The organism is Pseudomonas sp. PME37.24/006 (assembly GCF_055556635.1).
Genome location: NZ_JBVHNL010000003.1, coordinates 500,891 through 557,652 on the forward strand (window position 1 = coordinate 500,891; position 56,762 = coordinate 557,652).

Sequence of the window (56,762 nt, forward strand, 5' to 3'; positions counted from 1 at the left end):
CGATCTGCGCAGGCTGGCCGGTGGCACGCTTGCCGAAGCTGGAGCCGCGGTGATTGGCATGGCCTTCGAGATCAAGCGCGTTAGGCAGTTGCGCGAGCACGTCGGTCTTGCCGGTGCCGGTCATGCCGCCAAGCACGACGAACTGGCACTGCTCCACCGCCTGCTCGAGGGTTTCCAGCAGAAAGGTGCGCATGGCCTTGTAGCCACCGACCACACGCGGATAGTCGATGCCGGCTTCCTTGAGCCATTGCTGAACGATCTGCGAGCGCAAACCGCCGCGAAAGCAATACAGATAACCCTGCGGATTGGCCCTCGCGAACGCTGCCCAGGCCTCGACACGCTCAGCCTTGGTCTGGCCGCCGACCAGTTGGTGGCCCAGCTTGATGGCGGCATCCTGGCCGTGCTGCTTGTAGCAGGTGCCGACCTTCTGCCGCTCAAGGTCAGTCATCAATGGCAGGTTGAGCACACCGGGAAAGGCACCTTTGCCGAATTCCACCGGAGCACGGGTATCCATCATCGGTACGTCGGTGAGAAAAAGGTCGCGGTAGTTGCGGGCGTCATCACGCATCAGAACACCTCTACCGCGTGGCGCTGTCGCTCAACCAACACGCCGATAGGCGCCAGCTCCAGCCCCAGCTCGGCGGCAACCGCAAGGAACTCGGCCTCGCCCTGCTCGCTGACGGCGATCAACAGACCGCCGCTGGTCTGCGGATCACAGAGCAGGTCGCGCTGCTCGTCACTGAGCGCCTCAATGCGCTCCCCATAGCTGTCGAAGTTACGCAGCGTGCCGCCCGGCACACAGCCCTCGGCGAGGTAGTGCTCGACGCCAGGCAGGCGCGGCACGGCAGCATAGTCCAGGCGCGCGCTGAGCCCCGACCCGTCCGCCATCTCCACCAGGTGGCCGAGCAGGCCGAAACCGGTCACGTCGGTCATCGCGTTGACGCCCTCGAGCTTGCCGAAGCGGCTGCCCGGCTTGTTCAGGGTACACATCCAGTCACGGGCCAGGCCGACGTCTTCGGCGCGCAGCTTGGCCTTTTTCTCGGCCGTGGTGAGGATGCCGATGCCCAATGGTTTGGTCAGATAAAGAGTGTCGCCGACCTGGGCAGTATCGTTGCGCTTCATGTGTCGCTTGTTCACCACGCCGGTCACCGCCAGGCCGAAGATCGGCTCCGGGGCATCGATGGAATGCCCACCGGCCAGCGGGATGCCGGCGGCATCGCAGACGGCGCGGCCGCCGCGGATCACTTCGCGGGCGACTTCAGGCGGCAGCAGATTGACCGGCCAGCCAAGAATGGCGATGGCCATCAGCGGATCGCCACCCATGGCGTAGATATCACTGATGGCGTTGGTAGCGGCGATGCGGCCGAAGTCGAACGGGTCATCGACGATGGGCATGAAGAAGTCGGTGGTCGACACCACGCCGCGCTCGTCGTCGAGGGCGTACACCGCAGCATCGTCACGCGAGGCATTGCCCACCCAGAGGTTGGGGTCAAGGTTCTGTGCGCCGCTGCCGGCGAGAATCACGTCCAGCACCTTGGGGGAAATCTTGCAGCCACAACCGGCACCGTGGCTGTACTGGGTCAGGCGGATTGGCTCACTCATGGCAACGCTCTCGGTAACGGGAAACAGGTCGCGGATTATAGGGGCTGCGGCTCTTTCATTCACGGCCGCGACAGCTCGGCCCTACAGGTTTCGCTAAAACGTCAACAAACCCTGGCAAAGCTGGTCTTTCTCACGACGCCTCCTATAATCGCCGCGCTCTCTAACGAATCATTCGAAGCGCCTGTCTGGGCGTTTCTATCCGCTTTTTCCGCTATTGAACCGGAGAACTCCCATGCTCAAGCGCACCCTGGCGCTCGCCGCCGGCCTCGCCCTGTCCGTTTCCGCCCTGACCAGCTTTGCAGCCGAAACCCTGCGCGTGTCAGCCATTCCCGACGAGGCGCCGACCGAGCTGCTACGCAAGTTCAAGCCGCTGGGTGCCTACCTGGAACAGCAACTGGGCATGAAGGTGGAGTTCGTCCCAGTGGCAGACTACCCCGCCGTGGTCGAGGCGCTGGCTACTGATCGCCTCGATCTGGCATGGCTGGGCGGTTTCACCTTCGTTCAGGTACACCTGAAAACCGGCAACGCCATTCCATTGGTGCAGCGCGAGCAGGATGCCGAGTTCACCAGCAAATTCATCAGCGCCGATCCGAGCGTGAAATCCCTGAGCGACCTCAAGGGCAAGACCTTCGCTTTTGGCTCAGTGTCGTCCACCTCGGGCAGCCTGATGCCGCGCTATTTCATGCTGCAGGACGGCATCAAGCCGGAAGCCTTCTTCAGCCGTGTAGCCTACTCGGGTGCCCATGACGCCACCGCTGCCTGGGTACAGGCCGGCAAAGTCGACGCTGGCGTACTCAACGCCAGCGTCTGGGACAAACTGGTCACCACCGGCAAGGTCGATACCGACAAGGTCAAGGTGTTCGCCACCACGCCGGCTTATTTCGACTACAACTGGACGGTACGCGGCACCCTCGACCCGGCGCTGGCCGAGAAGATCAAGCAGGCCTTCCTGGCACTCGATCCGGCCAACCCGGAGCACAAGGCAATCCTCGACCTGCAGGCGGCGAGCCGCTTCATCGACACCAAACCCGAGAACTACAAAGGCATCGAAGAAGCTGCACGCGCGGCCGACCTGCTGAAATGAGCCTACGGCTGTCCGGCATCGGCCTCAGGCACGGTAACGGCGTTCAGGCGCTCGAGGATCTGCACCTGAACATCGAGCGCGGCGAGCGGGTAGCGATCATCGGCCCGTCGGGTGCCGGCAAGTCGAGCCTGCTCAATCTGCTGGCTACCGCGCTGGCACCGACTACGGGCGAATTGCAGGTGCTTGGTGAGCATCCCTGGCAGCTATCCAGCGGCCAGCGCCAACGTCTGCGGGCACGTATCGGGCTGATTCATCAGGCGCCACCGCTGCCCTCGCGGCAACGAGTGGTAACCGCGGTGCTGGCCGGTAAGCTCGGCCAGTGGGGCCTGGGCAAGAGCCTGCTGAACTTGCTGCATCCACTGGACATTCCCGGTGCGCGTGCTGAGCTGACCAAGCTGGATCTGGCCGACAAGCTGTTCGCGCGCTGCGGCGAATTGTCTGGCGGCCAGTTGCAACGGGTCGGCATTGCCAGAGCGCTGTATCAGGCGCCAGAGCTGCTGCTTGCCGACGAGCCGGTGTCGGCTATGGATCCACGCCTGGCAGATCACACCCTGTCACTCCTGTGCAGTCACGCACGGGCTAATCAAGTGACATTGGTCGCCAGCCTGCACTCCGTGGAACTGGCCCTGGCGCATTTTCCACGAGTGATTGGCATCCGCGATGGGCAGGTGGTCTTTGATCTGAGTGCCGCTGAGGTCGACAGGCAGCGGCTGGATGCCCTGTATGCCAACGAGCAGCTCGACCCGCCCGCGCACCCGCACAGCGAGGCTCCCGCCAGCACCTGGGCGCCACGATGCTGAGAGGCGACCGACGCGATCCCGCTGCGGTTCCACGCCTGCTCCTGAGCCTGCTGGCCATTGCCCTACTATGGCCGGGCATTCGGCTGGCCGAGTTGGATCTGGCGGTATTGCTGCAGGCCGACAGCACCCAGTCGATGGGCAGTTTTCTCAAGGACTTCTGGCCACCGGCTCACGATGCCGACTTTCTTGTCCTGCTCGCTCAAGCCACCCTGCAGACCCTGGCCATCGCCACTGCCGGCATGGCCCTGGCCTTGCTGTTGGCGGTGCCAGCAAGCCTGCTGGCCAGTCGCGCGCTGTCGCTGTCGGCAGCCGCTAGCGGCGGGCGACCCAGCCTGCTCGGCCAGTGCTTGCGCTGGCCGGTGCGCGGCTTGCTGATCATTCTGCGCAGCGTGCCGGAAATCGTCTGGGCATTGCTGTTCGTACGCGCCGTCGGCCTCGGCCCTACCGCAGGCGTGCTGGCCATAGCCATCACCTATGCGGGGATGCTCGGCAAGGTCTATGCGGAAATCTTCGAATCGGTGGATCGACGCCCGATGCATGCCCTGCTGCAATCGGGTAGCGGACGCCTGGCGGCCTTCGCCTACGGGGTGTTACCCAATGCGGCCGGCGAACTGACCTCTTATACGGTGTACCGCTGGGAGTGCGCAGTGCGTGCCTCGGTGGTGATGGGTTTCGTCGGCGCGGGAGGCCTTGGTCAGCAGATCGATCTGTCCATGCGCATGTTCGCCGGTGCAGAAGTAGCCAGCATGCTGCTGACCTTCCTGGTGCTGGTGTTGTTGGCCGACCAGCTCAGTCGCCTGCTGCGCGGCAGGTTCGTATGAAGCGCTTGGGCAACGGCTTGCTGGCGCTGGCCATCGTCGCAGCAGTCGGCGGATCTTTTGTGTACCTGGGTCTGGATCTAGTCGGCCTGTTCAGCGGCGACAGCCTGGGGCAGATGGGCAGCTACGCGCTGCGCTTCATGAGCCCGGATCTGAGTATCGAGCACCTGCAGACCACGGTGCAGGGTGCCAAGGAAACCCTGGCCATGTCGGCACTGGGCACCCTGCTCGCCGCCGTACTGGGACTGTTCCTCGCCCTGCCCGCGGCCGGTCGTCTGGGCTGGCCGCTGCAGAGCGTTACGCGCCTGCTACTCAATGCGTTGCGCGCCATTCCCGAGCTCGTCTGGGCGTTGCTGATGGTGCTGGCCGCCGGCCTGGGGCCCAACGCCGGCACGCTGGCATTGGCGCTACACACCGCTGGTGTACTTGGTCGGCTGTTCGCTGAGGCGCTGGAAAACACCCCACCGGAACCGGCAGCCGCTATCCGCCTGCAGGGCGCAGGCGCCTGGATGGCGTTTTGTTATGGCACCCTGCCCAACCTATGGCCACAACTGCTGGCGTACACCCTGTACCGTTGGGAGAACAACATCCGTATGGCCGCGGTCATGGGTTTCGTCGGCGCAGGCGGGCTAGGCCAGATGCTGTACGTCAGCCTGAGCCTTTTTCAGGAAGCCCAGGCCAGCACCGTGATCCTTGCCATGTTGTTGCTGGTACTCGCCGTAGATGCCTTCAGTGGCTGGACGCGACAACGCTGGGTGCGCAACTAATCCCTGAGCGAAATGCGGTCATCAGCGTCCGATGCCACACAGCGACTTTCACTCTTGAGGCTTTCCATGTCGTCACCCCGCATTGGCTTCGCCTGCCAATACCGTCACCCTGATCGCAGCCTGCCGGCTGGCGAGCTGAAAATCATCGAAGCGGCGTTCAACCCGCGCACCACGACCTTGCGCTGGATGGACAGCGTCGCCCAGTCGGTCGCACACGCCAAGCTGGTCGAGATTGTCGAGCACAACCTGCAGGCTCAACTGCGCCTGCTCGCCTACGTCGCCACCTTGCCAGAGCCGCTGCAGATGCTGCGCCTGAGCAGCGATCTGCTGCCGTTCTACAGCCACCCGAAGGTCAGTGCCTTCTATCAGCAGCCCGTCATCCAGCAGCGGCTGATCGAAGGCTTCGCGGCGATTGGTGCGGCTGCACGTGAGGCGAATATTCGCCTGTCTATGCACCCCGGCCAGTACTGCGTGCTCGGTTCGGACAGGCCGGATGTGGTCGAGAACAGCATCGCCGAGTTCGAGTACCACGCCGACATGATCCGCATGATGGGCTACGGCCGGCAGTTTCAGGATTTCAAATGCAACCTGCACATCGCCGGCAAGCTGGGTGGTGAAGGTACTCGCGCAGTCTGGGCGCGCCTGTCCCAGGAAGCGCGCAACTGCATCACTTTCGAGAACGACGAGAAGACCTATGGCGTCGACGCTTGCCTGGCTCTCGCCGACCTGGCGCCGGTGGTGCTGGACGTGCACCACTGCTGGATCCATGAGGACGACTACATCGCTCCTCACGCTGACCGCGTGGCGCGCATCATCGACAGCTGGCGCGGCGTACGGCCGACCATGCACCTTTCCCAGCCGCAGGAGCGTTTACAGGAGTTGGGGCTGAGCGCCGAGCAGAAACTGGAAATGCCCGAGGTGCTGAAGGTCGTGCCCAAACGTGAGCTCTACGGCCACAGTGCGCGCATGTGGAATGGGTGGACGAACGAGTACGTTCTGCAATTTCTCGACCGCTTCGACATCATGTTCGAGTCCAAGGACAAGAACGTGGCGACTCTGGAGTTCTACGAGCAGTACCTGAAAGCCGACTAGCCGGGGCTGCTTTACGTAGCCTGGGTCGAGCGCAGCGACACCCGGGTTATTTTCCTGGGTATCGCTTCGCTCAACGCCAGGCTACGGGAGTTGAAACGCCACAATCTCCACAACGCAAAAGGCCCTGCAGTGCAGGGCCTTTTGCTACGGCGCGAAGGGTTACTTCTTGCCGAGTTTCTTCAACTCTTCATCGCGCAGCTCGCGGCGCAGGATCTTACCGACGTTGGTGGTCGGCAGGCTCTCGCGGAACTCGACCTGCTTGGGTCGTTTGTAGCCGGTGAGGTTGTCGTGCATGTGCTGCAGGACTTGCTCCTTGGTCAGCGTCATGCCCGGTTTGACCACCACGAACACCTTGATCGACTCACCGGAACGCTCGTCCGGCACGCCAATGGCGGCGCACTGCAGCACGCCCGGCAGTGCCACCAGCACTTCTTCCAGCTCGTTCGGATAGACGTTAAAGCCGGACACCAGAATCATGTCCTTCTTGCGGTCGACAATACGGATGTAGCCATCTGGCTGAATGATGCCGATGTCGCCGGTCTTGAACCAGCCGTTGGCATCGATCACTTCGTCGGTAGCTTCCTGGCGCTGCCAGTAGCCCTTCATCACCTGCGGGCCCTTGATGCACAGCTCGCCGGTTTCACCCAGGGCAAGGTCGTTGCCCTGGTCGTCGATCACCTTGAACAGGGTGGACGGTGCCGGAATGCCAATGGTGCCCAACTGGATGTTGGTAATCGGGTTGACCGAAGCCACCGGGCTGGTTTCGGTCAGGCCGTAGCCCTCGCAGATGGCGCAGCCGGTTACTTGCTTCCAACGCTCGGCCGCCGCCTGCTGCAGCGCCATACCACCGGACAGAGTGACCTTGAGTTTGGAGAAATCGAGCTTCTGGAAACCCTCGTTGTTGCTCAGCGCGACGAACAAGGTATTGAGGCCGACGAAGCCGCTGAACTTGAACTTGGACAGGTCCTTGATCATGGTCGGCAGATCACGCGGGTTGGTGATCAGCAGGTTGTGGTTGCCGCAGTGCATCATCGCCATGCAGTGAAAGGTGAAGGCGTAGATGTGGTACAGCGGCAACGGCGCGACCAGAATCTCGCTGCCTTCGTTGAGGTTCGAGCCCATCAACTCGCGGCATTGCAGCATGTTGGCAATCAGGTTGCGGTGGGTCAGCATCGCGCCTTTGGCCACGCCGGTGGTGCCGCCGGTGTATTGCAGCACGGCGATCTCTTCGGCGCCGGGGCTGGCTTCACTGACGGCCTTGCCACGGCCCTGGCTCAGGGCATCGGTGAGTTTGATGGCGGCTGGCAGGTTGTAGGCCGGCACCATCTTCTTCACGTACTTGACCACGGCGTTGACCAGCAGGCGCTTGAGCGGCGATAGCATGTCGCCGACCTCGGTGACGATCACCGTCTTCACGCCGGTCTTGGGGACCACCTGCTCGGCCAGATGGGCCATGTTGGCCAGGCAGACCAGCGCCTTGGCGCCGGAATCCTTGAACTGGTGTTCCATTTCACGGGCGGTGTACAGCGGGTTGGTGTTGACCACCACCAGCCCGGCACGCAGCGCGCCGAACACCACGATCGGGTATTGCAGAACGTTGGGCAGTTGCACGGCAATACGGTCGCCGGGCTGCAGATCCGTGTGCTGCTGCAGGTAGGCAGCGAAATGACCGGAGAGCTCGAACATCTCACCGTAGGTGAGGGTCTTGCCCAGGTTGGTGAATGCGGGCTTGTCGGCAAAACGCTGGCAGGACTGCTTCAGCACCGCCTGAACGTTGGGGTACTGGTCGGGATCGATCTCGGCCGCGATCCCCTCGGGATACTTGTCCGTCCAGAAGTTTTCGGTCATGGACACCCACTCCTAAGCAACTGCTTGTCTTCACCGCGTATGCGGTTGTTTGTTGTATGTATGCCTGCCTGTTCGCCCCTGTGAGGCGCAAAGCGGGCCGAGAGTAGCAGAGTTGCCAGATACCGACCAGAGCCCGAAAAGGCCGACGAGTATTGAAAGTGACCAAATAAACACATATGGTCACAAAGAATTTTTCCACTCGGGATTGATTGGCAGAAATCACCGAACGGCAGGCAACGCCCATGATAGACGCCTGCAGCTTTTCCTGCCGGACGAGATTGGCAATAGCAGAGGTAGGTGAAACGCCGAAAGCGATCGCTGCGGCTATGCCAGCCCTCGCTCACATCGCCTGGGTCGAGCGAAGCGACACCCGGGAAGGACGCCCGGCTATCGCTTCGCCATGGGGTTAGGTCATAACGCCGTCATGGATTGTCGCGCAGCTCGCGTCGCAAGATCTTGCCCACCGGGGTCATGGGCAGCGAATCCCGAAAGACGATGTGCCGCGGCACCTTGTAGCCCGTGAAGTTGTCCTTGCAGTACGCCTTCAACTCCTCCGCAGTGAGGCTGGCGTCACGCTTGACCACGAACAGCTTGACCGCCTCACCGGATTTTTCGTCGGGCACGCCAATGGCCGCGCAGCTGGCCACCTTGCTGTGGGCCATCACCACGTCCTCGATCTCGTTGGGATACACGTTGAAGCCGGAGACGATGATCATGTCCTTCTTGCGGTCGACGATGCGTACAAAGCCGTCCTCGTCGATCACCGCGATATCACCGGACTTGAACCAGCCCTCGTCGTCCAGCACCTCGGCGGTGGCGTCCGGGCGGTTCCAGTAGCCCTTCATCACTTGCGGGCCCTTGATGCACAGCTCGCCCCGCTCGCCCAGCGGCAACTCGTTGCCATCGTCATCGATGACCTTGAAGGCAGTGCCCGGCACCGGAATGCCCACCGTGCCCAGCCGCGCATGCTCGCCATAGGGGTTGGCGCTGGCGATCGGCGAGGTTTCGGTGAGGCCGTAGCCTTCGACCACCGTGCAGCCGGTCAGGCTCTGCCAACGCTCGGCGGTCGCCTTGACCAGCGCGGTACCGCCCGAATTGGTGACCTTGAGGTGGCTGAAGTCGAGCTTCTTGAAATCAGGGTGATCCATCAGCGCGACGAACAGGGTGTTGAGCCCCAGCAACGCGGAGAAGTCCCATTTGCCCAGTTCCTTGATGAAACCTGGGATGTCCCGTGGGTTGGTGATCAGTACGTTGTGATTGCCGTTGACCATCATGCACATGCAATTAACCGTGAAGGCATAGATGTGATAGAGCGGCAGCGGCGCGATCATCACCTCCTGGCCGCGCTTCATCAGCTCGGCGCCATCGGCACCATGCTGGGACATGCAGGCATCGGCCTGCAGCATGTTGGCAATCAGGTTGGCGTGGGTGAGCATGGTGCCCTTGGCCACCCCGGTGGTGCCGCCGGTGTATTGCAGCACGGCGATATCGTCGTGGGTGGCGCTGACCGGGCGAGCCGAGAGGCTGGCACCATCGCGAAGCACCTGTTTGAACGACAGCGCCTGTGGCAGATGGTAGTCGGGCACCATCTTCTTGACCTTCTTGACCACCGTATTGATGAGCCAGCCCTTGAGCGTGGGTAGCATGTCGCCCATGCGCGCTTCGATCAGGTACTCGATTTCGCTGTCGGGCAGCACCTCCTGCACCAGCTTGCCGAACATGTTCAGGTACACCAGCGCACGCACGCCGGCATCCTTGAACTGATGGCGCATTTCACGGGCGGTATACAGCGGGTTGGTGTTGACCACGATCAGCCCGGCCCTCAGCGCACCGAACACCGCGACGGGGTACTGCAGCACGTTGGGCATCTGCACGGCGATGCGGTCGCCGGGCTTGAGATCGGTGTGCTGCTGCAGGTAGGCGGCAAATGCACTGGACAGTTCGTCCAGCTCGCCATAGGTCAAGGTTCTACCCAGGTTGCTGAAGGCGGGGCGATCCGCAAAGGTCTTGCAGGAGCGCTCGAACACCTCGACCACCGACTGGTAGGCCGACATGTCGATATCGTTGGCCACGCCAGCGGCGCGTTTATCGTTCCAGAAATCGGGTTGCATTGTTGTTATCCCTTTTTTTCCGAATTTGCGTGAAGTCCCCCTGAACTTAGCAGCCGGCCACCGCGTCGCAAAGCCACAATCAATACCGTGAATTTCAGCACCTGCACGGTCTACAATGCACGCCATTCGCAGGCTCAAGGGAATTGCCATGCAGCACCGCAGCTTTTGGCTCGACAGCAGTGATGGCGTACCCCTGTACGTCAATCACTGGCGTGCCGAGCGCGAGCCCAAAGCAGTGCTGATGATTGCCCACGGCATGGCCGAGCACAGCGGCCGCTATTCGCGCCTGGGTGATGCACTGGTGGCAGCGGGTTTCGAACTCTACGCCGTTGATCAACGTGGGCATGGGCGCACCGCGCAGCATGGCATCCTGGGCCACTACGCCGATCAGGATGGCTGGGCAAGAGTGGTCGGTGACCTCTCCACGCTCAATCACCATATCCGTCAGCAGCGCCCGCAAACGCCAATCTTTCTGTTCGGCCACAGCATGGGCAGCTACATCGCAATGGCTTATCTGATGCACCAGAGCAGCGGCGTACAGGGCGCGATTCTCAGTGGCTCCAACTATCAGCCCCGGCGGATTTACCGGGCTGCCGCGCTGATCGCCCGCTTCGAACGCTGGCGACAAGGAGCGACCGGGCGCAGCGCCTTGATCGACCGGCTGTCGTTCGGCACCTTCAACAAAGCGTTCAAGCCTACTCGTACGCCCTTCGACTGGCTAAGCCGCGACGCGGCAGAGGTCGACCGCTACATCGCCGACCCGCTGTGTGGGTTTCGCTGCACCAACCAGCTATGGCTAGACCTGCTCAGAGGCCTGCAGAAGATCACCCGAACGGTCGAGCTGAAACAAATCGACCCGCAACTGCCGCTGCTGATTATCGGCGGCGACCAGGATCCGGTAAGCCAGGGCCGGCGCCTGCAGGATCTGGCCGATGCCCTGAGCCACTCGGGGCATACCCGTACAACCCTCAAACGTTATCCCCAGGCCCGCCACGAGCTGCTCAACGAGCTGAATCGTGACGAGGTCACCCGCGACCTGATCGACTGGCTGGAGCAGGCGCTCGCGCAGCCCCAGCAGCGACCATTACATCCTCAGGAACCCACTCAATGACCCAGAGCAGCAACACCCCTTACGAAGAACTCGAAGTCGGCCAGACCGCTACCTACAGCAAGACCGTTGAAGAGCGCGATATCCTGCTGTTCGCCGCCGTCTCGGGGGATCACAACCCCGTGCACCTGGACGCCGAATACGCAGCCACCACCATGTTCAAGGAGCGTATCGCTCACGGCATGTTCAGTGGCGCGCTGATCAGTGCTGCAGTCGCTTGCACCCTGCCCGGCCCTGGCACCATCTACGTCAGCCAGCAGATGACCTTCCAGAAGGCAGTCAAACTCGGCGACACCCTCACCGTGCGCCTGGAAATTCTCGAAAAGCGCCCCAAATTTCGCGTGCTGATCGCCACCCGCGTGTTCAACCAGAACGACGAACTGGTAGTGGACGGTGAAGCGGAAATCATCGCGCCACGCAAAGCACTGACCGTCGAGCTGGCCACCCTGCCGCCGATCACCATCGGCTGATGCATTCTCGAGCGCAGAGCTTCCGGCCTGCGCCCACTTACCCTGGAGCACACCATGTCCCTGTCCATGCACAGCATCTCGATTCCGGTTTTCACCCGCCAACTGAACAATCTGTCGACCATTCTCGGTATCGCTGCGGCCAACGCCGAAGCCCGCAAGATCGAGCAGAGCGTGTTTCTCAACGCACGCCTGGCGCCGGATATGTTCCCACTCAGCCGCCAGGTGCAGATCGCCTGCGACACCGCGAAAACCGGTGCCGCCCTGCTGGCCGGCGTCGAAGCGCCAAGCCACACCGATGACGAAACCAGCATCGCCGAACTGCAGGCGCGCATCGCCAAGGTTCTGGAGTTCGTGGGGAGCATCAGCGCCGCGCAGCTCGATGGCAGCGAAGACCGCACCATCACCCTCAAGCGCCGTGACAAGGAGACCCACTTCCAGGGTCAGGCCTTCCTGCTCGATCACGTGCTGCCGAACTTCTATTTCCACCTGACCACCACCTACGCCATCCTGCGCCACAACGGTGTCGAGATCGGCAAACGCGACTTCCTCGGCACCCGCTGAGTTCGTCCGTGACCTCTTGGTGCATGCCCTGACGGCATCGCACCAAGACAGGTCAACACTGGTGATTCTCAACAAAGATAATCCGCAAAAACGCTGAAAATCCGCATTTAATTGTGCACATAGCACAACCCGCACTGTACGACCTGCCAACGCCGTCAGTTGGCACGTCACCTGCTATAGCCATGCCTTCTCTCACCCCGTGGAGCTTGGCCATGACGCACCCGACCACCGACAGCGACTACCCTCTGAGCGAGGTTCCCGCAGGCGCCCGCAAGGGTCTGTTCTCCACCTCGATCATGCTGTTCTCCTTCACCTTCTTCACCGCCACCATGTTCGCCGGCGGCAAGATCGGCATGGCCTTCGACTTCAAAACGCTGATCTGGGCCGCCGTTATCGGCAACCTGCTGCTGGGTACCTATGCCGCGGTACTGGGCCTGATCGCCTGCCGCAGCGGCCTGAACTCGGTATTGATGGGCCGGTTCTGCTTCGGCGAAGCGGGCAGCAAGCTGTCCGATGTGCTGCTGGGCTTCACCCAGATCGGCTGGTACGCCTGGGGCACCGCGACCATCGCCATCGTGCTGGTGAAAATCCTCGGCCTGCCGCAAGGCCTGACCATCCCGCTAATGGTGTTGTTCGGTTTCGGCTTCTGCGTCACCGCATTCATCGGCTACAAAGGCCTGGACATGCTGTCGCGGATCTCGGTACCGGCCATGCTCGCCCTGCTGATATGCTCGCTGTGGATCGCCACCGACGACATCGGCGGCCTCAGCGCGCTGATGGCCATCGAACCGACGCAAAGCATGAGCCTGAGCGTGGCAATCACCATGGTCTTTGGCACTTTCGTCAGCGGCGCCACCCAGGCTACCAACTGGACGCGCTTTGCCCGCAGCGGGCGCATCGCGGTGATCGCCAGCATGGTTGGGTTCTTTCTCGGCAATGGCCTGATGATCGTGGCCGGTGCCTATGGCGCCATCGTCTACCAGCAACCGGACGTCGTCGAAGTGCTGGTGCTGCAGGGCCTTTCCATGGCGGCAGTGGTGATGCTGTTCCTCAACCTGTGGACCACCCAGGACAACACCATCTACAACTTCGCCGCAGCCGGCTGCAACATGCTGCGCACCGGGCGCCGCAAGACGGTGACCGTGGTTGGCGCCGGTATCGGCACACTGCTGGCCATCGGCGGCATGTCCGACATGCTGATCCCCTTCCTGATCCTGCTCGGCTCGATCATCCCGCCGATTGGCGGCGTGATCATGGCCGACTATTTCTACGGCCATAAAGGCAAGTACCCATTGCTCGCCGAGACCCGCCTGCCTACGTTCAACTGGGTTGGCCTGGGCGCCTATGCCGTCGGTTCGCTGTGCGCCTACTTCTCGCCCTGGGTCGCGCCGCTAGTTGGCATCGCCGTCGCTGCACTGGTGTACGTCAGCCTGTACGAGGCGAGAAAGCTGTTCGCCGCCCGCGGTCTGGTCGCCGGCGCATGAGCCTGAGCGTCGCCGATGTACTGACGTTGCCCGGCCTGCACGACCTGCGCCTGCGCGCAGGCCAGGCGGCGCTGGGCAACCCGGTGCGCTGGCCTTACGTGGCCGAGAACGAGGATATCGCCGACTGGGTGATGGGCGGTGAGCTGGTGTTCGTCACCGGGATCAACCACCCTCGTGACGAGGCCAACCTGCTGCTTCTGGTACGCCAGGCAGTCGAGCGCGCTACGGCCGGCCTGGTGATTCTCACCGGCGCCGAGTACATCCAGAGCATTCCGGCAACGGTGGTGGCCGAAGCCGATCGCCTCGGCCTGCCGCTGCTCGAACAGCCTTACCAGCTAAAGATGGTGGTGGTGACCCAGGCCATAGGTACCGCGCTGGTGCAGCAACAGATGCTCGGCAGTTCGCGCCAGCACGTGCTGGAGCAGTTGCTGGAAGGCGACTATCAGTCCCTGGAGATCCTGCTGCAGCGCGCCGCCAGCCTCGACCTACCGCTGGGCGTGCCACGCCAGATCGCCCTGCTGCGTCTGCAGAACAGCGAGCGCTTGTTCGATGGCGAGGCTGCCGACAGCGGCGAACGTCTGCTGCGCGACAACCGTCAGTGCCTGCAGCAACGCCTCGAACAGTGCCTGCAGCGCCTCGGCGACGCGCTGCCGCTGATCAGTCAGGGCGAGCACTGGATCGCCCTGTTGCCCTGCGCCAGCAGCCACGACGAACAATGCAATCGCACGCTGCTGATGGAGCTGCTTGGTGAGCTGGACGAGCGCCTGCAGCCACAACGCGCGGTGCTCGGCCTCAGCAGCGGCGGTCATCATCCCGAACGCTTCGCCCGCGCACTCGGTCAGGCCCGCCAGGCGCTGGTCGCCGCCCAGGCCTTTCCGGAGCGGCTGGGGTTGTGCAGTTTCAACGAACTGGGCGTGATCGAACTACTGGGCGCCATCCGCGACCGCAGCCTGCTGGAACGTTTCGTCGAACGTACGCTGGGGCCACTGATCGGCGATGATTCGCGCCATGAACCGGTGCTGATGCCAACGCTCGAAGCCTGGTTCTTCGAGAACGCCAACCTGGCCCTGGCCGCGCAACGCCTGGGCGTACACCGCAACACCCTGAGCTACCGTGTACAGCGTATCGAAGCGCTGACCGGCTGCTCGTTCGATGATCCTCACGACCGGCTCAATATCAGCATCGCTCTGCTGATTCGCCGTCTGTCGTCTCATAGCCTGCCAAGGAGTACCCCATGAACATCGTCAACGCCCGCCTTCGTGGCCGCGAAGGTCTTTTCAGCATCGCACTGGACGGCCCGAAGATTGCCGCCATCACCGCGCAGCCGGCCCCCATCAATGTGGCCGAAGGCGACCTCGACGCCGCCAGCAACCTGGTGATCGCCCCTTTCATCGAGCCGCATATCCACCTGGATGCGACGCTGACCGCCGGCGAGCCGAGCTGGAACATGAGCGGCACATTGTTCGAAGGCATCGAACGCTGGGCCGAGCGCAAGGCATTGGTCACTCACGAGGACACCAAGACCCGCGCCAAGAAGACCATCGACATGCTGGTCGACCACGGCATCCAGCACGTACGCACCCACGTCGATGTCACCGACCCGACCCTGGGCGCACTCAAGGCCATGATCGAAGTACGCGAGGAAACCCGCCACCTGATCGACCTGCAGATCGTCGCCTTTCCCCAGGAGGGCATCGAGTCCTACGCCAATGGTCGCGCGCTGATGGAACAAGCGGTGGAACTGGGCGCCGATGTGGTTGGCGGCATCCCGCATTTCGAGAACACCCGTGATCAGGGCGTCAGCTCGATCAAGTTCCTGATGGATCTGGCCGAACGCACCGGCTGCCTGGTGGACGTGCACTGCGACGAGACCGACGACCCGCAGTCGCGCTTTCTCGAAGTACTGGCCGAAGAAGCCCGGGGGCGCGGCATGGGCGAGCGCGTTACCGCCAGCCACACCACCGCCATGGGTTCCTACGACAACGCTTACTGCTCCAAGCTGTTCCGCCTGCTGAAGATGTCGAAGATCAACTTCATCTCCTGCCCCACCGAGAGCATCCACCTGCAGGGCCGCTTCGACACCTACCCGAAACGCCGTGGCCTGACCCGCGTGGCCGAGATTGATCGAGCCGGCATGAATATCTGCTTCGGTCAGGATTCCATCGTCGACCCCTGGTACCCGCTGGGCAACGGCAACATTCTGCGCATCCTCGAAGCTGGCCTGCACATCTGCCACATGCTTGGCTATGAAGACCTGAAACGCGGGCTCGACCTGATTACCGACAACAGCGCCCGCACCCTGCACCTGGGCGAGCGCTATGGCCTGGAAGTGGGCCGCCCGGCCAACCTGCTGATCCTCTCAGCACCCGACGATTACGAGATGATCCGCACCCAGGGCTACGCCCTGATATCGGTGCGTCACGGTGAAGTGCTGATGCGCAGAACCCCGGCGAGCGTGCAGCGCGGCTAATGCTGAAACGTGGGAGGGGCTTTAGTCACGAAAACCTGTAAAAGGCTCGCGGCTAAAGCCACTCCTACACGCCCGACTCCACCCGCACGCTGGGGTCATGTCCTCGCTCAAGCCAGCCCCTGGGCACATCGCCAAGTTCGATCTCCCCATAAATGGCAGAAGAATCCTGAGGCGAACAGTGACCGTAGGAGGGGCCTTAGCCCCGAGCTCTTCACTGAGTATGGGGGCTAAAGCCCTTCCCACAATGACCAAAGCACCCTACTCCACTCGCACGCTGGCGGTCATGCCGGCACTCAACTGGACATTTTCGGGCATGGCATCGAGCTTGATGCGCACCGGAATGCGCTGGGCCAGGCGCACCCAGTTGAAGGTCGGCTCGACGTTGGCCAGCAACTGGCCGTCCGGGCTGGCGTTGCGGTCGGTGATGCCGCGGCTGATGCTTTCCACCTCGCCACGGATCTCCTGCTCGCCGCCCATCAACCACACCTCGACCGGCGCACCGACCTGAATGCGTGGCAACTTGGTTTCCTCGAAATACGCCTGCACGTAGAACGACGCGGTATCGACCAGTGCCATCACCGCTTGCCCGGCCGTCACGTAATTGCCCTGAGCCAGCACCAGGTTGGTGACCTGACCATCACGCGGCGCGCGCACTTCGCTGCGTGCCAGATTGAGCTGAGCGATACGCAGGTCAGCCTGGGCCTCGCGGAATTCGCTGCGCGCCATCTCGGCGTTGATCTGCGCGTTCTCACGCAGCTCGGCACTGATCGCCTGAGCACCGAGGCTCGCGCGACGTGAGGCTTCATGCTCGCGCAGATTGAGCTGCTGCTTGCGGATATCCACCACCGCCTGGGCCTTTTCCAGCGCGGCCTGGTAGCGGTCGCGGTCGATGGTCATCAGCAGGTCACCCGCCTTGACCTGCTGGTTGTCGCGCACCTTGAGCTCGACCACCCAGCCCGAGACGTCCGGCGCGATGGTCACCACGTCGGCACGCACCCGGGCATCGCGGGTCCAGGGCGAATACATGTAGTGCTGCCAGATCCACGAGCCGGCGAAAATCGCCGCCACCACCATGGCCAGGGTAATGCCGACGCGAATCGTCGAACGCATGCTTTCTCTCCTCAACGTGCCAGCACGGCAATTATGACCGCCAGAACACAGACATACAGGGCGCAATCGAACAGGGCTTCATGCCAGATCCACCGCGCCAATCCAACGCGCTGCAGCCCCAGGCGCAACACGCCGGTGAGCAACAGCGCCAATACCGCATAGGCCGCCATGGGGCTCAGCAATACGCCGCCCAGCGACCACTCATGCAAGCCCATGAGCTTCTCCTCTCAGGTGGCACCAGTGACGCCAACCGGTTTTCAATTGCAGCAACGCGGCCTCGGCCAAACGCTTATCGACACTGGGCGCACAGGCACGCAGTGCGTCCTGCAGATCCGCCACGGGGCCATTCAGATCGTCCTCGCGGCCCGGCGCTGGGCCGCGTTCCAGTACGTTATCCAGGCGTCGTAGAAAGCGGCGCTGCGAACGGGCCAGTTCGGGATCGGCATGGGCCAGACAGGCGCGCAGATGCAACAGTTCGTCGCCCAGATCGAGACCGGCCACGCCGTCGTCCCAGCGGCTGCGCGCCTGATCCGGGCGCGCCGGATAATGCCGGGCGAGTTGCAGCAAACGATCCGCCATGCGCCCACCGAACCAATTCTCCGCACGGCCCAGCTCACGCCGGGTCAGGCGACCAAGATCCACCAGAATCGCATGCATCAGGCGACGGCCATGCCACACCGGGTTACGCAGCCCAACCAGACGGAACGCCAATACGGCAAAGCCGACGCCCATGAGCAGGCCCGGCGCCTCGTTGAGAAAGAACTCGACGTTGTAGCCGACTCCCGGCGCCGGCAGACAGAGCACGATGAAATGCAGGCAGAAGGAGGTCGACGTGGCAGCAATCGGCGGCCTGGCCATCCCCAGCACGCCAAAGAACAGGGGTACGCCAAGCACCAGGCAGAGCATGACGAAACCGTCGATCTGCGGCATCAGGATCTGCCCGACGAAGAACGCCACCGGCAACGCATAGAAAATACCGCGCAAGAACATCATGCCAATCTGCGGCGCCGCTTCGAGCCTGGCAAACAGACTGCAGACCACACAGGCCAACAACATGGCGCCGGTGGCGTGAGTCCAGGCGGTGGCCAGCCAGAAGGAGGCCACTGCCAGAAACGCCAGGGCGCTGCGCGAGCCATACACCAGCGCGCTCTGCCAGTCGTAATGCCAGGACAGCGCTCGCGGTGCGTCGGCCGGCGCCCTGCCCTGCTCGACAGCAAGCAATGCGCGGCTGGCATCCTCGATGCGCAGCAGCAATACCGCCATGCGCTCCAGGCACAGCTGCTGGCCGCTGTTCAGCTCTTTGTCCTGAGCGGCCTGGCGCAGACGCTCGATCAGCTCGGGCAGATTGCCCTGGGCGTCCTGCAGTCGCTCGTCCACCTCCTGCAGCCAGGGGGCGACAGCCTCAGCCTCGCTGCTACTCAACTGTCTCCATTGCCGCGCCACACCACGGGCCAGGCGCAGCACGCCGAGCAGGTCGCGGCTGAGGACGCGTAGCGCAATGGCGCGCTGGCGCCCCCGCTCACCTTCGAACCAGGCGTGCTCACGCTGGGCATCCACGGCGACGATGCGGGCCAACGCTTCAAGCAGCCCCTGTCGGGCTTCGCCCTCACCACTCAACGCCTGGCGCGCGGCCTTGACGCCGGTCTGCCAGGCATTGCGCGCCTGCTGCGCCAGTTGGCGCTCGACACGCTGCGGCCACAGCAAGGCGCTGCTGAGCGTGGCGCAGACGATGCCCAGGCAGATCTCCGTGGAACGGGCGATGGCCTCGTCGAAGATCACCTGGGGCTTGCCGATAGCCGGCAAGCCGATGATCGCCACCGTATAGCCGGCGAGCACGAAGGCATACGACCAGGAACTGCGCAGCATGGTCGAGGCTGCCGTGCACATCCCCAGCCACAGCGCGAAGGCAAGCAGGAACAGCAGCGGCGTCTGGGCGAACAGCGCCATCATCACCACGGCCATAAAGGTGCCGACCAGGGTGCCGAGCAACCGCGCCAGGCCCTTCTGCACCACCATGCCAGACAACGGCTGAGCGACGATGAAGGCCGTCATCAATGCCCACTGCGGCTGCTCCAGCCCCAAACGCAACGCGAGCCAGAGCGCCAGACCACCACCGAGCAGGGTCTTGATCGCGAATTGAATGGCTTGCGAGCTTGGCGCAATGAACGCCAGCAGGGAATCACGCACGATGGTTACCTAAAAAGATCTCAGCTCTGAACATAGCCGTAGCGAAACGGTTCCGCCTCCGTGCAGAGGGGCAAATTATTAGCTAGCTAACTATATGCTGTCCAGAGGGCTATCTCGCTTTCGCACTCGCAGGCCTTGAAAAACGCGCACGAAAAAAAGGGCGACCGAAGTCGCCCCAATGCCTTGCGTGCTCGTGAATCCGGTTTCAGTGCGGCTTTTTCTTGCGCGCATCTCTCCAGATGAAATACGTGAACCCGGCGCAGAACAGAATCATCAGTCCCACGGTGCCGATACCGGCGAGAACCACCACATCGACGAACATGCTGCCTCCTGCATCCGTTGCTCGGGTATGGGGCTACGTTAACAGCGCAGGGCTAGGCGCCATTGATCCAGATCAAGGGCAGCGCTACGCCGGCCGCAAACGACTGGCAGCAGGTGATCTGGATCAACCTAAAGGATGCGCGCATCCACGAACGGGATGTGCGGCGGGTAATCACGATGAAGACAGGCGACAGACAGCGTGAAACGAGAAAAGCAGTTAGCGCTTTTTCGGCTTGCCCTTGGACTTCTTCTTGCCCTTGGGCATCGGCAAGGCCTGCTCGAAGGCATTGCGCATGTCCTCGAGCTTCTTGTCGCGCAGGTCATGGATGCGCTTGTCGCGCTCGGCGGTGAAGTCGATCAGTTTCACATCATTGCTCATAGCGGCGCCCGGATCAGACGAAACGTAAGATTCAGGCGCGGCGCGCACGGCTTGCGCGTTTTCGCCACCTGATGCTGCCAATAATGCTGGGTCTTTCCGCCCATGACCAGTAGCGAACCGTGGGCCAGCGTAAGCGAATGTACGATACGGTTATGGCCCTTGCGGCGCAGATCGAAGCGCCGCGCGCCTCCCAGGCTCAGGGAAACCACCAGAGGGTCATCGCCCAGCTCGCGCTCGTCATCACTGTGCCAGCCCATGGAATCCTGGCCGTCGCGGTAATAATTGAGCAGCGCACCGTTGAGCGGGCAGCCCAGCGCGTCCACCAGACGCTGGCGAATCTCGGCGAGCAGCGGCGTCCAGGGCAGCGGCTGATGGATCATCCCGGAGTAGCGATAACTGGCGTCGGCATCGCCATACCAGGCGGTCAGCCTCGGCACCGGATGACGACGGCCATAGAGCACGACCTCGGGCTGCTGCCAGGGCGTCTCACTGACCAGTCGCTCGAGCCAATGATCCGCCGTAGGGCCGTCAAGCCAGGCAGGCAGATAACTAAGGTCGGCATCGGGCAGGTTCAGATCGGGTCTGTCGAACAGGCCGGCCTGAGCGGTCGGGGTGGGATCAGCACTAGTCAAACCTCGACATCCACCCACAGCCCCTGGCGGGGCAATTGTTCGATGGCAGGCTCGTCCGCTTCATCGACATCACCCTCGGCGAGTTCTGCTGCGCTGTAACCCCGCCGTTGCCGACGACGCTGTTCTTCGCGCAGGCGCTCTTCCACTTCCTGAGGGTGACGTTTGTCCAGACCGACCGCATCCTCCTGGGCTGCCTCGGCAGTCGCCGTTACCGGAGCGATTTCCGGGCGCGGCTTGACCACGTCCTGCTGGGCAGTGACCGGGATCAGGCTACTAGGGATGGGTGGCAGCATGGATAAATCCCCTTTTGGGGTATGTCGGCCGTTGAGCAGGCAGCTTTAGTGGGTTCTTACTACACTTTCTGACCGGGTATCCGTCAGTAAGTGCCAAATCCGCACCATGCACCTTTGGCCGAGGCCCGGCGTTTCCGTTACCATAGCCGGCTTTTTCACAGGTGGAGACAGGCAGCATGGCGGAGTATCAACCGGGGCAACGCTGGATCAGCGACAGCGAAGCGGAACTGGGCTTGGGAACCATCCTCATGCAGGACGGCCGCATGCTCACCGTGCTCTACCCGGCCACGGGAGAAACCCGCCAGTACGCAACCCGCAATGCGCCACTGACCCGCGTGCGTTTCTCTCCGGGCGACGAGATCACCCACTTCGAAGGCTGGAAGCTGACCGTACGCGAAGTCGACGATGTCGATGGCCTGCTGGTCTACCACGGCCTCGACGCGCAGAACCACAACGTCACCCTGCCGGAAACCCAGCTGTCCAACTTCATTCAGTTCCGTCTCGCCAGCGACCGCCTGTTCGCCGGGCAGATCGACCCGCTGCCGTGGTTCTCGCTGCGCTACCGCACGCTGGAGTTCACCAGCAAGCAGGTGCAATCCTCGCTGTGGGGCCTGGGCGGCGTGCGTGCACAACCTATCGCCCACCAGCTGCACATCGCCCGTGAAGTCGCCGACCGTATCGCCCCGCGCGTTCTGCTGGCCGACGAAGTGGGCCTGGGCAAGACAATCGAAGCCGGCCTGGTGATCCATCGCCAACTGCTCTCGGGGCGCGCCAACCGCGTGCTGATCCTGGTACCGGAAAACCTGCAGCACCAGTGGCTGGTGGAAATGCGCCGGCGCTTCAACCTGGAAGTGGCGCTGTTCGACGCCGAACGCTTCATCGAAAGCGATGCCAGCAATCCGTTCGAAGACGCGCAATTGGCGCTGGTCGCTCTGGAATGGCTGTGCGAAGACGAAAAGGCCCAAGACGCGCTGTTCGCCGCCGGCTGGGATCTGATGGTGGTCGATGAAGCCCACCACCTGGTCTGGCACCCGGAAAAGGCCAGCCGCGAATACAGCCTGGTCGAACAGCTGTCCGAAGTGATCCCAGGCGTGCTGCTGCTCACCGCCACCCCCGAACAGCTCGGCCAGGACAGCCACTTCGCACGTCTGCGCCTGCTCGACCCGAACCGCTTCCATGATCTGGCGGCGTTCCGCGCCGAAAGCGCCAACTACCAGCCGGTCGCCGAAGCCGTACAGGAGCTGCTCGACAAGGGTCGCCTGTCCGCCGCCGCCCACAAGACCATCCAGGGTTTCCTGGGTGCCGAGGGTGAAGCTCTGCTGGCCGCAGTCGCTGACGGCGATATCGAAGCCAGCGCCCGCCTTACCCGCGAACTACTCGACCGTCACGGCACCGGCCGCCTGCTGTTCCGCAACACCCGCGCCGCGGTGCAGGGTTTCCCCGAGCGCGAACTGCACGCCTACGCGCTGCCGAGCCCCGACGAGTACATGGAGCTGCCGCTGGGCGAGCATGCCGAGCTGTACCCGGAAGTCAGCTACCAGGGCCAGGCGGACATCGAGGAAGATCAACGCTGGTGGCGCTTCGATCCGCGTGTCGAGTGGCTGATCGACACCCTGAAGATGCTCAAGAAATTCAAGGTACTGGTCATCTGCGCCCACGCCGAGACCGCCATGGATCTGGAAGACGCACTGCGCGTGCGCTCCGGCATCCCGGCCACGGTGTTCCACGAGGGCATGAGCATCCTCGAGCGTGACCGCGCCGCCGCCTACTTCGCCGACGAAGAATTCGGTGCCCAGGTGCTGATCTGCTCGGAAATCGGCAGTGAAGGCCGCAACTTCCAGTTCGCCCATCACCTGGTGCTGTTCGATCTGCCTGCGCACCCGGATCTGCTCGAGCAGCGTATCGGCCGCCTCGACCGTATCGGCCAGAAGCACAAGATTCAGGTGCACGTGCCGTACATGGAAAACAGCCCGCAAGAGCGTCTGTTCCAGTGGTATCACCAGGCGCTGAACGCCTTCCTGGCCACCTGCCCGACCGGCAACGCCTTGCAGCACCAGTTCGGTAGCCGCCTGCTGCCGATGCTGGAAAACGCCGACGATGGTCAGTGGCAAAGCCTGATCGACGAAGCCACCACCGAGCGCCAGCGCCTGGAAAGCGAGTTGCACGCAGGTCGCGACCGTCTGCTGGAACTCAACTCGGGTGGTGCCGGTGAAGGCGAAGCGCTGGTCGAAGCGATCCTCGAGCAGGACGACCAGTTCGCCCTGCCGATGTACATGGAGCAACTGTTCGACGCCTTCGGCATCGACAGCGAAGATCACTCGGACAACGCCCTGATCCTGCGCCCCAGCGAGAAGATGCTCGATGCCAGCTTCCCGCTCGGCGACGACGAAGGCGTGACCATCACCTACGACCGTGACCTGGCGCTGTCGCGCGAAGACATGCAGTTCCTCACCTGGGAACACCCCATGGTGCAGGGCGGCATGGATCTGGTGCGCTCCGGCTCGATGGGCAACACCTCGGTGGCGCTGATCAAGAACAAGGCGCTCAAGCCCGGCACCGTGCTGCTCGAGCTGCTCTACGTCAGCGAAGTGGTTGCGCCGCGCAGCCTGCAGTTGGGTCGTTACCTGCCGCCGGCGGCGCTGCGCTGCCTGCTCGATGGCAATGGCAACGATCTGGCCAGCAAGGTCTCCTTCGAAACCCTCAACGATCAGCTGGAAAGCGTGCCTCGGGCCAGCGCCAACAAGTTCGTCCAGGCTCAGCGTGATGCGCTCAACCCGCAGATCGCTGCCGGTGAAGCGAAGATCCAGCCACGCCATGTCGAACGCGTCAGCGAAGCCAAGCGCCGCCTGGCTGCCGAGCTGGACGAAGAACTCGCCCGCCTGACCGCCCTGCAAGCAGTCAACCCGAGCGTGCGCGACAGCGAACTGATAGCCCTGCGTGAGCAACGCGAACAGGGCCTGGCCATGCTCGACAAGGCCGCCCTGCGCCTGGAAGCCATTCGGGTGCTGGTCGCCGGTTGAGCCAATAGTCTCGCCCTCTTTGGGGAGGGCGAGAGTGGTTTTATCACTGTGCAAAGAGTGCGGCGTGTAGCAGAAATCCACTGCAGCCTTGCCGCACAGTTGGTGCTGCCTGCGCCATTCGCCGCGGGGGCGCGGCTCCTACACGATCGCGAGTGTCACCAACCCTGTAGGAGCCCCGACCTCGGGGCGAATCGATTGCGGCCTGGCCGGGCAATCGGGACTCTACGCCGAACCCTTGATGGGTATCGCTTCGCTCAATACCATCCTACGGCCGTCTTGCGGCACAACCACCAGCTACACCATCTGCAACCGCTGCTTGCGCCCCGGCGCTGGGTAGGCGCTGTCAATCACCTGCAAATCGGCTTCGCTGAGCTGCAGGTCGGCGGCGGCGGCATTCTCGGCCAGATGCTGCGGGTCACCGGCTTTGGGAATCACCAACACACCCGGATGGCGAAGCGCCCAGGCCAACGCCACTTGCGCAGCGCTCACGCCATGCTGCTCCGCGACCTGACATATGGCCCGGTTGGCCAGCAACGCACCGCCCTGCCCCAGCGGACAGTAAGCCATCAAAGGCATGCCCTGGCGTTGCTGCCACGGCAACAGGTCAAACTCCACGCCGCGCTCTTGCGGGTTGTAGAGCACCTGGTTGGTGGCACAGGCTGGGTCACCGAGTTCTTCCAGGTCATCGAGATCGAAGTTGGACACGCCCCAGCGGCCGATCTTGCCCTGCTCGCGCAGCCGTTCGAAGGCCTCGACCGTTTCCGCCAGCGGATATTGCCCGCGCCAGTGCAGCAGATACAGGTCGAGATGATCGGTGCCCAAGCGCTTCAGGCTGCGCTCACAGGCCGCCGCCACGCCAGCACGGCTGGCGTTGTGCGGGTAGACCTTGCTGACCAGGAACACCTGATCACGCCTGCCAACGAGCGCCTCGCCGACCACCTCCTCCGCGCCGCCCTCGCCATACATCTCGGCCGTATCGATAAGGCGCAGGCCGTGCTCGATACCTTCACGCAACGCCGCCACCTCGGCCCGCCGCTGGCCCGGATTCTCACCCATCCGCCAAGTGCCCTGGCCTATCACCGGTACCTGAGTGCCAGCCAATTCAAGTGTTCGCATCATGGTTCCTCCTGCTGATTGTATCCTGACCTGCCTGACACTCACGGGTTCAGGTCATACGCCAGCGGGTCACGCCCAGCGTAGAGCACCCGCCAAAAGTCGCCGTTCATGTTCCGACACGAGTTTTCTGTTCAGCGGACAGAGCACGACACCGCTCAACGACTACGCTAAAGATAAAGGACAAGCCAGGGCCACTTCACTATGGGCGCACTATGGCGATCCGACTCAGCACCGCCTGTAAGCGAGCGCAAAGCCGCTACCGCGGTGCAGCTCGAACCCCGGCGGCAGTCCCACCCTGTGCGCTGGGCCGTCGGCGTCATCCTGCTGCTCCTGCTGGTGATCGGCGCAGCCCTGCTGATCTATGAGCTGCGCACCGCCTACTTCCAGTCCAGTGAATTGAGCCGCTACGCCGCACAACTGACCTATCAGGTCGAAAACGGCCCCAGCGACGCCATCATCTACCCTGGTGCTGGCCCCTTCGATCAGCGCATGGGCTACAGCCATCTGCCCACCTTCGTCGAACGTCTGCAGAGCAGGGGATTCGAGGTGTTGCAGCAGAGTCATTTTTCTCCGGCGCTGATGGCGTACGCCGAAAGGGGCCTCTTTCCGCCCTTCGCAGAAAAAACGCAGACCGGGGTCAACCTCGAAGACTGCCGTGGCTCACCCTTCTACACCGTGCGCAATCCACGGCAACGCTACCCGAGCTTCACCGCCATCCCACCACTGGTGGTTGGCAGCCTGCTGTTCATCGAGGATCGCAAACTGCTGGCGAGCGAGCCCGCCGAAGCCAACCCGGCGGTGGACTGGCCGCGCTTCAGCAAGGCGGCGCTCTCGCAGATCGGCAAGTATGTCGGCATGCAGGATCAGTCTGCCGGCGGCAGTACTCTGGCCACGCAACTGGAGAAGTACCGGCATTCGCCAGATGGCATCACCCATGCGCCAGCGGAGAAATTGCGGCAGATGGTTTCGGCCAGCGTGCGCGCCTATCAGGGCGGCCCGCACACCCTCGAAGCCCGGCAGAACATCGTGCGTGATTACCTCAACAGCGTGCCGCTTTCGGCTGCGCCGGGGCACGGCGAGGTGCACGGTCTGGCTGACGGCCTGCGCATCTGGTACGGCGCCGATTTCGCCGCCACCAACCGCCTGCTCGACCCGCAGCGCTCGAACGATACCAGCCTGGCCGAGCAGGGATTGGCACTGCGCCAGGTACTGTCGCTGATGATCGCCCAGCGCCGGCCCTCGTACTACCTGTCGAAAGGTCGTGATGAGCTCGCCGAGCTGACTGACAGCCATCTGCGCCTGCTGGCCAGCGGCGGTGTCCTCGATGAAGACCTACGTGATGCCGCTCTGGCGCAGCAAGTGATCTACCGCGACTGGCAGACCGACCCCAACCTGCAACGCGTTGATAGTGACAAAGGCATCAGCATGGCCCGGGCGCGGTTGGCCGGCCTGCTCAATCTGTCCTACTACAGACTCGACCGTCTCGATCTGGATGCGCGTTCCAGCCTAAATTCGGATCTGCAGCAGCAGGTCAGCCTCTACCTCGAACAGCTCGCTGCCCCCACATTCGCCGAAAGCGTCGGCCTGTTCGGCGACCGCCTGCTGTCTCCCAGCAAAACCGCTGACGTGCGCTACAGCTTCACCCTGTTCGAGCGCACACCCAGCGGCAACCAGGTGCGAGTGCAGACCGACAACACCAACCAGCCCTTCGATATCAACGAGGGCAGCAAACTGGAACTGGGCTCCACCGCAAAACTTCGGGTGATGGCGACTTATCTGGAGATGATTGCCGAACTGCACCAGCGCCATGCTGGGCAGACGCCCGCCCAACTGCGCAGCGTGGAGGTCGCCGATCAGGATCTGCTCAGCCGTTGGGCCATCGACTACCTCAGCCGCAACCCGGCCAGCGATCTCTCCAGCATGCTGGAGGCTGCCCTGGAGCGCCGTTACTCGGCCAGCCCCAATGAGCGTTTCTTCACCGGCGGCGGCCTGCACACCTTTGGCAACTTCCGCCGCGAGGACAACGGCCGACTGCCGACCCTGCGTGAGTCCTTGCGTGAATCGATCAACCTGCCGTTCATCCGCCTGATGCGTGATCTGGTGCGCTACAGCACCTACCAGGCACCGGGTAACAGCGCCGAACTGCTCAGGGACGATAGCGATCCACGCCGCCGGGCATACCTGAGCCACTTCGCCGACCGCGAAGGCACCACCTTTCTACTGCGCTTCTGGCGCAAGTATCAGGGCCAATCCGCCCAGCAGCGTCTGGACACTTTTATCGGCGGCCTGCGCCTCACCGACACGCGCTTGGCAGCGGTACACCGCTACCTGATGCCCGACGTTGACCAGGCGACTTTCGCCAGCTTCATCAAAGCCCACTTGCCTAGCGTGAAGGTCAGCGACAAACGCATCAATGAGCTGTACACGCGCTATGGGCCGGGCGCCTTCAGCCTGCCGGATCAGGGCTATATCGCCCGGGTGCATCCGCTGGAGCTGTGGCTACTCGCCTACCTGAGCGATCATCCCCAGGCTACTTTCGGCGACGCCGTAACCGCCAGCCTCGACGAACGTCAGGAGGTCTACGGCTGGCTATTCAAGAGCCGCCACAAAAGCGCCCGGGACAGCCGCATCCGCATCATGCTGGAAGTCGAAGCGTTCCTGGATATCCACCAGCGCTGGCAGAACCTGGGCTACCCCTTCGAGCACCTGGTACCGTCGCTGGCCACCGCCATCGGCAGCTCCGGTGATCGACCGGCAGCGCTGGCCGAGCTGATCGGCATCATTCAGAACGACGGGATGCGCTTGCCTACCGTGCGCATCGACAGCCTGCACTTCGCCGCCAATACGCCCTACGACACACGCCTGGGTCATGTACAGGAACCCGGCAGACGGGTCATGGCGCCGGAAGTCGCTGCCGCGCTGCGCGAAGCGCTTTCTCAGGTCGTAGAGGGCGGTACGGCGCGACGCCTGCAAGGTACCTTCACCCTGGCCGATGGCAGTCCGTTGACTCTCGGTGGCAAAACCGGCACCGGCGACAATCGCCTGAGCAGCGTAGCCCGCACTGGCCAAGTGACTAGCTCACGGGTACAGAACCGCACTGCCACCTTCGTGTTCTTTCTCGGCCCGGATCATTTCGGCACCCTCACCGCTTTCGTGCCGGGCCGTGCGGCGGAGAACTTCCGCTTCACCTCGGCGCTGCCGGTACAGGTGCTCAAGGGCATGGCGCCGCTCCTCACGCCCTACCTGCAACCGGGCGCTCATACCCTGTGTGCGTTGCCACAAACCACCACAGCGCAGCGATAGAGACGAGCACCGATACAGCAGCATAAGGCGATAGACAGGCGCTGCAGCGACTCAATGTTGGAGCCGGCTTGCCGGCGAAGCGATTCCATCCGCAACACAGGTATGGACTTCACCACGGCTATCGCCAGCAAGCTGGCTCCTACAAGGGCTACATCTCTGAATCAGCAATGCCGTGCTAGCGCTTGAGCTTCAGGAACAAGGCTTCGACCTTTTCCCGTGCCCAAGGCGTTTTGCGCAGAAAGGTCAGGCTCGACTTGATGCTCGGGTCGCTCTTGAAGCAGCGGATATCGATGCGCTGGGCGAGGCCGTCCCACCCCAACTGTTCCACCAGTTCGGTAAGAATGGCCTGCAAGGTGACGCCGTGCAGCGGATCTTTGGACGTACTCATATCGGGCTCCTGATTCCTGGCCTGCAAGCTTACCAGCAGGCAGCAACGAAAAGGCCCGGACAATGTCCGGGCCTTTGGTCAATCGAGCGACGGAAACGCGATCAGAGGTGCGCGTCCTGATACTCCTTCTCGGCCTCGTCGAAGCGCTTGACCATCGTCGGCGTTGCCGGGCGACCGATCTTGCTGAACACCACGATAGCCAGGGTGGCGAAAATGAAACCTGGGATGATCTCGTACAGGCCTAGCCCAATGAAGTTCTTCCACACCACCACGGTTACCGCACCGACCACCATGCCGGCCAGCGCGCCGTTGCGGGTCATGCCTTTCCATACCAGGGACAGAATCACCACCGGACCGAAGGCCGCACCGAAACCGGCCCACGCGTAAGACACCAGGCCCAGCACTTTGCTATCCGGATTGGAGGCGATACCGATGGCCACCAGCGCAATCAACAGCACCATGCCACGACCGACCCAGACCAGTTCGGTCTGGCTGGCATCCTTACGCAGGAACGCCTTGTAGAAATCTTCGGTCAGGGCGCTGGACGAGACCAGCAACTGACAGCTCAGGGTGCTCATTACCGCCGCAAGAATGGCAGACAGGATCAGGCCGGCAACCCAGGGATTGAAGAGAATCTTGGTCAACTCGATGAACACGCGTTCGCTGTTCTCGGTCACCGGGCCGGCCAGCGCCGGGTTGTTGGCGAAGTAGGCGATACCGAAGAAACCAACGGCTACCGCACCACCCAGGCTGAGGATCATCCAGGTCATGCCGATGCGGCGCGCGGCCGGTATCGACTTGACCGAGTCAGCGGCCATGAAGCGCACCAGGATGTGCGGCTGGCCGAAATAGCCCAGGCCCCAGGCCAGCAACGAGATGATGGCGACGAAGGACAGGCCACGGAACATGTCGAAGTTGGCCGGGTTGGCCTGCTCGATGGTCACCATGGCAGCATCGAAATCGCCAAGGGCGAGGATGACGAACACCGGAGTGATCAGCAGCGCGAAAATCATCAACGTCGCCTGCACGGTGTCCGTCCAGCTCACCGCCAGAAAACCACCGACGAACACATAGAGGATGGTCGCTGCCGCGCCGACCCACAGGGCCGTGTCGTAGCTCATGCCGAAGGTCGACTCGAACAGACGCGCACCGGCCACCACGCCGGAGGCGCAGTAAATGGTGAAAAACACCAGAATGACCAGCGCCGAGAAGATGCGCAGCAGTTTGCTGTTGTCTTCGAAGCGGTGGGTAAAGAAGTCCGGCAGGGTCAGCGCATTGTTGTTGTGCTCGGTGTGCACGCGCAGGCGACCTGCGACGAACAGCCAGTTCAGCCAGGCACCGAGGATCAGGCCAATGGCGATCCAGCTTTCCGATATACCGGCGATGAAGATCGCACCTGGCAGGCCCATCAGCAGCCAGCCGCTCATGTCCGAGGCACCAGCCGACAGTGCGGTGACGAAACTACCGAGGCTACGGCCACCGAGGATATAGTCGGAGAAGTTCTTGGTCGCGCGGTAGGCAATGAATCCGATCAACACCATGGCCAGGATATAGACCACGAAGGTGACCAGCATGGGAGTACTTGCAGTCATTTGGGGAATGCCCCTCTCGTTTGTTTTTATTCGAACCGGGGGTTACCCGGCCCAGTTGGCACATCACGACCATCGGTCACGGTCGCGCTCCAGGCATGCCACTCTGCTGGTGGCATTACCGATTCGGGGCATACGCCCCCAATAGCAAAACGGGCAGAAATCTCATCGATTCCCACCCGTTGTCTGTTACTCGTCGCCCAGCGATAGCAGTGAGGCGTTGCCGCCCACCGCCGTGGTATTCACCGAGGTGGTGCGCTCGTTGACGAAGCGCAACAGGTAGCTCGGGCCACCGGCTTTCGGGCCGGTACCGGACAGGCCGCAGCCGCCGAACGGCTGTACGCCGACCACCGCACCGATCTGGTTGCGGTTCACGTACAGGTTGCCGACCCGCGCCAGGGCTTCGATGCGGGCGGCAGTTTCCTCGTTTCGGCTGTGGATGCCAAGGGTCAATCCATAGCCGGTGGCGTTGATCGCCGCGACGACCTTCTCCAGATCGCTGGCATCGAAGCGCACCACGTGCAGAACCGGGCCGAACTGTTCCTTCTTCAACTCGTGAATGCCACCAATCTCGAACGCCACCGGTGCGATGAAGTGACCATTCAGGTCAGCGCGCAGCGAGGCTTCGGCAATCAGCTTGCCTTCACCCTTGAGTTGATTGATGTGCGCCAGCAAGCCTTCACGGGCCTCGGAATCGATCACCGGACCGATATCGTTCTCGCGCAGATGGGTCGGGCCGATCTTCAGTTCGGCCATGGCGCCCTTGAGCAGGTCGATCACCCGGTCGGCGATATCACGCTGCACATACAGCACGCGCAGTGCCGAGCAGCGCTGACCGGCGCTGGTGAAGGCCGAGCCGACGGCATCCTTGACCACTTGCTCGGGCAGTGCGGTGGAGTCGACGATCATGGCGTTCTGGCCGCCGGTCTCGGCGATCAGGGTGGCAATCATGCCGTCCTTCTCGGCCAACTGACGGTTGATGATCCGTGCTGTGTCGGTAGAACCGGTGAAGCACACGCCTGCGACGCGCGGGTCGCGGCAGAACACGCCGCCCAGGGTGGCACCGTCGCCCGGTAGGAAGGCGATCACATCCTTCGGCAGGCCAGCTTCGAACATCAGCTCCAGGGCACGAGCGGCGATCAGGCTGGTCTGCTCGGCCGGTTTGGCCAGCACCACGTTACCTGCCACCAGGGCGGCGCTGATCTGGCCGAGGTAAATGGCCAGCGGGAAGTTCCACGGGCTGACGCAGACGAAAATCCCGCGGCCTTCATGGAACAGCTCGTTGCGCTCGCCGGTCGGGCCCTTGAGTTCTTCGCGGCCCAGCTTGAGGCGCGCCTGCTGCGCGTAATAACGACAGAAATCCACCGCTTCGCGGACTTCGTCGATGCCATCCTGCATGGACTTGCCGGCTTCCACGGTACACAGCGCCATCAACTCGGCACGGTTGCTTTCCAGCAGGTCAGCAAGGCGCTCGAGAATGCTTGCACGCTCATCGATAGCGACCGCATTCCAGCGCGGCCAGGCTGCGCTCAGGCCATCCAGCGCCTGGGCGGCCTGAGCGGCGGTGGCGAACTGGGCAGTACCGACCACCTTGTTCAGGTCGAAGGGGCAACGAACTTCCTCGGCGGTGCCGCTCAAGGTCTGGCCGTTTATCACCGGGGCAGCCTGCCATTGACGGTCGAGTTGCGGCTTGTAAGCGTTTTCGAGCTCGGTCAAAGATATCTGGATGTTCATGTTGATGCCCTGGGAGTTTTTCCGTGTGGCCCCGTACAGCGCAGGTGGCAGCGGGATTTTGTTATTGCCGAGGCTGGCGAATTTGCTCAGCTGGGTGACCGGGTGATCGATCAGCGATTCGACCGGCACGCTCGGGTCGACCAGCTGGTGAACGAACGACGAGTTGGCACCGTTCTCCAGCAGACGGCGCACCAGGTACGGCAGCAAGTCCTTGTGAGCCCCCACCGGCGCGTAGATGCGCACGGTCTTGCGATGCTTCTCCAGCACCGTGTCGTACAGCGCATCGCCCATGCCGTGCAGGCGCTGGAACTCGAACTCGCGCGGCGACGACTGCTCGGCAGCCATGGCCAAGATGCAGCTGACGGTGTGCGCGTTGTGGCTGGCGAACTGCGGGTAGATCACGCCGCGGGTGAACTCGCTGAGCAGGTAGCGAGCGCAAGCCAGATAGGAGGTATCGGTGCCTTCCTTGCGAGTGAACACCGGGTAGCCGTCGAGGCCCCATACCTGGCACTGCTTGATCTCGCTGTCCCAGTAGGCGCCCTTCACCAGGCGCAGCGGCATCTTCTCGCCGAGCTCCCTGCCCAACAGGGTCAGCCAGACCAGCACCGGCAGGCAGCGCTTGGAATAGGCCTGGATCACCAGACCGAACTCGCCCCAGCCAGCAACGGCCGGATCACGTAGCAGCTTCTCGTAGAGTTCCAGGGACAGCTCGAGGCGATCCGCCTCCTCGGCGTCCACGGAAATACCGACGTTCAGCTTGCGCGCCCGGATCACCAGCTCGCGCACGTTGGCGAACAGCTCGGTCAGCACGCGCTCGCGCTGGGCCACTTCGTAACGCGGGTGCAGTGCCGAGAGCTTGATCGAGATCGACGGCTTCGGGCCCGGGCCGACCTGCGGCTCGGCACCCACGGTGTCGATGGCCTTGCGGTAGTCAGCCATGTACTTCTCGGCGTCTTCGGCGGTGAGCGCCGCTTCACCGAGCATGTCGAAGGAATAGGTGTAGCCCTTCTCGCGCTCCGGACGGCCGTTCTTCAGCGCTTCGCTGATGGTACGGCCGAGCACGAACTGCTTGCCCATGAGCTTCATTGCCTGGTTCATGGCCGCGCGGATCACCGGCTCACCGGAACGCTGAATGAGGCGCCCGAGCACCTTCTTCGGGCGACCATCGCTGGTCTGCGGATCGACCACCTTGCCGGTCATCACCAGTCCCCAGGCGGCGAAATTGACCAGCACGCTGTCGCTCTTGCCCAGGTGGCGTTCCCACTCGGCGGCATTGAGCTTGTCGCGAATCAACGCATCGGCGGTGGCAGCATCCGGCACCCGCAACAGCGCTTCGGCCAGGCACATCAGCATCAGGCCTTCCTGGGTATCCAGACTGTACTGACGCAGCAGCGCATCGAGGGTGTCGACCGCGTTGTCGCGACCACGCACGTCCTGAATCAGGCTGCGCGCCTGCTGGCGAACGGCCTCGATACCGGCAGCACCGGGATCGGCCAGCTGCAGCAGTTCGCCGAGATAGGCTGCCTCGTCAACGTTGTAGTTGGCGCTGATGACAGGGAAAAAATCGGCGGCCTTAGCAGCGGAGATCCGGTCAAGGAACTCCTGGTGCAAGACGTGACTGGCTTTGAACATCACGCCCATCCTCTTGTTATGCAGATTATCTGTGGGATACCCCTGCTTTGGGTCTAGCTCAGATACGGGTATCTGGCGACCTCATAACGCAGAAGCGGATGACGGAATGTAGAGGCAGATGGGTGATGGCTTCTTGCGGAAAGCTCTGGAGTTTTTGTGGAAAGCTCTGGAGTGAGGGCGGGCCAGGAGAATGGAGAGAGAAAGTTAATCGTACAAACGGCTATCGAGATGTTGCTTTCGGCCAGGAGCAGCCGTTCAAGGCGTTTCCCCGCCCCCTCGTTGAACCAATCTTACCTGCCGTATATTTACTTCAGGCCCGCGTCACAGCGGACGCAGCAGGTAAGTGACTTATTTCTTTCTCCAGACCATAGCTGGGATGGCCCGGATGTAAATCAGCTCACTCACCAACTCAACAAGTGTTTGAGTGATGACTGCGGCAGCGGCAAGCGCCCTCATGTCCTCTGGGAGCGCCAACGCAAGCGGAAGCACGACAAGCGAGTTACGAGTCGATGCGCTAAATGTCACTGAGCGGGCTGTCGCTGCCGGCAGCTTGAATGCTTTCGCGGTTATCGCGCCGACTACAGGGGCCAGCAACATAAAGCCGAGATAGACCGGGATCACCGGCAACAGCTTGTCGATGTCCTGAACCACGTTGGTAATCTGTGAGGCGATCACGACTATCAGCACAGCAGCCATCGCAGGCACAGGCATCCACGCCCAGGCATCATTCCATCCCGACACAACCCGCGATCGCTTTGCCCCAGCGGAAGTGAGCACCGCCAACACCAGGGGGAGAACGATCAACACCAAAAACGCCTCGATGAAGGGGGTAATGGAAATAACCACTGCCGATTCACTGCCCAGCATAAACGCAAGGTAGATGGGCAGAAGCACGAGTTGCAGCAGAAGTAGCACAGGCGTGGCCGCCAAAGTCAGCCTGGAATCGCCTTTTCCGATATGAGTGAAGACGACGACATAGTCGATGCAAGGCGTGAGCAGCACCAGCAAGGCGCCAATGAGAATGGCCGGGTGGTTAACGAGCCCACTTGTCATCGCCCAGACTAAGAGTGGAATCAATAAAAAGTTAGCTATCAGCAAGGCTGCCATGAAACGCCTATCACGCAGCCCCTGCCGGATATTTAGGAAAGGAATCTGCAAGAACATCGCGTACATGAGCACTGCAATGGCAGGGGTTACCAAAATGCCAAGACCTTGCGCAGCGTCTGGGGCCAGCAGCCCACCGATTAAGGCACCAATGACGACAATAAAGTAGATTGGAATCTGATTTTCTTCGAGCTGATCTCTGTTCACGCTACACCCTTTACGTACGCGGTCATTTTCGATTGTTCAGGGTAATATCTGTAGCGACTACAGAATCAAGAAATGCTTGGGGTAATCTGCATGACGGGTATTGGCGCGCTATCCAAATCTACTGGATGCCACATTGAAACGATCCGGTACTACGAAAAAATCGGGCTGCTCCCCCCGGCCCTCCGCTCGGCTGGCAAACACCGGATCTACACGGATATACACAAGTCGCGCCTGATATTCATCCGGCAGAACCGAGACCTTGGCTTTCCTTTGGAGGATATCCGCGAGCTGATAACGCTCTCAGCAGATACCGACAACCTATGCGGAGAAGCCCTCACGGTTGTTAAAAAACACCTCGCCGCCGTTGAGCAGAAGGTTACGAATCTTCAAAAAATCCGTGAGCAGTTACTCGCGATGTCTGGCACCTGCGAGTCGACCTGCCTGGGATCGACGGTCTCAGGTTGCAACATCGTTGAGGCTTTGTTCGTGCCTGCGGCTGGAGCACGTTCAGGCTGCTGCTAATGCGATGTTCGTATTCGGATGCCAGCTTGCTTTAGCTTGCGTAATCGCTAAAGCACGCCGGTTCCTTTGGCGGAGATGAGCATTCGCGCAGTTCAAGAAGCCAGTAGCCAACGTCGTGCCAAGCGCCATGCTTGTAGCCCACTTGCGGAAACGTGCCGATATGCCGGAACCCCGCCCGTTCGTGAAGGCCAACGCTGCCCTCATTAGGCAGGGCTATCCCTGCATAGACTGAGCGATAGCCCAGAGACTTGAGCATCGGCAGTAAGGCTTCATACAACCTACGTCCGACACCTTTACGCCGAGCGTCCTCTGCAATGTACACCGTGACATCCACTGCCCACCGGTAGGCCGCTCGAGCACGATGCTGGCTAGCGTAGGCATAGCCGACAACGATCCCGTTACGCACCGCCACCAAATACGGGTAGGTCTCTAGTGTCGCCTCTATCCGCGTCCGCATTTCTTCTGCTGACGGTGGCACCTCCTCGAACGAGATAGCAGTGCCGAGCACCACTGGCGCATAGATCGCCTGGATCGCCTCAGCGTCTACCGGGCCTGCCACCCTGACTTCGATAGTCATCCGACACCTCAAATTGAACGTTGATTGACGCGAGCAGACAGCTGTTCAGCCGTCTCTTTGCGCTCTGAGTAGCGATCCACGAGGAAGTCTTTCTGGTCGCGCAGCAGGAGGGTGAACTTAATCAGTTCTTCCATCACATCGACTACACGGTCGTAATAGGCGGACGGCTTCATGCGGTCAGCGTCGTCGAATTCCAGGTATACCTTAGGCACCGAAGACTGATTGGGGATGGTGAACATCCTCATCCAGCGGCCCAGGACGCGTAGTTGGTTGACCACGTTGAACGACTGCGAGCCGCCGCAGACTTGCATGACTGCAAGGGTCTTGCCCTGACTGGGCCTAACCGCACCGAGCGCTAGAGGAATCCAGTCGATCTGCGCCTTGAAGACAGCGGACATGGCGCCGTGCCGTTCTGGCGAACACCAAATCTGGCCTTCCGACCACAGCACCAGATCGCGCAGCTCTTGGACTTTCGGGTGCTCTACCGGAGCGTCGTCAGGCAGTGGCAGGCCTGACGGATCGAAGATGCGGGTTTCAGCGCCGAAATGCTCAAGCAGGCGCGCAGATTCTTCAACCAGAAGACGACTGAAGCTGCGTTCACGGGTGGAACCGTGGAGCAACAGGATGCGTGGCTTGTGCTGACTGGGCTCAATGCTGGCAGAGAATTGACCGATCAGATCGAGGTCAAGATTAGGAAGCTCTCGGGACATGGGTAGCTCCATTCAAAGGTGGCCAATACGATCCAGCTCGCGCTTTAGTTCTTCGCGGCTCAGGTTGCCGAAAGGCAGATCCAGGAAGGCGTGACAGCGTCGCTCGATCTGCGCCAACGTTGCGTTGAATGCTGTTGAAATCTCCGCTTCGTCGCCTTTTACGTCGGAAGGATCTGCCAAGCCCCAATGCGCTTTAAGTGCTGGCCCGAAGTAAACCGGGCAAGCCTCACCGGCTGCCTTGTCGCAAACGGTGATGACGATATCGGGCGGGTTCGCCTCGAAGGCTTCGTTGCCCTTACTACTCAAACCCACGATGGAGATTCCGGCCTCTTCGAGAGTTTGCAGGCTGCGCGGCAGCACTTGGCCCTTTGGAAAGCTGCCCGCACTCACGGCTTCGAAACCGTCAGGCGCAATGTGGTTGAACAGGGCCTCGGAAAGAATGCTCCGGCAACTGTTGGCCGTACACATGAAGAGGACTCGCATGCTAGCTCCTGCCGCCACTGGCGGACGTCAAAGGCTCAGGCGCAAGGCCAGCGCCGAAAGGGTAATGAGCAGAACCGGAACGGTCAGCAGGGCACCGACCTTGAAGTAGTAACCCCAGGTGATACGGATTCCTTTGCGCTGGAGAACGTGCAGCCACAACAACGTCGCCAGGCTGCCGATGGGCGTGATCTTCGGGCCGAGATCGCAACCGATGACATTCGCGTAGATCATCGCGTCGCGTACCAGGCCGGAGCTGTCGCTCGCATCGATGGATAGCGCACCGATGAGTACGCTGGGCATGTTGTTCATGACCGAAGACAGCAAGGCCGACAGCAATCCGGTACCCAGTGCGGCAGCCCAGATGCCATGCTCGGCAAGGCGGTTGAGCACCATCGTGAGATGGCTCGTGAGGCCCGCGTTGCTCAAACCGTAGACGACCAGGTACATGCCAAGCGAAAAGATCACGATTTGCCAGGGTGCCTCACGTAGCACTCGGCGCGTCGAGATGACCTGCCCTCTGGCAGCTACTGCAAACAGAATGGCGGCGCATGCAGCGGCGACCGCGCTGATGGGCACGCCCATGGGCTCCAACACGAAGAGGCCAGCCAGCAGTAGTGCCAGAACCCACCAACCGTATACGAACGTGGTGCGGTCTCGAATGGCTGAGCGTGGAGTTTTCAGGTCTGCCACGGAGTAGGTGGCGGGCACATCGCGGCGGAAGTAAAGAAACAGCACAAGCAGTGTCGATGCCACGCTGACCACGGTCACCGGCACCATCACAGATGCATACTCGGCGAAGCCCAACCCGAAGAAGTCAGCTGAAACGATGTTGACCAGGTTCGAAACCACGAGCGGTAGGCTGGCGGTATCTGCGATAAAGCCCGCAGCCATGACGAACGCCAATGTGGCGCCCGCCGAGAAACGCAGCGCGACCAGCAGTGAAATGACGATGGGGGTCAGAATCAGTGCAGCGCCGTCATTGGCGAACAACGCTGAAACAGCGGCCCCCAGCAGTACGGTGAAGGCAAACAGGCGTCGCCCGTTACCATTTGCCCAGCGCGCTACGTGTAGCGCTGCCCACTCGAAGAAGCCCGCCTCATCCAGCAATAAGCTGATGACGATGATTGCGATGAATGTCGCGGTGGCATTCCACACCACAGCCCAAACAGTCGGGATGTCCTGAAAGGAGACCGCTCCGACGGCCAGCGCCAGAGCGGCGCCAATAGTCGCGCTCCAGCCTACGCCCAAGCCTCTCGGCTGCCAGATGACTAGGATCAGGGTGAAGACGAATACAGCAGCTGCAATGAGCATCTCAAGCTCTCCCGGCGAGAATCAGCAGCAACTGGTAGCGCGCTCGGGGCGGCCAGCCATATTGCTCAGTCGGGTCGTGCTGTCTTTCAGCCAGGGGACGTTGCCTTCTGCCGTTACCCGAAGCACCTCGTTGATCCATTGCGGCAGATCGGGATTGAGCCGGTAGTACACCCACTGCCCTTGCCTGCGATCCAGCAGCAAGCCCGCGCTTCGCAGTTGGGCCAGGTGGCGGCTGACCTTGGACTGGTTGTCCTCAAGAGCGCACATCAATTCGCAGACACAGAGTTCTCCCTGTTCAGCGATGAGCAGGGTGGCGCGAGCACGGGTCTCATCAGCCAGGCATTTGAAGGCCTCAGGTGGAGTCAGCATAGGTCGTCCGTATACATGAAAAAACGAATATACGGATATTCACATATAAGGAGATGATTCGCTAGCCTACCCTGCGTTTGGCTGAAACGTCCTTGGTCGTTAGTCGGAGTAATCGGGCTGTGCAAGCTCATGCACGACAGGGATCTTCCGCAAGCGAACGACTGCTTTTGATGGCGGATTCCTGCCACTCATCAAGTAATCCCCCAAACAAAAACGCCACCGCCCATCTCTGGGTCGGCGGCGTTTTTTGATGCCGGACGAAGAGAATCAGGCAGTCAGCCGAGTCAGCGCCTCGCGGTATTTGTCGGCGGTCTTCTGCGCCACATCCGCCGGCACAGCAGGCGCTGGTGGCTCCTTGTTCCAGCCGGTGGATTCCAGCCAGTTGCGTACGAACTGTTTGTCGAAGCTCGGCGGGTTGGTGCCTTCGGCGTAGCTGTCTGCTGGCCAGAAGCGGCTGGAGTCTGGAGTCAGCACTTCGTCCATCAGGGTCAGGGTGCCGTTTTCATCCAGGCCGAATTCGAACTTGGTGTCGGCGATGATGATGCCGCGGGTGGCCGCGTACTCCACCGCAGCCACGTACAGGGCGATGGAGGTGTCGCGCACTTTGGCGGCCAGTTCGGCGCCGATGATCGCTTCGCACTGGGCGAAGGAGATGTTCTCGTCATGGTCGCCCACGGCGGCCTTGGTCGACGGGGTGAAGATCGGTTGTGGCAGCTTGGCAGCCTCTTTCAAGCCAGCCGGTAATTCGATGCCGCACACGGTGCCGCTCTTCTGGTATTCCTTCCAGCCAGAACCGACGATGTAACCGCGCACGATGGCTTCCACGGCAACCGGCTTGAGGCGCTTGGCGACCACGGCACGGCCCTCGACCAGCGGCAGCTCGGCAGCCGGCACCACGTCTTCGACGCGATCACCGGTGAAGTGGTTGGGCACCACGTGAGCCAGCTTGTCGAACCAGAAGTTGGAGATGGCGGTGAGAATCTTGCCCTTGTCCGGAATCGGCTGCTCGAGGATCACGTCGAAGGCCGACAGACGATCGGTGGCGACCATCAGCATGCGCGTATCGTCGATCTCATAGAGGTCGCGGACTTTGCCCGAATAGATTTTTTTCAGGCTCAGGGAAGGTGTGGTCATATCGAGATTCCGCCTTGTCGCGTGAAAGTCGCGCCGCTCTGCAACGGCTTGGTAGATGCCGGCAGCACCGAAAAAAGCTGCCTGTGAAAACAAAAGGCGAAACCCCTGGAGGTTTCGCCTATCGCCAACCACTCGCCCAAGGTTACTTAGCCGAGGTTTTCCTGAATCATGCCCAGCACGCGGCGCGCTACATCAGCAGGCGCAACGGTATTGAGGTCTTTCTCGACCGTTACCTGCACGGTGTCGCCAACGGCGGTCAAGCGAACCTGATAGCGCTCGGCGCGGGCCTCGATTTCGTCCTTGCTGTCCGAGCCACCAAACAGGCGGCTGAAGAAGCCAGGCTTCTCGTTGGCACGCTGCGGGCCTTCGGCCAGGTTGACGTAGTAAACACCCAGGGTACGGTTGATGTCGTCGACACGCAGTTCAGCCATGCGCAGCGAGCGGCCAACGCCGGACCAGGCGCGGTCGAAGTCGGTGTTCAGGTTCAATATGGGGTTGCCGTTACCGTCCGCGGACAAGCTCACGCGGTTCGGTGCGTCGTAGTCACGACCGGCCAGCAGCGATACCGAACCGCCCTGCTCGACGCTGCGCGTCAGGCTGGTCTGCAGTTCATCAAGCAGTGCGGCGTCGAGTGTCTTGTTGACGCTGCGCTCGGTGAACGGCACTTCGGTGGTGCTGCCCGCGGGGCGCTGCGCAGTCACCACGAAGATCTCGCTGGTATTGCGCTGCACACCCGGCTCGAGGCGCACGTGCACACGGGTTTCAGTGTTGTTATCGAGACCGGCAACGCGGCCGCTCAAACGACTCTGCATGCTGCTGGACAGCGCGTCAAAACGCTTCCAATCGGTGCTGAATTCACCGGTCTGCGGGCGTTCGTCGACGATACGGAAACCGCCATCCTCGAAGAATTGACGGGCACCCGGCCAGACTTCAGCTGGAACACGCTGAGCGACCAGCCAGCTGGAGTCGCCGCTGTTCTGCAGGCTGAACTCGCTGACGTTCTCGCTGACAGCGAGTGCTTGCGGACGCGGTACGTCGTACTCGCCCTGCACGTCACTGTTGCGGATTTGATTGGGCACGGGCAGCAGTGGATCGAGGCGCTTGGCCTCGACATCGGCCGGCAGTTGCATCGGCGCAGTCTGCCGTGCGGTCAGGTAATCGCTACCGCGATCACGGAAGTAGCCATTTTCGCCCCAGACCCAGCCACAGCCACTGGTGCTGGTGATGATCAGAGCAAGTGCGGAAAGTCCGGCCAGTCGCTTCATGCGTCGTAATTCCTCGATTAGACCAATACACCGGACTGGCGCAGGGCCTGACGCAGCGGTTCGTGACAACGGGGGCTCAGCCAGGTCAGCGGCAAGCGAATGCCGTCGGCCATCATGCCCATTTCGTTCAGCGCCCATTTCACCGGAATCGGGTTGGCTTCGATGAACAGGTTTTTGTGCAGGGGCATCAACCGATCATTGATCGCCCTGGCGATCGCGGCTTCACCGCGCATGGCCGCCGAGCACATGTCGCTCATCGCCCGTGGTGCCACGTTGGCTGTCACGGAGATGTTGCCCTTGCCGCCCAATAGCATCAGTTCGACCGCAGTAGCGTCGTCGCCGGAGTAGAGCAGGAAGTTCGAGCTGACCCGGTCAAGAATGTCACGGGCACGCTGCAGGTCGCCGGTGGCTTCCTTGATGCCGATGATGTTATCGACCTTCGACAGCCGCTCGACGGTTTCCGGCAGCATGTCGCAGGCGGTACGGCCCGGCACGTTGTAGAGAATCTGCGGAATGGCCACGGCTTCGGCGATATGGCGGAAGTGCAGGTACAGGCCTTCCTGAGTCGGCTTGTTGTAGTACGGCGTGACCAGCAGGCAGGCATCGGCGCCAGCGCTCTTGGCGTTCTGGGTCAGTTCGACCGCTTCGCGAGTGGAGTTGGCACCCGTACCGGCGATTACCGGAATGCGCCCGCCGACCTGACCGACCACGCGACGGATCACTTCGATGTGCTCATTGACATCAAGTGTCGCCGACTCACCCGTGGTGCCGACTGCCACGATGGCATTGGTGCCCTCTTGCAGGTGGAAATCCACCAGTTTGCTCAAGGCGTCCCAATCGAGATTACCCTGTGCATCCATGGGCGTGACCAGTGCCACCATACTGCCCGCAATCATGCAACCGCTCCTGCCGAAAAAGAGAGCCGTAATGGTACTGGCGCTACCAGCCTTGCACAAGCGAAGTAGCAGGCGGTGTGAGCGGCCGTGACTTCTGGCATTGAGTGCAATAATGCGGTTGGCGATAGCAGTATCTGGTCATTCCCCTGGCGGGCGCTTTTCGCTACCCTGCGTGTTTGTTTGGCACTGTCTATAGCGCCGAGCGCTCAACGTTTAGGAAGGCTGCATGTCCACCCCCCCAGTTCGCGAACAATTCCTCGTCATCAGTGCTCTCGGCACCAACGCCATGGAGCTGACCAACGTACTGTGCCGAGCCAGCCATGAAAACCGCTGCGCGGTCGTCAGCACGCGCCTGAGCCGTCATGGCGACTACAGCGCACTGGTGCTGCAAGTATCGGGCAACTGGGATGCGCTGGCACGCCTGGAGACGGGCCTGCCGGCACTTTCCAAGAAGCATGAGTTCACCGCCAACGTGATCCGCAGCGCCGCCTCGGAGGTGCGTCCTCAGGCACTGCCCTACGTGGCCTACATCAGCTCGGTGTACCGCCCGGACATCCTCAATGAACTGTGCCAGTTCTTCATCGACCACCAGGTCGAGTTGGAGGCCCTGACCTGCGACACCTACCAGGCTCCGCAGACCGGCGGCACCATGCTCAACGCTCAGTTGACCGTCACCCTCCCCGCCGGCACCCAGATCAGTTGGCTGCGCGATCAGTTCCTCGACTTCGCCGATGCACTGAACCTCGACGCACTAATCGAACCCTGGCGTCCCCAGAATCCATAAGGAGCGTTTCATGACTGTCGCTATCGACTCCCCGGTTGCAGATTTCAGCGCCACCGCCACCGGCGGCGAGTTCAACCTGGCCGCCTACAAGGGAAAGCAGCTGGTGATCTACTTCTACCCGAAGGACAACACTCCAGGTTGCACCACTCAGGGCCAGGGCTTTCGCGACTCTTATGAAGCCTTCGCGGCGGCCAACACGGTCGTCATCGGCGTATCGCGCGACAGCCTGAAGACCCACGAGAACTTCAAGGCCAAGCAGGGCTTCCCCTTCGAGCTGATTTCGGACAAGGACGAAAGCGTCTGCCAGCTATTCGACGTGATCAAGCTGAAGAAGCTCTACGGCAAGGAATACCTGGGCATCGACCGCAGCACCTTCCTGATCGACAAGCACGGCGTGCTGCGTCAGGAATGGCGAGGGGTCAAGGTACCCGGCCATATCGACGAGGTACTGGCCGCGGCCAAGGCCCTGAACAAAGCCTGATACAACTGAAAATGCCGCTCTCGAGCGGCATTTTTCATTGCGGCATATTCAGCCTGGCATCACGCCTTGCGCAGCCAGTAACGGAACACCTCGCCCTCGGCCTCCTCACGCAGCAGCTCATGGCCAGCCAGCCGCGCGAACGCCCGGAAATCGCGCTGCGACCCGGCATCCGTGGCCAGCACCTTGAGTACGTCGCCGCTGACCAGGCCGTTGAGGGCCATCTTGGCCTTGAGCAAAGGCAGCGGACAATTCAAGCCACACGCATCCAGCTCGGCCTGATGCTCGCCCTGCCACACCGCACCATCCCCCATAACACCCTCCGTTTTCCCAGGCCGATAGCATAACCCAAGGCCCGCCGACGCTGGTCAGGCAAGTGCCTCCCGGCTACAGTACGGCACTGATCCAACAAGAGCTCCATGCATGAATGTTCTGCGCCCTACCCTGCTGACGCTCGCCTGCTTGCTGGCACAACCAACGATGGCCAACGACCTGCCATCACTCGGCGACGCGAGCTCTGCCATGGTTTCTCCGCAACAGGAATATCAACTGGGCCGCGCCTGGCTGAGCATCGTTCGCGGCCAGGTCAGCCAGCTGTCGGATCCTCAGTTAAAGGACTTCGTTGAAAGCAGCGTCTACCGTCTGGCCGAAACCAGTCAGGTACAGGATCGGCGCCTCGAATTCGTCCTGCTCAACAGCCCACAGATCAACGCTTTCGCCGCGCCAGGCGGGATCATCGGCGTCAACGGCGGGCTGTTCCTCTATGCGCAGACCGAAGGCGAATACGCCTCGGTACTGGCTCACGAACTCGCCCACTTGTCGCAGCGCCACTTCGCCCGCGGCCTGGAAGCCCAGCAGCGCATGCAGTTGCCGGTCATGGCAGCGATGCTCGCCGGTATCGTCGCAGCCGCAGCAGGTGCCGGCGATGCCGGTATCGCCGCCATCGCGTCGACCCAGGCAGCGGCGATTCAGGAACAACGCCGATTTTCCCGGCAGAACGAGCAGGAGGCTGACCGTATCGGCCTGGTCAACCTGGAAAAGGCCGGCTACGACCCACGCTCGATGCCGAGCATGTTCGAGCGCCTGATGCGTCAGTACCGCTACGACCGCATGCCACCCGAATTCCTACTGACTCACCCGGTTTCCGAATCGCGCATCGCCGATACCCGCAACCGCGCCGAGCAGTACCAGGCCGGCGGCACCGAAGACAGCCTGCGCTACCAGCTGATGCGCGCCCGTGTGCAACTGACCTATGAAGAAACCCCGGGCATCGCCGCCAAGCGCTTTCGCGCCCAGCTCGATGAAAACCCTAACATGGACGCTGCCCGCTACGGCCTGACCATCGCCCTGATCAAGGGCAGCCAGTTCGATGAAGCACGCGATACGCTAGCGCCCTTGCTGCAAAAAGCCCCAGACGACGTCACCTACAACCTGGCGCAGATCAGCCTCGACTCGGCAGCCAACAGCCTCCCAGCGGCCGAGCAACGCATCAAGCGATTACTCGACTTGTACCCCGGCAATTACCCGCTGAACCAAGCGCGTATCGACTTGCTGCTCAAACAACGCAAAATCCCCGAGGCGGAGCAAGCACTCAATGATCTGCTCAAGCGCCGCGTGAAAGATCCGGACGTTTGGTATCAGGTGGCGGAAGTTCGCGGCCTCAGCGGCAACACCATCGGCCTGCATCAGGCCCGGGCCGAGTTCTTCGCGCTGGTGGGGGATTTCAACCAGGCCATCGAACAGCTCGACTTCGCCAAGCGCCGCGCCAGCAACAACTTCCAGCTGGCCTCACGCATCGACGCCCGCCAGAAAGAGCTGATCGAAGAGAAGCGCATGACGGAAGAAATGCTGCGCTGATCACGCCGCCTCAAGTTGCAGCGCCGGCGAATTCGGGGAGATTGCACATCGGCGTAAGCCACAAGCGCCTTACTTGACGCTTGTGGCTTGCCGCTCAAAGCCGCTGTCAGGCGTTTCCTGCGAGTTTCAGGCGTGCCGCCTGGGTAAAGTCCAGCATACGCTGGAGCGGTTTGATCGCCCGGGGGATCAGCGCCGGATCGACGAACACTTCGTTACTGCCCTCGCGCAGGCACTGCAAGGTGCGCTGCAGGGTGTTCATCGCCATCCACGGGCAGTTGGCGCAACTGCGGCAGGCGGCGCCATTGCCGGCTGTCGGCGCCGCAACGAACTCCTTGTCGGGACACAGCTGCTGCATCTTGTAGAAGATGCCGCGGTCGGTGGCAACGATGAAGGTCTTGTTCCGCATCCGCTGCGCAGCGGCGATCAACTGGCTGGTCGAGCCCACGGCATCGGCCAGGTCGATCACCGCGGTCGGCGACTCTGGATGAACCAGTACTGCCGCGTCCGGATACAGAGCCTTCATTTCTTCCAGCTGACGGGCCTTGAACTCTTCATGGACGATGCAGGCACCGTCCCAGAGCAGCATGTCGGCACCGGTCTTGTTCTGGATGAAACGCCCCAGATGCTGATCAGGCGCCCAGAGGATGCTCTCGCCGTTATCCATCAGGTGCTCGACGATCTCAACGGCGCAGCTGGACGTCACCACCCAATCGGCACGCGCCTTCACCGCCGCCGAGGTATTGGCGTAGACGACCACGGTGCGTTGCGGATGCTGATCGCAGAACGCGGCGAACTCATCGACCGGGCAACCCAGATCAAGCGAACAGGTAGCCTCCAGCGTCGGCATCAGCACACGTTTTTCAGGGTTGAGGATTTTCGCCGTCTCGCCCATGAACTTGACGCCGGCGACCAGTACGGTCTGCGCCGAGTGCTGATTGCCGAAGCGGGCCATCTCCAGCGAGTCGGACACGCAGCCACCCGTTTCTTCGGCCAGCGCCTGCAGCACCGGATCACAGTAATAGTGGGCGACCAGAACGGCATTCTGGCGCTTCAGTTCTTTGCCAATCTCATCACGGTAGAACGCTTCCTGCTCCGCCGTCAGCGTCTCTGGCTGTTTGGCATCGAGATGAGCTTGGACAAGAAGTCGTTCGGCAATCTGCGTCATGTCGTCAAGCCCTATCGAGGTCTATGAGCACGGAACGCTGAGTATACCGCCAGACCCGTCAGGCTGGTCGGAACACGCAGAGGGGTGTCGCAGGTTAGACAGCAGCGGGCTGCAAACCTTGCGCGGGCGCGCATGTTAAGTGCATTGCCGGGCGATTTTCAATCACACGGACGACCTCGCGTCGATCCACAGGTTGATCGCCACGATAATCCGCCGCATCATCAGCATCAGGACACGGCTGCCTGGGCGAGCGACAGCTAGCGGCCAGGCAAGACGGCCATACATGGCCGACCAGATTCAGTACCGCAGAGGCCGGATGCGACCTCTGTATGGATCATCGTTATCACTACTCTGGAAAACATCGACTGCGCGCGTGCCCCGCAGTGGTCGTTCAGCAATTGAGGATGTCATGGCTTACGAAAGCATCGAATGGGACAAGCTGGGTTTCGACTACATCAAGACCGACCAGCGCTACCTGTCGCACTGGCGCGACGGCGAGTGGGATCAGGGCAACCTGACTGAAGACAACGTGCTGCACATCAGCGAGGGCTCCACGGCCCTGCACTATGGTCAGCAGTGCTTCGAAGGCCTCAAGGCCTACCGCTGCAAGGACGGCTCGATCAACCTGTTCCGCCCGGATCAGAACGCCCTGCGCATGCAGCGCAGCTGCGCCCGCCTGCTGATGCCGGCACCTTCCAGCGAGCAATTCATCGAGGCCTGTAAGCAGGTGGTACGCGCCAACGAGCGCTTCATCCCGCCGTACGGTTCCGGCGGCGCGCTTTATCTGCGCCCGTTCGTGATCGGCGTTGGCGACAACATTGGCGTGCGCACCGCGCCCGAGTTCATCTTCTCGGTGTTCTGCATCCCGGTAGGCCCTTACTTCAAGGGCGGCATGAAACCGAACAACTTCGTGATCTCCAGCTATGACCGCGCCGCGCCACAAGGAACTGGCGCTGCCAAGGTCGGCGGCAACTATGCAGCCAGCCTGATGCCGGGCTCACAAGCCAAGAAGAACAACTTCGCCGACTGCATCTACCTCGATCCGCAGACCCACACCAAGATCGAGGAAGTGGGCTCGGCTAACTTCTTTGCCATCACCCACAACGATGAATTCGTCACCCCGAAATCACCGTCAGTGCTGCCAGGCATCACCCGCCTGTCGCTGATTGAACTGGCACAAAGCCGCCTGGGCCTGAAAGTTATCGAAGGCGACGTGTTCATCGATCGCCTGAGCGATTTCAAGGAAGCCGGCGCCTGCGGCACTGCGGCGGTGATCACCCCGATTGGCGGTATCGAGTACGAGGGCAAACTGCACGTCTTCTACAGCGAGAAAGAGGCCGGGCCGATCATCAGCCGTCTGTACAGCGAGCTGACCGGCGTGCAGTCCGGTGATGTGGAAGCGCCACAAGGCTGGATCGTTAAAGTGTAATGCAAACCGCTGGCGGCTCTCACGAGTCGCCAGCGGGCTTTGGCCGCAAATATTGCACGCAATAAAAAGCCCGGATCTTTTCCAAGATCCGGGCTTTTTATTGCGTCTTCGCAAGGAAGACTTTAAATGGTGGGTCGTGTGGGATTCGAACCTACGACCAATTGGTTAAAAGCCAACTGCTCTACCAACTGAGCTAACGACCCGTGCTGCGGGCGCTATAATACTGATTTAAATCAGAAATTCAACACCCAGCAGAAAATAATCTATTGATAACGCGTTGGATCGAGTATGCCAGCGGTGGCAAAGCCGGCTGAGCGCAAACGGCAGCTGTCGCATTTTCCACATGCACGCCCGTCGCCATCGGCTAGGTAGCAAGAGACGGTCAACGCGTAATCGACACCTAAACGCGACCCCGCCTGGACGATTTCAGCCTTGCTCATCATCTGTAACGGTGCCCGAATAGAGATGCGCCGCCCCTCCACTCCCATCTTGGTGGCGAGATTGGCAACGTGCTCGAATGCCTCGACGAATTGCGGCCGACAATCCGGATACCCGGAATAATCCACCGCATTAACCCCGATAAAGATGTCCTGAGCCTCCAACACCTCGGCCCAGCCCAAAGCCAAGGCTAGAAATACAGTGTTGCGCGCCGGTACATAGGTCACTGGAATTCCAGTCGTTGGCGCCTGCGGCACATCGATATTGGCATCGGTCAGCGCCGAACCGCCGATACCACCGAGATCCATGCCGATCACCTTGTGTTCAACCACCCCCAACTGCCGAGCAACCCGCTCGGCCGCCTGCAGTTCGGAGCGATGCCGCTGACCATAGTCGAAGCTCATGCTGTAGCAGCTGTAACCCTGCTCCCTGGCCATCGCCACCACAGTCGCGGAGTCGAGGCCGCCGGACAGCAGGATGACTGCTTTCTTTTCACTCATGTCAGTGCCCCGGCTCGTCGTTCCAAAGAATCTTGTGCAACTGCAGTTGCATGCGCACCGGCAGATTGTCGGCAATCACCCATTCAGCCAGCTCGCGCCCACTCACCTGCTGGTGGCTCGGCGAAAACAGCAACTCGCCGGCGCGTTCGGCCAGACCGTACTGGATGATCTTGCTCACCGACCAGTCATAATCCTCCCGCGAACAGATCACGAACTTGACCTGATCCCGCGGCTGCAGATACTCGATGTTCTCGTAGCGGTTGCGGGCCACCTCGGCCGAACCTGGGGTTTTCAGGTCAATGACCTTGCTGACCCGAGTATCGACAGCGGAAACGTCCAGCGCGCCACTGGTTTCCAGAGACACGTCGTAACCGACGTCACACAGACGCTGGAGCAAGGGAATGCAGTTGGGCTGCGCCAGCGGTTCGCCACCGGTAACGCACACATAGCGCGGACGGTAGCTCGCCACCTGCTCGAGAATGGCGTCCAGCGAGAGGATTTCCCCGCCACTGAAGGCGTAGGCGGTATCGCAGTATTGACAGCGCAGGGGGCAGCCGGTCAGGCGCACGAATACCGTCGGCAAGCCGGCAGTACGCGTTTCCCCCTGCAACGAGAAAAATATCTCGGTAATGCGCAGGGTATCTTTCATAGGGGCCACGGGCGTGACGGCGAAACAGGCCATCCGCCTCCGTTGCGAAAAAGGACGGCGATTCTAAACGAAAAAAATGGGCGGTAGCCATTTTTGACATCGCTGGCGACGACCTGCCGGCCAACTCCCCAGCTTGCAGGCAACAAAAAACCCGCGACAGGCGCGGGCTTCGTTCAAAGCCGAGGCTTACTGGATGCGCTGCAGATCACGCTGAGCCAGCTGGGCGGCCGAGGTGCCCGGGTACTGCGCGATGACCTGCTGCAGAATGCCCTTGGCTTTGTCGTTATTGCCCATGCGGATTTCCACATCGGCCAACTTGAACAGCGAATCTGGCACTTTGGAGTGCTGCGGATAGGCTTGACTGACCTTGGCGAAGGCCTGACCGGCGCCTTGCAGATCGCCTTTAGCGAGGTTCACTTCACCCAACCAGTACTGGGCATTGCCTGCGTACTGACTATTCGGGTAACGACGCAGGAACGCTGCAAAGGCCTGGCTGGCCTTATCGAAATCCTTGGCCTTGATCAGGTCAAAAGCTGCGTCGTAGAACAACTTTTCCTTGGCCGGGTCTGCCGGTTCGCCGGAGGCTTGTGCCTGCCCTGCGTCACCCGCGGAAGCACCACCGGCGCCATTGCTGGCACCCGCGGCTGGAGAATTCTGTGTAGCTGCAGCACCTGCTGCGGCACCACTGCTCAGACGTTTATCAAGATCCTGGTATCGCTCCAGGCCTTCTTGCTTCAAACGCTGTATATCGTTCTGCTGCTCCTCAAGCATGCCACGCAGTTGCGCGATTTCCTGCTGCATCTGCTGGAGCTGATTGAACAGCATGCCCTGCGCCGAAGATGGGGTTTCCACCCCACCTCCAGCGTAGGCGCCAGACGTGCCGTAACCGGCATTCGGATTACCACTACCGTTACCGGTACTGCCATCCTGTACGGGAATCTGAGCCCAAGCCACAAGCGGCAGGCTCAGCGCCATTACGGTTACTACACGTCGGCACATTCGCATATCGAATTACTTACGCAGTTCGACGCGACGGTTCTGAGCCCAGGATTGCTCGTCGTTGCCGGTAGCAACAGGACGCTCTTCACCGTAGGAAACCAGTTCCAGCTGAGCTGGGGAAACGCCTTGCAGTACCAGGTAACGCTGAACGGCCTTGGCACGACGCTCGCCCAGAGCCATGTTGTATTCGCGGGTACCGCGCTCGTCAGCGTGGCCTTCCAGGACGACGCGAGCGCCATTACCTTTCAGATCCTTGGCATGAACGTCCAGAGCGCGCATGGCTTCCGGCTTCAGGTCAGAGCTGTCGTATTCGAAGTAGAAAGTGGTGATAGCGCGCAGAGCGGCTTCTTCACTCAGGCTGCCGTCGACAGCGCCGGTGTTTGCACCGTAGCCAGCGTTCGGGTCTACAGCGCCTTCGCCAGCGGTATCACCGCCTTTGGAGGAACAACCAACAGCCACTGCCAGAGCCAGGCTCAGCGCAGCAAATTTGCCAAATTTCAGCATTTCCATGTGTAACTCCTAATGAACCCCAGTGTGTTAAGCATACAAACAGGTGAAGCACCGCGCATCAGTTCAGGAAGGGGGACCAGGATGGCTCTCGAACTTCGCCTTGAGCGGTAGGTAGAGGGAGCCTAACGCGACCGTTAACGGACGCTAACATCAGGACTCCCCGCCCCTGCTGGCGGGTAGCGTAGATTATCATCGTTCCATTGGGCGCAACAGTAGGCGACTCATCCAAACTTGTATCTGAAAGAATGCGCAGATTGCCACGCTCAAGATCCTGTGCAGCTACCTTGAACACGGTGTAACCATCCTGGCGATGAATCATTACCAGGGTCTTCTCGTCGGCAGACAATTTAGGGTTGGCATTGTAGTTGCCGACGAAGGTCACTCGTTCGACCGCACCAGAATTGATGTTGGTCTTATAAATCTGTGGCTTGCCCGAGCGGTCAGAGGTGAAATAGATCGTCTGACCGTCCTTGCCCCAGAAGGGCTCGGTATCGATGGCGTAGTGGTTGGTAACGCGGCGCAGGTTCTTGGAAGCAATGTCCATGACATAGACTTCCGGGTTGCCGTCTTTCGACAGCGTGAACGCCAGCTTGCTGCCATCCGGCGACCAGGCAGGCGCGCCATTGAGGCCTTCGAAGTTGGTGACCTGCTCGCGACGACCGGTATCGATGTGCTGCACGAAGATGCGCGGACGTTTCTGTTCGAAGGAAACGTAGGCGATACGCTTGCCATCGGACGCGAACGACGGCGACAAGATCGGCTCACGTGACTGCAGCAGGGTAACTGCGCGCGCACCGTCATAGTCCGAACGCTGCAGAGTGTAACGGGTGTTATTTACCCCGAAGCGCTCTGCAGTGACGTACAGCATGCGAGTGGAAAACGCGCCCTTGACGCCGGTGAGCTTCTCGAACGACTGATCGGCGATATGGTGAGCCATGTCGCGAAGTTGATCGGCACTGCCGCCAACGTTGCCGGTCAGTACTTGCTGTTCGGTGGCTACGTTGAACAGAGCGAACTGAATCTGCAAACGCGCACCGTTGGGCACGATGTTGCCAACCAGCACGTATTGGGCGCCCAGCGCTTTCCAGTCACGATAGATGACTTCGCTGCCTTGAGTCGGCAGGCTGATCATGTTCTGCCGTGGAATCGGCTCGAACACACCGGAGTTGCGCAGATCATTGCCAACGATGGTGGCGATGTCTTCGGGCAGCACATTGCCGCCCTGCCAACCGAACGGCACCACGGCAATCGGGGTGGCACGATCGGTGCCGGTGCTGATCACCAGGGGATCAGCCGCCTGCACGCTACCGACCAGCATGGCCAGCCCCAGTACAACGATTCGCATCAGGGTATTCACAGACCTAAATCCTCCGGTTTGAAGACGGCACGACGCTGCCGGTAAAGCCGATCGAACGTGGCACGATCAAGTTGCTGCATTTCTGCAATACGCCCCACGTTGCGCACTGCCTGTACTGCTGAACTGTCGAACGGTGAGTCACCACTGGAGCGACTGACACTGGCATTAGTGATGGTGCCATCGGGCAACATCTCTATCAGCACTTCAACACTCATACCATTGCGCGCCGACGGCGGCCGCCGCCACTGCTCGCTTACCAGCTTGACGATCAGATCATCGAGGCTACCCGCCACCTGATCACCCTGCGTTTCGGCCAGCGCCTGTTGCCGCTCGGTGTCCTCGGACAGCAGCTCGGCCAAAGCCGCTGCTTTCTTGTCCTCGACCGCCTTGCGCTCAGCTGCCTGGGCATTGGCTTTTTTCTTGGCATCCTCGGCAGCTTTCTTTTTCGCTGCATCGGCTGCCGCTTTCTTCTTGGCCTCTTCGGCTGCCTTTTTCTTGGCATCCTCGGCGGCTTTTTTCTTCGCTTCCGCTTCAGCGGCCTTTTTCTTGTCGGCCTCAAGCGCAGCTTTTACCTTGGCGACATCAGCCAGCTTCTTCTGCTCGGCTGCTTTCGTCGCGGCATCGGCCTCTGCCTTCTTCGCCGCATCGGCCTTTTGAGCTTCTTCGACTTTCTTTTGTTCCGCTGCTTTAGCGGCCTGCTGTTTCTGCGCTTCAGCCTGGGCCTGCTTTTCCTGCTCGGCCTTTTTCTGTTCGAGCTGTTCAGTCTCGAATTGCGGTGCTGCGGTTTTCTTGGCCTCGCCCGCAATCTTCTGATTGGTCTGGGTGGTGGCTTGACTCTGCGACTTCAGTTGGTAAAGGGTAGCTTGCACGATCGGTCTTGCTGGCGGCAGTTCAGGGGCAAAGGCAAAACTGACGAACAGCATGCCAAACATCAGCACGTGCAAACCTACGGCCCAGACCACCGGCCAGAACAGATTTTCCGAAGGTGAGCGTTCACGCTGCCGCATTAGGGCGCCTCGGTAATCAGACCGACGTTACCCACGCCAGCCTGCTGCAAACCACCCATAGCAGACATCACCGTGCCGTAATCGACCGACTTGTCGCCACGCACGTAGACCTGCACTTTCTTCCCCTGACTGCGAGTCTGATTGATGATCGCGGTGACGGCGCGGGTCATCTCTTCCAGGGTCAGAGCGCGATCCTGCACGGTATCGGTGTCGACTTCCGTACCCATGTTCCAGTAGTAGGACTTGTCGGACTTGATGGAGATGGTCAGTACCTGGGAGTCGTTGTCCTGGGGCAGCACCTCGCTGCTGACCTGAGGGAGGTCGACCTTGACCCCCTGATTTAGCATCGGCGCCGTCACCATGAAGATGACCAGTAGCACCAACATCACATCGATGTAAGGCACCACGTTCATCTCGGCGACGGGCTTGCGTCTATTGCGAATTCTGGCCATGGCTCTGAAAACCTATCTATGAATGCCTAAGGCTTATTCTTCACTGCTATGCACTTTACGGTGCAGGATCGCCTGGAACTCGTCGGCGAATGTGTAGTAACGAGAAATCAGCATCTCACCGCGGGCAGCGAAACGGTTGTAGGCGATAACGGCAGGGATCGCAGCGAACAGGCCGATAGCTGTAGCGATCAGTGCCTCGGCGATGCCGGGCGCGACAGTTGCCAGGGTGGCCTGCTGTACCTGAGCCAGACCGCGGAAAGAGTTCATGATCCCCCATACGGTACCGAACAGGCCGATATACGGGCTGGTGGAGCCAACGGTGGCGAGGAACGGCAGGCTCTGCTCGAGCTTCTCTTCCTCACGGGAGATGGCGACGCGCATGGAACGGGCAACGCCGTCCATGACCGCATCCGGATCCATGCCCGGCTGCTGACGCAGGCGGGAGAACTCCTTGAAACCGGCACGGAAGATCTGCTCCAGGCCGGAATCCGGATCCGGGTTGCTGCCTGCCTGACGATACAGCTTGGACAGGTCGATACCGGACCAGAAGCGCTCCTCGAAGTTGTCCAGCGCACGCTTGGCGCCACGCAGCAAACTACTGCGCTGGAAAATCATGACCCAAGAAGTGACCGATGCGGCCACCAGGATCAACATCACCAACTGCACCACCAGACTGGCGTTGCTGATAAGACTCCACATAGACATGTGGTCAACGGCGTTGGCTTCCACGCTTACTCTCCTGCAGTAGATGTACCGGTACCATCCTGTTCGGCGAAGGCTGTTCGCAGAGACGGAGGCATGGCCCGGGGTTTGAAATTATCGGCGCGCACACAGGCCACCAGAAACTGCCCCTCGCAGAGCAGCGCGTTATCCATCACTCGCCTCACCTGTTGACGAAAGCGCAGGCTGGCACGGTTCAATTCAGTTACCTCAGCACTCACCAGCAATTCGTCGTCCAGCCGCGCCGGCGCGTGATAGCGCGCCTCGCTGGAGTGCACGACGAACAACAGGCCCTCACCCGCTAGCGTCGACTGGGCGAAACCCAGTTCGCGCAGCCGCTCGGTGCGAGCCCGCTCCATGAATTTGAGGTAGTTGACGTAATAAACGACGCCACCGGCATCGGTATCTTCGTAGTAAACACGACAGCGATGGGCGAACGGCTGAGCAGCGTATTGCGCGCGCATACTCTAGTGCCCGCACCGAGTCTTGCCAATCGGCGCGACAAGTATTTTTTTCATTGACCCTCTCCATCGGTAAACAGGTCGAGCACTGGCCGCTCATCCATGCGTTTCGGCGTATTCAGACCAAAATGCAAGTAAGCATGCCGGGTCACCACTCGTCCTCTCGGCGTACGCATGATGTAACCCTGCTGGATCAGGTAGGGCTCCAACACATCCTCAATGGTGTGCCGCTCCTCGCTAATCGCCGCAGCCAGACTATCGACACCAACCGGGCCGCCATCGAACTTCTCGATCATGGTCAGCAGCAAGCGGCGATCCTGATGGTCGAACCCCCGCTCGTCCACATCCAACAAGTTCAAGGCCAGGTCGGCTATCTGCTGGGTGATCTCGCCCTGCCCGCGCACTTCTGCAAAATCGCGCACGCGGCGCAGCAAACGGTTGGCGATACGCGGCGTACCGCGGGCCCGTCGCGCGATCTCGAACGCCCCTTTGGCCTCAATCGGCAAGCCCAGAATGCCGGCGGCTCGCATGATGATGGTCGCCAGGTCTTCGGTGTTATAGAACTCGAGACGCTGCACGATGCCGAAACGGTCACGCAGCGGATTGGTCAGCATCCCGGCTCTGGTGGTCGCCCCCACCAGAGTGAAAGGCGGCAAATCGAGCTTGATCGAACGAGCGGCAGGCCCCTCCCCAATCATGATATCGAGCTGAAAATCCTCCATCGCCGGATACAGCACTTCTTCGACGATGGGCGACAGACGGTGAATCTCGTCAATGAACAGCACATCACCGGGCTCAAGGTTCGTCAGCAGCGCAGCCAGATCACCTGGACGCTCAAGCACAGGGCCCGAGGTACTCTTGATGGAAACGTTCATTTCCTGGGCGATGATATTCGCCAGGGTGGTCTTGCCCAACCCTGGCGGACCGAAGATCAGCGTGTGATCGAGCGGCTCCTTGCGACCGCGGGCCGCCTGTATAAACAGCTCCATCTGCTCGCGGACGACGGGTTGCCCAATGTACTCGGCCAGCGACAGCGGTCGAATAGCGCGGTCGACCTGCTCGTCGCGATCACGGTCGCGGCTACCTGCCGTAACCAGCCTATCTGCCTCGAGCATCTACAGCATTCCCTTCAGCGCGCGACGAATCATGTCTTCACTACTCAACCCATCTTCTTTGACCGCCGAAACGGCGCGACTGGCTTCCTGCGGTTTGTAGCCCAAGGAGATAAGCGCACTGACCGCGTCATTCTCCGCGCTTGTGACTGCGCCACCCACACGAGGTTCAACCACCAGGCTTGCCATGCCAGGTACGGTCTCCCATGTTTTGAAGCGATCCTTGAGCTCGACCAGCAGGCGCTCGGCGGTTTTCTTACCGACGCCAGGAATCTTCACCAGCACGGCCGTGTCCTGAGCTTGCACGCAACGCACCAACTCATCGACCTCCAGGCCCGACATCAACG

54 protein-coding genes, 1 tRNA gene and 1 pseudogene (2 of these 56 running past the window's edge) are annotated in these 56,762 nt (G+C 61.4%); 18 read left to right on the forward strand and 38 right to left on the reverse strand.

Features of this window, described 5'->3' with window-relative positions; genetic code table 11:
* On the reverse strand, positions 1-568 hold the 5' portion of the coding sequence (gene mnmH, locus ACZ3GY_RS13375; protein ID WP_465910439.1) for a tRNA 2-selenouridine(34) synthase MnmH. It extends 527 nt beyond the left edge of the window; the window shows 568 of its 1,095 coding nt (coding positions 1-568); its start codon is at positions 566-568; the stop codon falls past the left edge of the window.
* Positions 568-1,602, reverse strand: coding sequence for a selenide, water dikinase SelD (gene selD / locus ACZ3GY_RS13380; protein ID WP_465910440.1), 1,035 nt, complete (start codon positions 1,600-1,602; stop codon positions 568-570). Before selD ends, mnmH begins: the two co-directional genes overlap by 1 nt.
* A gap of 232 nt (positions 1,603-1,834) precedes the next feature.
* On the opposite strand from selD, the gene ACZ3GY_RS13385 reads away from it, so the two are divergent.
* From ACZ3GY_RS13385 to uvsE, 5 genes are all read left to right on the forward strand, one after another.
* On the forward strand, positions 1,835-2,686 hold the full coding sequence (locus ACZ3GY_RS13385) for a putative selenate ABC transporter substrate-binding protein (RefSeq protein WP_463565611.1): 852 nt from the start codon (positions 1,835-1,837) through the stop codon (positions 2,684-2,686).
* Positions 2,683-3,486 (forward strand): phosphonate ABC transporter ATP-binding protein, encoded by an 804-nt coding sequence (locus tag ACZ3GY_RS13390; protein WP_465910441.1) that lies wholly within the window; start codon positions 2,683-2,685, stop codon positions 3,484-3,486. Before ACZ3GY_RS13385 ends, ACZ3GY_RS13390 begins: the two co-directional genes overlap by 4 nt.
* Positions 3,480-4,307, forward strand: coding sequence for a PhnE/PtxC family ABC transporter permease (locus ACZ3GY_RS13395; protein ID WP_465910443.1), 828 nt, complete (start codon positions 3,480-3,482; stop codon positions 4,305-4,307). The genes ACZ3GY_RS13390 and ACZ3GY_RS13395 overlap by 7 nt, the downstream gene beginning before the upstream one ends.
* Entirely contained in the window at positions 4,304-5,071 is a 768-nt protein-coding gene (gene phnE / locus ACZ3GY_RS13400) for a phosphonate ABC transporter, permease protein PhnE (RefSeq protein WP_465910446.1), read from the forward strand. Before ACZ3GY_RS13395 ends, phnE begins: the two co-directional genes overlap by 4 nt.
* Positions 5,072-5,137: 66 nt before the next feature.
* Entirely contained in the window at positions 5,138-6,163 is a 1,026-nt protein-coding gene (gene uvsE, locus ACZ3GY_RS13405) for a UV DNA damage repair endonuclease UvsE (RefSeq protein WP_465910447.1), read from the forward strand.
* Positions 6,164-6,322: 159 nt separating this feature from the next.
* Here the strand turns inward: uvsE and fadD1 are convergent, their stop codons facing one another.
* Together fadD1 and fadD2 are read right to left on the reverse strand one after the other, a co-directional pair.
* A complete protein-coding gene (gene fadD1, locus ACZ3GY_RS13410) occupies positions 6,323-8,011 on the reverse strand; it encodes a long-chain-fatty-acid--CoA ligase FadD1 (RefSeq protein ID WP_225833886.1) in 1,689 nt (562 codons plus the stop codon).
* A gap of 422 nt (positions 8,012-8,433) precedes the next feature.
* Complete coding sequence (gene fadD2, locus ACZ3GY_RS13415; RefSeq protein ID WP_465910448.1) at positions 8,434-10,122, reverse strand: long-chain-fatty-acid--CoA ligase FadD2; 1,689 nt, start codon at positions 10,120-10,122, stop codon at positions 8,434-8,436.
* A 148-nt stretch (positions 10,123-10,270) separates the two neighbouring features.
* On the opposite strand from fadD2, the gene ACZ3GY_RS13420 reads away from it, so the two are divergent.
* The 6 genes from ACZ3GY_RS13420 (at position 10,271) to codA (ending at position 16,215) form a co-directional block, all read left to right on the forward strand.
* Entirely contained in the window at positions 10,271-11,233 is a 963-nt protein-coding gene (locus tag ACZ3GY_RS13420; RefSeq protein WP_465910450.1) for an alpha/beta hydrolase, read from the forward strand.
* On the forward strand, positions 11,230-11,700 hold the full coding sequence (locus tag ACZ3GY_RS13425) for a MaoC family dehydratase (RefSeq protein WP_465910452.1): 471 nt from the start codon (positions 11,230-11,232) through the stop codon (positions 11,698-11,700). Before ACZ3GY_RS13420 ends, ACZ3GY_RS13425 begins: the two co-directional genes overlap by 4 nt.
* Before the next feature lie 54 nt (positions 11,701-11,754).
* Entirely contained in the window at positions 11,755-12,261 is a 507-nt protein-coding gene (locus tag ACZ3GY_RS13430; protein ID WP_465910454.1) for a DUF1993 domain-containing protein, read from the forward strand.
* A 212-nt stretch (positions 12,262-12,473) separates the two neighbouring features.
* Positions 12,474-13,745, forward strand: a complete 1,272-nt coding sequence (gene codB, locus ACZ3GY_RS13435) for a cytosine permease (RefSeq protein ID WP_465910456.1) — start codon at positions 12,474-12,476, stop codon at positions 13,743-13,745.
* Positions 13,742-14,983 carry a PucR family transcriptional regulator gene (locus tag ACZ3GY_RS13440; RefSeq protein WP_465910457.1) on the forward strand — a complete coding sequence of 414 codons (1,242 nt, stop codon included), beginning with the start codon at positions 13,742-13,744 and terminating at the stop codon, positions 14,981-14,983. The genes codB and ACZ3GY_RS13440 overlap by 4 nt, the downstream gene beginning before the upstream one ends.
* The gene (gene codA, locus ACZ3GY_RS13445) at positions 14,980-16,215 is read left to right on the forward strand and encodes a cytosine deaminase (protein WP_465910459.1); all 1,236 of its coding nucleotides are present in this window, start codon (positions 14,980-14,982) and stop codon (positions 16,213-16,215) included. Before ACZ3GY_RS13440 ends, codA begins: the two co-directional genes overlap by 4 nt.
* A 258-nt stretch (positions 16,216-16,473) precedes the next feature.
* On the opposite strand, the gene ACZ3GY_RS13450 is transcribed toward codA, so the two are convergent.
* The 7 genes from ACZ3GY_RS13450 to ACZ3GY_RS13480 form a co-directional block, all read right to left on the reverse strand.
* Positions 16,474-17,325 carry an efflux RND transporter periplasmic adaptor subunit gene (locus ACZ3GY_RS13450; protein WP_465910461.1) on the reverse strand — a complete coding sequence of 284 codons (852 nt, stop codon included), beginning with the start codon at positions 17,323-17,325 and terminating at the stop codon, positions 16,474-16,476.
* An 11-nt stretch (positions 17,326-17,336) separates the two neighbouring features.
* A complete protein-coding gene (locus ACZ3GY_RS13455; RefSeq protein ID WP_465910463.1) occupies positions 17,337-17,540 on the reverse strand; it encodes a DUF1656 domain-containing protein in 204 nt (67 codons plus the stop codon).
* A complete protein-coding gene (locus ACZ3GY_RS13460) occupies positions 17,527-19,512 on the reverse strand; it encodes an FUSC family protein (RefSeq protein ID WP_465910465.1) in 1,986 nt (661 codons plus the stop codon). The genes ACZ3GY_RS13455 and ACZ3GY_RS13460 overlap by 14 nt, the downstream gene beginning before the upstream one ends.
* Before the next feature lie 205 nt (positions 19,513-19,717).
* A complete protein-coding gene (gene ccoM, locus ACZ3GY_RS13465) occupies positions 19,718-19,834 on the reverse strand; it encodes a cytochrome c oxidase subunit CcoM (RefSeq protein ID WP_465910467.1) in 117 nt (38 codons plus the stop codon).
* A gap of 216 nt (positions 19,835-20,050) precedes the next feature.
* On the reverse strand, positions 20,051-20,200 hold the full coding sequence (locus ACZ3GY_RS13470; protein ID WP_465911056.1) for a hypothetical protein: 150 nt from the start codon (positions 20,198-20,200) through the stop codon (positions 20,051-20,053).
* Positions 20,201-20,208: 8 nt separating this feature from the next.
* Entirely contained in the window at positions 20,209-20,844 is a 636-nt protein-coding gene (locus ACZ3GY_RS13475) for an alpha-ketoglutarate-dependent dioxygenase AlkB family protein (protein WP_465910468.1), read from the reverse strand.
* A complete protein-coding gene (locus tag ACZ3GY_RS13480; protein ID WP_225833906.1) occupies positions 20,841-21,137 on the reverse strand; it encodes an aspartate-semialdehyde dehydrogenase in 297 nt (98 codons plus the stop codon). Before ACZ3GY_RS13480 ends, ACZ3GY_RS13475 begins: the two co-directional genes overlap by 4 nt.
* 176 nt (positions 21,138-21,313) lie before the next feature.
* Between ACZ3GY_RS13480 and rapA the strand changes: the two genes are divergently transcribed.
* A complete protein-coding gene (gene rapA / locus ACZ3GY_RS13485; protein WP_465910470.1) occupies positions 21,314-24,157 on the forward strand; it encodes an RNA polymerase-associated protein RapA in 2,844 nt (947 codons plus the stop codon).
* A gap of 294 nt (positions 24,158-24,451) precedes the next feature.
* Here the strand turns inward: rapA and ACZ3GY_RS13490 are convergent, their stop codons facing one another.
* Positions 24,452-25,273, reverse strand: a complete 822-nt coding sequence (locus tag ACZ3GY_RS13490; RefSeq protein WP_465911040.1) for an aldo/keto reductase — start codon at positions 25,271-25,273, stop codon at positions 24,452-24,454.
* Between the two features lie 201 nt (positions 25,274-25,474).
* On the opposite strand from ACZ3GY_RS13490, the gene ACZ3GY_RS13495 reads away from it, so the two are divergent.
* Positions 25,475-28,576 (forward strand): transglycosylase domain-containing protein, encoded by a 3,102-nt coding sequence (locus ACZ3GY_RS13495; RefSeq protein ID WP_465910472.1) that lies wholly within the window; start codon positions 25,475-25,477, stop codon positions 28,574-28,576.
* 175 nt (positions 28,577-28,751) lie between these two features.
* On the opposite strand, the gene ACZ3GY_RS13500 is transcribed toward ACZ3GY_RS13495, so the two are convergent.
* From ACZ3GY_RS13500 to ACZ3GY_RS13515, 4 genes are all read right to left on the reverse strand, one after another.
* Positions 28,752-28,964 (reverse strand): VF530 family protein, encoded by a 213-nt coding sequence (locus tag ACZ3GY_RS13500; RefSeq protein ID WP_465910474.1) that lies wholly within the window; start codon positions 28,962-28,964, stop codon positions 28,752-28,754.
* A 101-nt stretch (positions 28,965-29,065) separates the two neighbouring features.
* A complete protein-coding gene (gene putP / locus ACZ3GY_RS13505; RefSeq protein ID WP_463565632.1) occupies positions 29,066-30,556 on the reverse strand; it encodes a sodium/proline symporter PutP in 1,491 nt (496 codons plus the stop codon).
* Between the two features lie 186 nt (positions 30,557-30,742).
* Entirely contained in the window at positions 30,743-33,919 is a 3,177-nt protein-coding gene (putA, locus tag ACZ3GY_RS13510; protein WP_465910476.1) for a bifunctional proline dehydrogenase/L-glutamate gamma-semialdehyde dehydrogenase PutA, read from the reverse strand.
* 348 nt (positions 33,920-34,267) lie between these two features.
* Positions 34,268-35,230, reverse strand: coding sequence for an arsenic resistance protein (locus ACZ3GY_RS13515; protein WP_465910478.1), 963 nt, complete (start codon positions 35,228-35,230; stop codon positions 34,268-34,270).
* 72 nt (positions 35,231-35,302) lie between these two features.
* Between ACZ3GY_RS13515 and ACZ3GY_RS13520 the strand changes: the two genes are divergently transcribed.
* Entirely contained in the window at positions 35,303-35,752 is a 450-nt protein-coding gene (locus ACZ3GY_RS13520) for a MerR family transcriptional regulator (RefSeq protein WP_465910480.1), read from the forward strand.
* Between the two features lie 31 nt (positions 35,753-35,783).
* Here the strand turns inward: ACZ3GY_RS13520 and ACZ3GY_RS13525 are convergent, their stop codons facing one another.
* The 8 genes from ACZ3GY_RS13525 to dapA form a co-directional block, all read right to left on the reverse strand.
* Complete coding sequence (locus tag ACZ3GY_RS13525; RefSeq protein ID WP_465910481.1) at positions 35,784-36,329, reverse strand: arsinothricin resistance N-acetyltransferase ArsN1 family B; 546 nt, start codon at positions 36,327-36,329, stop codon at positions 35,784-35,786.
* An 8-nt stretch (positions 36,330-36,337) separates the two neighbouring features.
* The gene (gene arsH / locus ACZ3GY_RS13530; RefSeq protein WP_465910483.1) at positions 36,338-37,039 is read right to left on the reverse strand and encodes an arsenical resistance protein ArsH; all 702 of its coding nucleotides are present in this window, start codon (positions 37,037-37,039) and stop codon (positions 36,338-36,340) included.
* Positions 37,040-37,051: 12 nt separating this feature from the next.
* Positions 37,052-37,522 carry an arsenate reductase ArsC gene (locus ACZ3GY_RS13535; protein WP_465910485.1) on the reverse strand — a complete coding sequence of 157 codons (471 nt, stop codon included), beginning with the start codon at positions 37,520-37,522 and terminating at the stop codon, positions 37,052-37,054.
* Between the two features lie 27 nt (positions 37,523-37,549).
* The gene (locus ACZ3GY_RS13540; protein WP_465910487.1) at positions 37,550-38,833 is read right to left on the reverse strand and encodes an arsenic transporter; all 1,284 of its coding nucleotides are present in this window, start codon (positions 38,831-38,833) and stop codon (positions 37,550-37,552) included.
* A 21-nt stretch (positions 38,834-38,854) separates the two neighbouring features.
* Positions 38,855-39,202 carry a metalloregulator ArsR/SmtB family transcription factor gene (locus tag ACZ3GY_RS13545; RefSeq protein WP_465910489.1) on the reverse strand — a complete coding sequence of 116 codons (348 nt, stop codon included), beginning with the start codon at positions 39,200-39,202 and terminating at the stop codon, positions 38,855-38,857.
* Between the two features lie 267 nt (positions 39,203-39,469).
* Complete coding sequence (locus ACZ3GY_RS13550; protein WP_465910490.1) at positions 39,470-40,336, reverse strand: phosphoribosylaminoimidazolesuccinocarboxamide synthase; 867 nt, start codon at positions 40,334-40,336, stop codon at positions 39,470-39,472.
* Positions 40,337-40,482: 146 nt separating this feature from the next.
* Positions 40,483-41,601, reverse strand: a complete 1,119-nt coding sequence (bamC, locus tag ACZ3GY_RS13555) for an NlpB/DapX family lipoprotein (RefSeq protein WP_465910491.1) — start codon at positions 41,599-41,601, stop codon at positions 40,483-40,485.
* A gap of 17 nt (positions 41,602-41,618) precedes the next feature.
* Entirely contained in the window at positions 41,619-42,497 is an 879-nt protein-coding gene (dapA, locus tag ACZ3GY_RS13560) for a 4-hydroxy-tetrahydrodipicolinate synthase (RefSeq protein ID WP_465910493.1), read from the reverse strand.
* A gap of 226 nt (positions 42,498-42,723) precedes the next feature.
* Here dapA and ACZ3GY_RS13565 point away from each other — a divergent pair, with 226 nt between their 5' ends.
* Positions 42,724-43,281 (forward strand): glycine cleavage system transcriptional repressor, encoded by a 558-nt coding sequence (locus ACZ3GY_RS13565; RefSeq protein WP_463565641.1) that lies wholly within the window; start codon positions 42,724-42,726, stop codon positions 43,279-43,281.
* Between the two features lie 10 nt (positions 43,282-43,291).
* The gene (locus ACZ3GY_RS13570; RefSeq protein WP_465910496.1) at positions 43,292-43,762 is read left to right on the forward strand and encodes a peroxiredoxin; all 471 of its coding nucleotides are present in this window, start codon (positions 43,292-43,294) and stop codon (positions 43,760-43,762) included.
* 59 nt (positions 43,763-43,821) lie between these two features.
* Here the strand turns inward: ACZ3GY_RS13570 and ACZ3GY_RS13575 are convergent, their stop codons facing one another.
* The gene (locus tag ACZ3GY_RS13575) at positions 43,822-44,073 is read right to left on the reverse strand and encodes a sulfurtransferase TusA family protein (protein WP_465910498.1); all 252 of its coding nucleotides are present in this window, start codon (positions 44,071-44,073) and stop codon (positions 43,822-43,824) included.
* Positions 44,074-44,182: 109 nt separating this feature from the next.
* Here ACZ3GY_RS13575 and ACZ3GY_RS13580 point away from each other — a divergent pair, with 109 nt between their 5' ends.
* The gene (locus ACZ3GY_RS13580) at positions 44,183-45,616 is read left to right on the forward strand and encodes a M48 family metallopeptidase (RefSeq protein WP_465910500.1); all 1,434 of its coding nucleotides are present in this window, start codon (positions 44,183-44,185) and stop codon (positions 45,614-45,616) included.
* A 106-nt stretch (positions 45,617-45,722) separates the two neighbouring features.
* Here the strand turns inward: ACZ3GY_RS13580 and nadA are convergent, their stop codons facing one another.
* The gene (gene nadA, locus ACZ3GY_RS13585; protein WP_465910502.1) at positions 45,723-46,781 is read right to left on the reverse strand and encodes a quinolinate synthase NadA; all 1,059 of its coding nucleotides are present in this window, start codon (positions 46,779-46,781) and stop codon (positions 45,723-45,725) included.
* A 409-nt stretch (positions 46,782-47,190) separates the two neighbouring features.
* On the opposite strand from nadA, the gene ACZ3GY_RS13590 reads away from it, so the two are divergent.
* On the forward strand, positions 47,191-48,210 hold the full coding sequence (locus ACZ3GY_RS13590) for a branched-chain amino acid aminotransferase (protein WP_465910504.1): 1,020 nt from the start codon (positions 47,191-47,193) through the stop codon (positions 48,208-48,210).
* Between the two features lie 127 nt (positions 48,211-48,337).
* Here ACZ3GY_RS13590 and ACZ3GY_RS13595 read toward each other — a convergent pair.
* From ACZ3GY_RS13595 to ruvA, 12 genes and pseudogenes are all read right to left on the reverse strand, one after another.
* Positions 48,338-48,413, reverse strand: a tRNA-Lys gene (locus ACZ3GY_RS13595).
* Positions 48,414-48,473: 60 nt separating this feature from the next.
* Complete coding sequence (queC, locus tag ACZ3GY_RS13600) at positions 48,474-49,148, reverse strand: 7-cyano-7-deazaguanine synthase QueC (protein ID WP_465910505.1); 675 nt, start codon at positions 49,146-49,148, stop codon at positions 48,474-48,476.
* A 1-nt stretch (position 49,149) separates the two neighbouring features.
* Positions 49,150-49,797 (reverse strand): 7-carboxy-7-deazaguanine synthase QueE, encoded by a 648-nt coding sequence (queE, locus tag ACZ3GY_RS13605; protein ID WP_463565648.1) that lies wholly within the window; start codon positions 49,795-49,797, stop codon positions 49,150-49,152.
* A gap of 186 nt (positions 49,798-49,983) precedes the next feature.
* Positions 49,984-50,802, reverse strand: a complete 819-nt coding sequence (gene ybgF / locus ACZ3GY_RS13610; protein WP_465910507.1) for a tol-pal system protein YbgF — start codon at positions 50,800-50,802, stop codon at positions 49,984-49,986.
* A gap of 6 nt (positions 50,803-50,808) precedes the next feature.
* A complete protein-coding gene (gene pal / locus ACZ3GY_RS13615) occupies positions 50,809-51,306 on the reverse strand; it encodes a peptidoglycan-associated lipoprotein Pal (RefSeq protein WP_042553163.1) in 498 nt (165 codons plus the stop codon).
* Between the two features lie 58 nt (positions 51,307-51,364).
* Positions 51,365-52,663 (reverse strand): Tol-Pal system beta propeller repeat protein TolB, encoded by a 1,299-nt coding sequence (gene tolB, locus ACZ3GY_RS13620; RefSeq protein WP_463565649.1) that lies wholly within the window; start codon positions 52,661-52,663, stop codon positions 51,365-51,367.
* Complete coding sequence (tolA, locus tag ACZ3GY_RS13625) at positions 52,660-53,670, reverse strand: cell envelope integrity protein TolA (RefSeq protein ID WP_465910511.1); 1,011 nt, start codon at positions 53,668-53,670, stop codon at positions 52,660-52,662. Before tolA ends, tolB begins: the two co-directional genes overlap by 4 nt.
* The gene (gene tolR / locus ACZ3GY_RS13630) at positions 53,670-54,122 is read right to left on the reverse strand and encodes a protein TolR (protein WP_465910513.1); all 453 of its coding nucleotides are present in this window, start codon (positions 54,120-54,122) and stop codon (positions 53,670-53,672) included. Before tolR ends, tolA begins: the two co-directional genes overlap by 1 nt.
* Positions 54,123-54,155: 33 nt before the next feature.
* Positions 54,156-54,851, reverse strand: a complete 696-nt coding sequence (tolQ, locus tag ACZ3GY_RS13635) for a protein TolQ (RefSeq protein ID WP_225833975.1) — start codon at positions 54,849-54,851, stop codon at positions 54,156-54,158.
* A pseudogene (ybgC, locus tag ACZ3GY_RS13640) lies at positions 54,832-55,306 on the reverse strand (tol-pal system-associated acyl-CoA thioesterase). The gene tolQ and the pseudogene ybgC overlap by 20 nt, the downstream one beginning before the upstream one ends.
* Positions 55,307-55,356: 50 nt before the next feature.
* A complete protein-coding gene (gene ruvB, locus ACZ3GY_RS13645; protein WP_465910515.1) occupies positions 55,357-56,418 on the reverse strand; it encodes a Holliday junction branch migration DNA helicase RuvB in 1,062 nt (353 codons plus the stop codon).
* Positions 56,419-56,762: the 3' portion of a Holliday junction branch migration protein RuvA gene (gene ruvA, locus ACZ3GY_RS13650; RefSeq protein ID WP_463565653.1), read on the reverse strand. It continues 262 nt past the right edge of the window; the window shows 344 of its 606 coding nt (coding positions 263-606); the start codon falls outside the window, past its right edge; it ends in the stop codon at positions 56,419-56,421.

Coding starts and splice junctions, on each gene's coding strand:
- selD (WP_465910440.1), bottom strand. CDS start 1,602: ATGAGTGAGCCAATCCGCCTGACCCAGTACAGCCACGGTGCCGGTTGT.
- ACZ3GY_RS13385 (WP_463565611.1), top strand. CDS start 1,835: ATGCTCAAGCGCACCCTGGCGCTCGCCGCCGGCCTCGCCCTGTCCGTT.
- ACZ3GY_RS13390 (WP_465910441.1), top strand. CDS start 2,683: ATGAGCCTACGGCTGTCCGGCATCGGCCTCAGGCACGGTAACGGCGTT.
- ACZ3GY_RS13395 (WP_465910443.1), top strand. CDS start 3,480: ATGCTGAGAGGCGACCGACGCGATCCCGCTGCGGTTCCACGCCTGCTC.
- phnE (WP_465910446.1), top strand. CDS start 4,304: ATGAAGCGCTTGGGCAACGGCTTGCTGGCGCTGGCCATCGTCGCAGCA.
- uvsE (WP_465910447.1), top strand. CDS start 5,138: ATGTCGTCACCCCGCATTGGCTTCGCCTGCCAATACCGTCACCCTGAT.
- fadD1 (WP_225833886.1), bottom strand. CDS start 8,011: ATGACCGAAAACTTCTGGACGGACAAGTATCCCGAGGGGATCGCGGCC.
- fadD2 (WP_465910448.1), bottom strand. CDS start 10,122: ATGCAACCCGATTTCTGGAACGATAAACGCGCCGCTGGCGTGGCCAAC.
- ACZ3GY_RS13420 (WP_465910450.1), top strand. CDS start 10,271: ATGCAGCACCGCAGCTTTTGGCTCGACAGCAGTGATGGCGTACCCCTG.
- ACZ3GY_RS13425 (WP_465910452.1), top strand. CDS start 11,230: ATGACCCAGAGCAGCAACACCCCTTACGAAGAACTCGAAGTCGGCCAG.
- ACZ3GY_RS13430 (WP_465910454.1), top strand. CDS start 11,755: ATGTCCCTGTCCATGCACAGCATCTCGATTCCGGTTTTCACCCGCCAA.
- codB (WP_465910456.1), top strand. CDS start 12,474: ATGACGCACCCGACCACCGACAGCGACTACCCTCTGAGCGAGGTTCCC.
- ACZ3GY_RS13440 (WP_465910457.1), top strand. CDS start 13,742: ATGAGCCTGAGCGTCGCCGATGTACTGACGTTGCCCGGCCTGCACGAC.
- codA (WP_465910459.1), top strand. CDS start 14,980: ATGAACATCGTCAACGCCCGCCTTCGTGGCCGCGAAGGTCTTTTCAGC.
- ACZ3GY_RS13450 (WP_465910461.1), bottom strand. CDS start 17,325: ATGCGTTCGACGATTCGCGTCGGCATTACCCTGGCCATGGTGGTGGCG.
- ACZ3GY_RS13455 (WP_465910463.1), bottom strand. CDS start 17,540: ATGGGCTTGCATGAGTGGTCGCTGGGCGGCGTATTGCTGAGCCCCATG.
- ccoM (WP_465910467.1), bottom strand. CDS start 19,834: ATGTTCGTCGATGTGGTGGTTCTCGCCGGTATCGGCACCGTGGGACTG.
- ACZ3GY_RS13480 (WP_225833906.1), bottom strand. CDS start 21,137: ATGCTGCCACCCATCCCTAGTAGCCTGATCCCGGTCACTGCCCAGCAG.
- rapA (WP_465910470.1), top strand. CDS start 21,314: ATGGCGGAGTATCAACCGGGGCAACGCTGGATCAGCGACAGCGAAGCG.
- ACZ3GY_RS13490 (WP_465911040.1), bottom strand. CDS start 25,273: ATGCGAACACTTGAATTGGCTGGCACTCAGGTACCGGTGATAGGCCAG.
- ACZ3GY_RS13495 (WP_465910472.1), top strand. CDS start 25,475: ATGGGCGCACTATGGCGATCCGACTCAGCACCGCCTGTAAGCGAGCGC.
- ACZ3GY_RS13500 (WP_465910474.1), bottom strand. CDS start 28,964: ATGAGTACGTCCAAAGATCCGCTGCACGGCGTCACCTTGCAGGCCATT.
- putP (WP_463565632.1), bottom strand. CDS start 30,556: ATGACTGCAAGTACTCCCATGCTGGTCACCTTCGTGGTCTATATCCTG.
- putA (WP_465910476.1), bottom strand. CDS start 33,919: ATGTTCAAAGCCAGTCACGTCTTGCACCAGGAGTTCCTTGACCGGATC.
- ACZ3GY_RS13520 (WP_465910480.1), top strand. CDS start 35,303: ATGCTTGGGGTAATCTGCATGACGGGTATTGGCGCGCTATCCAAATCT.
- ACZ3GY_RS13525 (WP_465910481.1), bottom strand. CDS start 36,329: ATGACTATCGAAGTCAGGGTGGCAGGCCCGGTAGACGCTGAGGCGATC.
- arsH (WP_465910483.1), bottom strand. CDS start 37,039: ATGTCCCGAGAGCTTCCTAATCTTGACCTCGATCTGATCGGTCAATTC.
- ACZ3GY_RS13535 (WP_465910485.1), bottom strand. CDS start 37,522: ATGCGAGTCCTCTTCATGTGTACGGCCAACAGTTGCCGGAGCATTCTT.
- ACZ3GY_RS13540 (WP_465910487.1), bottom strand. CDS start 38,833: ATGCTCATTGCAGCTGCTGTATTCGTCTTCACCCTGATCCTAGTCATC.
- ACZ3GY_RS13545 (WP_465910489.1), bottom strand. CDS start 39,202: ATGCTGACTCCACCTGAGGCCTTCAAATGCCTGGCTGATGAGACCCGT.
- ACZ3GY_RS13550 (WP_465910490.1), bottom strand. CDS start 40,336: ATGACCACACCTTCCCTGAGCCTGAAAAAAATCTATTCGGGCAAAGTC.
- bamC (WP_465910491.1), bottom strand. CDS start 41,601: ATGAAGCGACTGGCCGGACTTTCCGCACTTGCTCTGATCATCACCAGC.
- dapA (WP_465910493.1), bottom strand. CDS start 42,497: ATGATTGCGGGCAGTATGGTGGCACTGGTCACGCCCATGGATGCACAG.
- ACZ3GY_RS13565 (WP_463565641.1), top strand. CDS start 42,724: ATGTCCACCCCCCCAGTTCGCGAACAATTCCTCGTCATCAGTGCTCTC.
- ACZ3GY_RS13570 (WP_465910496.1), top strand. CDS start 43,292: ATGACTGTCGCTATCGACTCCCCGGTTGCAGATTTCAGCGCCACCGCC.
- ACZ3GY_RS13575 (WP_465910498.1), bottom strand. CDS start 44,073: ATGGGGGATGGTGCGGTGTGGCAGGGCGAGCATCAGGCCGAGCTGGAT.
- ACZ3GY_RS13580 (WP_465910500.1), top strand. CDS start 44,183: ATGAATGTTCTGCGCCCTACCCTGCTGACGCTCGCCTGCTTGCTGGCA.
- nadA (WP_465910502.1), bottom strand. CDS start 46,781: ATGACGCAGATTGCCGAACGACTTCTTGTCCAAGCTCATCTCGATGCC.
- ACZ3GY_RS13590 (WP_465910504.1), top strand. CDS start 47,191: ATGGCTTACGAAAGCATCGAATGGGACAAGCTGGGTTTCGACTACATC.
- queC (WP_465910505.1), bottom strand. CDS start 49,148: ATGAGTGAAAAGAAAGCAGTCATCCTGCTGTCCGGCGGCCTCGACTCC.
- queE (WP_463565648.1), bottom strand. CDS start 49,797: ATGAAAGATACCCTGCGCATTACCGAGATATTTTTCTCGTTGCAGGGG.
- ybgF (WP_465910507.1), bottom strand. CDS start 50,802: ATGCGAATGTGCCGACGTGTAGTAACCGTAATGGCGCTGAGCCTGCCG.
- pal (WP_042553163.1), bottom strand. CDS start 51,306: ATGGAAATGCTGAAATTTGGCAAATTTGCTGCGCTGAGCCTGGCTCTG.
- tolA (WP_465910511.1), bottom strand. CDS start 53,670: ATGCGGCAGCGTGAACGCTCACCTTCGGAAAATCTGTTCTGGCCGGTG.
- tolR (WP_465910513.1), bottom strand. CDS start 54,122: ATGGCCAGAATTCGCAATAGACGCAAGCCCGTCGCCGAGATGAACGTG.
- ruvB (WP_465910515.1), bottom strand. CDS start 56,418: ATGCTCGAGGCAGATAGGCTGGTTACGGCAGGTAGCCGCGACCGTGAT.